This is a genomic window from Variovorax sp. YR634 (assembly GCF_900106655.1).
Taxonomy (GTDB): domain Bacteria; phylum Pseudomonadota; class Gammaproteobacteria; order Burkholderiales; family Burkholderiaceae_C; genus Variovorax.
The window spans coordinates 1-49488 of record NZ_FNOL01000036.1; the positions used below are offsets into that span (position 1 = coordinate 1).

The following is a 49488-nucleotide window of genomic DNA, read 5'->3' on the forward strand; positions in this document are numbered from 1 at the left end:
ATCAAGATCTCCCTTGGCTCTCTCAGCCCTATCGAATACCGGGTGAGCCTTGGACTTGCAACATAAAACCAGTCCAAGTTTTTATCCGCACCCCCAGCTGGTCAAGATTGCATCGGCACTAACAAACAGCGGCATCGCTGATGCCCGACCATGCGGTGGCGCATGGTTGCATCGCCGGTACGGCCGCAGTGGCAATTTGCTTCGATGGGCTGGCCGAACACACCACTTGGGCTCGCGCCACGTTGGATTCGTATCTGAATCAGGCGGAGGCGCCGAGGGACGACGTCATGGCCAGATCTCGGATTTCCTGGCACCCCAAGATTTTTGTGGCCCGGGCGCTGGCGGCTGGCATCAGAAGCGGGCGTGAGAATGCCGCCGACCGCGAGGCACTTTACCGGTTGGTGGCCCATCCCTTAGAGGTCGTCTCTCTGATGGCCATAGATGGCATCGCCAGCTGCTGGGAGCGGGATTCGCATTTCGCGTGGTGTGGGTTCAACCTGGGGCTTCGCCTTGCGCAATATAGGCGGACACTGGATGAGCACAGGCTTGACTCGGCCGCTCGCGGCCGCATCGAAGAAGAGCGCAGGACGGCTGCCGTGTCCGAAGCAATGCGCGAGTTGGCGTCCAGCAGCAGTTTTCCATCATGGGTACAGCCCATGCCGTCCTGGACACAAGAGGCACTCGACGCCGGAGACCTGCATCGGTACGACGATGAGGAAGGGTGGCACCGGTCGGACGAAATCTGGCTTAGCGATTTTGCGTCGGCGGTGCTACAGCGCGTTCCGACCGAGGCCGTCATGCGTAGCGCAGCGAGGGATCGCTACGTCCAGGCCCTGGAAGCGTTCGTTGATTGGACCCTGGACACGCTGAATCCAGCGTGGCGGTCCGAGCGGCGTCAAGGACGGGAGCGGGATGGTGCGGACCAGCGTCAATGGCAACGGCAATTGGGGCGGCTGCTGGCGGGGGTGGCGGTGTACCTGCCCGAAGCGGAGTTCCGTGACAGGTTGCTGGGAGCCATCCTGGACCAACCCGACGAGATCTCGATGCGGATGCTCGCCCCGTTCGCGGGTGCCTTGGCTGCCTCGGGCATCCTAGATGCACTTCAGATCGACCCTCGCATCCTCGGTCTGTTGACCGCAGTCCTTGACCGGGCGCTGGAGCACCGCGACTTCCGGAGGTCCCGCTACAACGATGGACGGCTCAGTGGTTTCGACCTGCCCGAGTTGATCAAGACATTGCTGTTTGTGGCTGTCGAGGGGGCGAACGGGGCAACACGGTTTGCCAACGGGCGCTGGAGTGACCTGTCGCAAGTTCTGCCGCTGGTGGAAACGCTCGTCCGTCAAGCAGGCTGGATACCCTACGTGGCCGATCAATTCGTGAAGCTGTGCGAGCAGGCCGGCGGTGACTATCCTGCGGAGGCGTTCGCTGACTTGATACTGGCACAAATGATTGACGGACGACTCCCCGCCGGATGGAAAGGTACGCACATCCCGGCGGCGGTCGCCAGATTGGTTCAGGCACACGCGGATCGCCAGCACCCGTTGCCCACGGAACTCGCACGGAAGCTATTGCAGATCCTGGATGCCTTGGTGGATCTTGGGGACCGTCGCAGCGCAGCGCTGCAGCAGAGCGAATCCTTCCGTGGAGTGCGCCTGTAAAGCGGACGGTCGCCAACGACTGCATCTGGCCATATCCCGTTGTCCGAAGATTGCTCGAAGCGACGCGTCGACCTTGGTGTCCTCTACCTCCGGTATGGGAGTCGCAGAAAACAGGATGGTCAGTATCGTTTCACAGAACTCCTTCACGAACTTCACCCTGACTTCACTTCCGTCACGCACACTGCCTCTCGACAGCGGTTCGGCGCTGGTAGAGGCTGGGGAGAAAAAGCCGCTCAGGGGATCGCCTCGATGCCGACCGCTGTCGCTCTTCACACTCAGGCTTGCAAGATCGACGACAGAACATAGGCGCTGCAATGAGGCCGCACAATGTGGCCATGCCAAATGTCGCCTCAATCCTCAAAGCTGAAATTTCTCGCGTTGCTCGCAAGGAAGTGCGTGCCGAGATAGAAACGCTCAAGAAAGCTTCCGTTGCGCATCGCGCGTCAATTGCAGAGCTGCGTCGCCAAGTGCATGCGCTTGAGAAAGAATTGCGCCGTGTTGCGAAAGGCGGGGCGCGCCCCGCCACGGCGCCTGATTCGCCCAATGAAACTGCAGAAGCCACGAAGCGTCGATTCAGCGCTGCCAGGCTTGTGGCGCATCGTGCAAGGCTTGGGTTGTCCGCTGCGAGCTACGGGCAGTTGGTTGGAGTCTCTGGGCAGACTATCTACCACTGGGAACAAGGCAAGGCACGTCCACGGGCAGCACAACTCGAAAATCTCGCGGCAGTACGAAACCTCGGTGCACGCGAAGTAGCGGAGCGTCTAGCCGAGCGATAACGCGGCGTCCTGCGAGAGCTAGGAAGCGGGATTCGAACCTGCGCCACCTAACTATTCGCGATTTTCGGCGGTAGGCCTGATCGAGCGAGTGGACTTGAACCACGCTATCCAGAAACGCAGTTGAGGGTCTCGCTTTCCTGTGTGCCCGCTTTCTGTAGGAGGGCAAGGGCATATCAAAGCTGCCGTTGTCTTCAACGGATCGAAGACCGCGGCACGCTCGCCGTAAAGTAGCCAGGCAGCATCCGAGCGAAGTCGCATGTATCTGTCACAACAGACGTTACGAAGCGCAGCAGCTCATCGGCGGCGCCTTTTCGGTACATCAGCGCGTAGGGGATGCGTGGTATCGCGGGCGTAGTCTTGATGATTTGAAGCTGACCCGATTGGACAACGTCATCGAAGATTTTCCTGGGGAGGTAGCTGATCCCCATCCCCGAAAGTGTGAGCGAGGCAATCGCCGTGAGGTTACTGCTGGAGAGGCCGCCCTCCGCACTCACCTGGTTTTCCGACAACCACCGTTTCATGATCTGGCCCAGGCCCGAACCGTGCAGCTGGCTGATGATGGTGAAGTTCTGAAGCTCCTGGAGCTTCATGCTGGTCTGCTCAGGCAAGTAGCTCGGACTGCACATCCACGCGTACTCGACGGAGTCCAGTGGCACGGTATCAAACTGCGATTCGCGAAACGCGTCAGGAACCACAACGAGATCCAGCTGTGCAGATCGAAGCCGCTCCACCAGCAGCGAACTCGTATCGACAATCGGCTCCAGCGTGACGTGCGGATGGCTTGATCGAACGCGCTGTATCAACTGTGGAAGCCAGGTCAGCGCGGTAAGGTCTGTCACCCCAAGCCGAAGGGTACGTGGAGGGTGCTCTTTCGCGGTCGCGATATCGATCAGGCGAGTCCGCAGATTCAGCATCTCGGCGATGAGCGGGAGGATCTCCTGCCCATACGCCGTGGCATGGACACGCCGCTTGCTGCGGTCGAACAGCGGAATACCGAGCGCGGATTCGAGTTCCTGCACGCGTTTTGAGATCGCCGACTGTGTGGTGTGAAGCCGCGTCGCGGCCTCCTCGAGGCTCCCCAGCTCGATCGCCCAGAAGAACGCCTCCAACTGCTTCAGAGTGACCATAGGCTGACCCGAAAAGGTGATGTTCGACTTGAAGTCGGAACTTGCCAAAAGGGAAACTGGCATGGTTTCGACATTCCGATTTTGCAATTTACTGCATTCCGAAGCGCAGCCGCACGGCAGGCTGATATTTTCCTTTTTGGCATGTTTAGATCAAAAACAATTCCATTGTGGAAAGTCGCATCGCTTCCTAACATTCGGCTCCTCTGATGCAGAAAACTTGGGGAAACGAGATGGACTTCGGGATCAATGGAAAGACGGCACTGGTACTCGGCGGCGCTGGCGGCCTCGGCTCCGCCATCGCCCAGTCGCTGGGCCGCGAGGGCTGCAACGTCGCCATCGCCGACATCAATGCAATCGAGCTCGATGCAGTCGCCAAGAGGTTGGGCGAATTCGGCAATGGTGTTTTCTCGCATGTCTGGGACATCACCGACCTGCGTGCAATCGACGCAAATCTGGCGGTCATCACGAAGCACGTGGGACCCATCGACATCCTGGTCAACAACACCGGCGGTCCGTCGCCATCGCCGATCTCAGGCATCGACCAAGACGTCTGGGCACTCAACTTCGGAAAGATGGTCCAGCCTGTGATCGCCATCACGGACAAGGTGCTTGCCGGCATGCGCTCCAAGCAGTGGGGGCGTGTGATCACCAGCGCATCGTCGGGCGTGATCGCGCCGATTCCCAATCTGGGTTTGTCGAACTCCCTTCGAAGCGCGCTGGTGGGCTGGTCGAAAACGCTCGCTCGCGAAGTCGCCTCACAAGGCATCACGGTGAACATGATCGTTCCCGGCCGGATCGCAACAGGGCGCATCCAGTTTCTCGATGCCGAGAAGGCCAGGCGCGAGGGGCGGTCGATCGAAGAGGTGGCCGCGGAAAGCGTCTCAAGCATTCCCACCGGTCGATATGGAACGCCGGATGAGTACGCAAACGTCGTCTCGTTCCTCGCCAGCTCGCAGGCTTCTTATGTCACGGGTTCCGTTGTCCGGGTGGATGGCGGACTGATCCCGAGTATCTAAAGGATGAACATGGTGTACGACGAAGCAGTGCTGGCCAAGCTGACAAGTGCCACGACAGCCACGCTGACCACGGTGCTCTTCAAGAAGGGCATTCGCAACGTTTGGATCCGCGGTAGTACACCGCTTGCCGCTGGCCAGCCCCGAATCGCGGGCCCTGCATTCACCATGAGATTCATCTCGGGCCGTGAAGACATCAACACACCCGCGGCGTGGTCCTCTCCCACTTCGACCCGCGCAGCTGTCGAAAGCATGCCCTCCGGATGCATCGCCATTGCCGATGCCCTGGGACGCACGGATGCCGGCATCTTCGGCGACATCCTGTGCGCACGCATGCGGGCTCGTGGTGTCAAGGGGCTCATCAGCGACGGCGTGGTCCGGGACCGTGTCGGAGTCATCTCCAGCGAATTGCCGGTCTGGTGCAGCGGCATCGCTGCACCTCCGGCCGTTGCGCAACTCGCGTTCGTCGGTTGGGATCAGCCGATCTCCTGCGGTGGCGTCGCGATCTTCCCGGGAGACGTCATCGTGGCCGATGACGATGGGGCCATTGTGATTCCAGTGACCATGGTGGAAGAAGTTGCCGAGATCGCAGCAGAGCAAGAGCTCATGGAAGCCTGGATCCTGCAAGAAGTTCAGGGTGGCCAGCCGCTGACGGGGTTGTACCCGATGAGCCAGGAAAACGAGGAGCGCTATCGACGTGCTCTCCAGGCACGTTGAAGCACCTCGGACATCCGCATTTCATTACAGGACAAGGATTTTTCTCATGAGCTTCCTCGCGGATCGACTTGATCGCATCGCACCATCCCCCAGCCTGGTGGCGTTGGGGCGCGCACGGGACTTGATCGCCTCGGGCAAGAACGTGTGCAACCTGACTGCTGGCGAACCTGATTTCCCGACACCACCTCACATCATCGAAGCGGCTCATGCAGCGATGCTCGGGGGCGAGACCAAGTACACCGCAGTCGATGGAACCGCCGCGCTGAAGCAAGCGATCAGCGACAAATTCAGGCGAGAGAACGGGCTGACATACGCGCCGAACGAGATCACCGTTGGCGCGGGTGCAAAGCAGGTGCTGTTCAACGTACTGACCTGTACCGTGAGCGAAGGGGACGAGGTCATCATCCCGGCGCCTTACTGGGTTTCGTATCCGGACATCGTTCGCTTCAACGGGGGGACGCCCGTATTCATCCAGGCGACACCTGAGCAGGGCTACAAGATCAGCCCCGCACAGCTTCGGCAAGCCATCACGCCACGAACAAAATGGCTGCTCATCAATTCGCCAGGCAACCCGACGGGGGCTGTCTATACGGAAGCAGAACTCCAGGCCCTGGGCCGCGTGCTCGCCGAGTTTCCTGACGTCCACATATTGACCGACGACGTCTACGAATACCTCGTGTTCGACGGCACGAGGTTCACATCGTTCGCCCAGGCCAATCCGCAGCTCGCGCAGCGGACGGTCACGGTCAACGCGGTCTCCAAGTCGTTCTCGATGACGGGATGGAGACTGGGCTATGCCGGCGGCCCTGCCGCCCTGATCAAGTCCATCAGCACGCTTCAATCCCAGACGAGCGGCAACCCGTCCTCGGTGACTCAGGCTGCCGCCGTAGCCGCGCTGAACGGTACTAGGGCCTTTTTCGGCGAATGGCTGCAGCAGTACCAGGCGAGAAGGGATCTGGTGGTCTCCATGCTGCAAAACGGCAAGGGGCTTCAGTGCCCCAACCCGCAAGGCGCATTCTTTGTGTACGTAGCTTGCCAAGGACTCATGGGGACCACGACCAAGAAGGGGCGACGCATCGAGTCGGACCAGGATCTTGCGACGCACCTGCTCGAGGAGCATCTCGTCGCGACGGTGCACGGCGCCGCGTACGGCAGCTCGCCGGCGATCCGACTGTCGTTCGCGGCGCCGATGCAGGTGCTTGAGGAGGCATGTCGCCGCATCCTGCTCGCGTGCGACGAACTCGCGATGTCCTGACCCGACCACGTCACCCTTCGCTCGACACAGGACCATCATGATCGACATCAACCACGTATCGAAGCAATACGGTGCCTTCAAAGTTCTGACCGACTGTACGACTCGGGTGGAGAAGGGTGAGGTCGTGGTGGTGTGCGGACCTTCAGGCTCGGGAAAATCCACCCTCATCAAGACGATCAACGGGTTGGAGCCCATCAATCAGGGCAGCATCACGGTCAACGGCATATCCGTGAGTGACCGCCGGACCGACATGTCCAGGCTTCGCTCGCAAGTAGGGATGGTCTTTCAGAACTTCGAGCTCTTTCCGCATCTGTCCATCATCGAGAACCTGGCCATTGCGCAGATCAAGGTGCTGGGCCGCAGCAAGAATGAGGCGGAGGCCACCGGGATCGCGCTGCTTGAGCGTGTCGGACTCAAGAGCCATGCACACAAATATCCTGCCCAGCTGTCCGGTGGCCAGCAGCAGCGCGCCGCGATCGCGCGCGCGTTATCCATGGGTCCTATCTGCATGCTCTTCGATGAGCCAACGTCGGCCCTCGACCCCGAAATGGTGAGCGAGGTGCTGGACGTCATGGTGCAGCTTGCGAGCGAGGGAACGACCATGGTCTGCGTCACCCACGAAATGGGCTTCGCCCGCAGCGTGGCCGATCGAGTCATCTTCATGGACGAAGGCAAGATTCTCGAAGACACGCCGTCGGAAGAGTTCTTCGGCAACAGCGAAGGTCGCACAGAGCGGGCGAAGTTGTTCCTCTCGAGGATCCTGCATCACTGACCACGGCTACGCAGAAGGCTCACCCCATCGAATGACAGTGCAGGCAAGAACAGGACACGCAGGCGATCTATGGCTCAGACCTATTCATGGAATTGGAGCGTCTTTCTGGAGCCCGTCTCCACGGGCGAGCCGTCGAACTATCTCGACTGGCTTCTTGCAGGCCTCTACAACACCATTGTTCTCGGCCTCTTGGCGATCGTGATTGCGCTCGCCATCGGCACGCTGATGGGGATCTTGCGCACGGTTCCGAACAAAAAGCTCAGGTCCATCGCAACCGTGTACGTCGCGGTGTTTCGCAACGTGCCGGTCATCGTGCAGCTCTTCGCATGGTACTTCGTCATGCCGGAAGTCGTGCCAGGGCGTCTCGGCACCTGGTTCAAGGAGCTGCCCTCCAACACGCAGATGTTGACCGCCTCCGTGCTTTGCATCGGGCTGTACATGGGCGCTCGCGTATGTGAGCACGTTCGCTCAGGCATCGGCACGCTGCCGCCCGGCCAGCGCGCCGCCGCGCTTGCGCTGGGGCTGACGCTCCCCCAAGCCTACCGCTACGTACTGCTGCCTGTCGCGTTCCGGGTGGCCATTCCGCCACTGAGTTCCGAGTTCGTCAATGTGTTCAAAAACTCCGCCGTCGCTTCCACGATCGGATTGCTGGATCTCTCCGCCCAGTCCCAACAAGTGAGCGAGTACACGGCACATCCCTATGAATCGTTCATCGTGGCCACGCTGATCTACATGACGATCAACATGATCGTCATGTTCTCGATGCGCCTCCTCGAGAAATCGTTGCGGCTTCCCGGCTATATCGGAGGCAAGTGATGGTCATCATTGACTTCCTTCAAGCGTTGTCCAACTCGCTGCCTGCACTGGCAACGGGCATGGTCGTGACGCTCAAGATCACCGTTGTTGCGGTGGGCGTGGGCATTGCCTGGGGGGCCGTACTCGCGGTCATGCGGCTCTCGTCGCTCAAGCCCGTTGCCTTGTTTGCCCACACCTACGTGACGGTCATGCGATCCGTTCCACTTGTGATGGTGCTGCTGTGGTTCTTCCTGATGGTTCCGCAGTTGATTCAAAGCGTCTTCGATCTCTCCCCTCGCACGGATATCCGGCTGGTCTCGGCCATGGTGGCCTTCTGCCTGTTCGAAGCTGCGTACTTCGCCGAGATCATCCGCGCGGGCATTCAGGCAGTCTCACGGGGCCAGCTCAATGCCGCGCAGGCGCTGGGAATGTCCTATCTCAAGGCCATGCGCCTCATCGTGCTCCCACAGGCGATGCGCGCGACGGTCCCGGCACTCATGACACAGAGCGTCGCCTTGTTCCAGGACACCTCACTGGTGTACGTCATCGGACTTTCCGATTTCTTCCGAACTTCGAAGAACATTGCCGATCGTGACAGCACGACGGTGGGGATGATCATCTTCGCGGGAAGTGTCTATCTCCTCATTTCGTTGCTTGCTTCCGCAGGGGTCAAGGCTCTGCAGAGAAGCAATGCGAAGTCCTAGCCGGTCTAACCGACCTACTTTCTCTATTCAAACGCTGGAGACCACCATGAAGCTCATCATTCCTTCGCTGATTCTGTTCGCGTCCATGATCGCGGGTTCCGCGGTTGCACAGGAGGGAGGGACATTGGAGAAAGTCAAGAAAACCGGCGTCTTCACACTCGGAGTCCGCGAATCCGCGGTTCCGTTCTCGTACTACGACGACAACCAAAAAATCATCGGCTACTCCGCCGAGCTGTGCGGGCTTGTGGTCGCGGCGCTGAAACAGAAATTGAATCTTCCCAACTTGGTTGTGAAGGAGGTTCCGACAACGCCGCTGAGCCGGCTGCCGTTGATCAGCAACGGAACCGTGGACCTCGAGTGCGGGTCGACCACCAACAACCTGGCTCGACAGAAGCAAGTCGCGTTTTCCAACACCACGTTCGTCATCGGCACGCGATTGCTGGTGAAAAAGAACTCGGGCGTCCGTGAGTTCACGGATCTTGTCGGGAAGAACGTCGTCACGACCCAGGGTACGACGCCTGAGCAGATCCTGCGCGAGATGAACAGCAAGAACAACATGCGCATGAACATCATCAGTGCCAAAGACCATGCCGAGTCGTTCCTCACGCTGGAGACTGGAAGGGCCGCGGGCTTCTTCATCGATGACGCACTCCTCTACGGCCAGCTCGCCAAGTCGCCGAATGCCAAGGACTATGAAGTCGTTGGAAAACCCCAATCCTTCGAGGCCTACGCACTGGTATTGCGCAAGGATGATCCGCAGTTTCGCGCGTTCGTGAACGAGACGCTGACTCCCTTCATGACTTCAGGCAAGGCGGCTGAACTCTACAAGAAGTGGTTCATGTCGCCGATCCCGCCCAAAGGCATCAACTTGAATTTCCCGTTGTCCGATCAGTTGCGCGAGGCGTTCGCCAATCCCAACGATCGCGCATTCCAGTGAGAGATCGCCAGATGTTTACACCCGTATCTGTGAGGACCGTGGACACACACGCCGAGGGCATGCCCCTGCGTGTCATCGTTGAAGGCTTGCCGCCCATCCCCGGAAATTCGATGGGCGAGCGGCTGGCATGGGCCAGGATGAATCTCGAATGGGTCCGCGAGCTTCTCGTGAGCGAACCCCGAGGCCACGGCCCGATGATGTACGCGATCCTCACGCCACCGACCCGTGCGGACGCCGATTTCGGTGTGATCTACATGAGCGGAGGCGGATTCTGGCCAATGTGCGGTCATGGAACGATCGGACTGGTCACCATGATCGTCGAGCGTGGATTGGTGGAAGCCAAGGCGCCTTGCACCGAAGTCCGCTTGGACACCGCTGCCGGGCTGATCGTGACGAAGGTCCGTGTGGAAGGGCGCAAGGCGCTCGACGTGACTTTCACCAACGTCCCCACCTATATCCTGGCGCGCGACGCGCGTGTGCAGGTGCAGGGCTTCGGAGACATTGCCGTTGACCTGGCATATGGCGGCAATGTGTATGCGATGGTCGACGTGGCGCAACTGAAGATGCGCATCGAGCCGGAGAATCTGGATCGCTTCATCGATCTCGGGCTCAAGATCGTTGCCGCCACACGCGAGCAGGTGCCGTTCCAGTCACCGACGGGGAGTGATCTGGGGGCCTTGCGGTCGTCGCTGTTCACCGAAGCTCCCGTCGGACCTCGGCCGCCGCGCAACCTCATGGTGAAGGAGCCGAGATACTTTGACCGTTCTCCGTGCGGGACGGGGACGTCCGTGCGAATGGCCCTGGCGCACGCGAGAGGGGAGCTCGGGTTGGGCGAGCCTCTCGTGTGTGAATCGCTCATCGGATCTCGCTTCGAGGGGAGACTGATCGGCGTTGCTACCGTGGATGGCATCCCCGCCGTCATTCCCCAGATCACCGGACGCGCCTGGATTGTCGGGACTGCGGAATTCATGCTCGACCCCTCCGATATCTTTCCCCATGGTTTCCAGCTTTGAGCGTGGCGTTCCACCAGCGATGCAATCGCACGAACCCTTCGATGAAAGATTGACGATGACACCCGAAGAACGCCTGACCTCGTTGGGCTTGACCCTTCCCGCGCCGCTGCCTCCACGAGCCAACTACATTGCCTATCGGCGTGTAGGGGACCTGATCTTTCTTGCGGGCCATGGCCCCCGGTTGCCGGACAACACATACCGAGTCGGCCGGATCGGCAGCGCCGATCAGATTGCCGGCGCCTACGCGGACGCTCAATTGACGGGGTTGAACATGCTCGCGACTTTGAAGGAGGCGCTGGGTGAACTGCATCGCGTGCGTGCCGTCGTCAAGCTTCTCGGCATGGTCAATGCAGAGCCGACCTTCACCGAGCATTTCAAAGTCATCGACGGCTGTTCGGCGCTGCTTGTCGATGTATTCGGAGAAGCGGGCCGGCACGCCCGCTCCGCCGTGGGAATGGGGTCGCTTCCCAACGGCATGACCGTGGAAGTCGAGGCCATCTTCCAGGTGTCCTGATTCGGGCCGGCTTTCGCAGCGGCCATCCGTTGTTTCGAATCCCGTGACCGCCGTGATGCGGTGGTCGCGGAGCGCGCGTTCGTCTGGAAGACCCGTCGACCGACGAGGGTGCGACGGCCGCCCCGCTTCTTTCATCGCAATACACCCATCGTTTTTGCTTGTGAATCCAGCGAAATTAATCGATTGATCCGAACCATACCGGTGCCTAAAGTCCTCTGAATCAAGCAGAAGAGGAAAAGCAAATGTTGGTCGATATCCGTACCTATACGGTCTTCCCAGGGTTGCTCAAGGCATATCTCGAGGTCTATGAATCGCATGGCCTGCCGGTACAGCGCCGTCATGTGGGCGATCCGCTCGGCTATTTCATCTCCGAAGTGGGCGAGCTCAATCAAGTAGTCCACCTCTGGGGCTACAAGGACGCCGCAGACAGGCAGGGCAGGCGTGCCGCCATGGAAAGAGATCCAGATTGGATCGAATACAAGAAGAAGACAGCCGCCGGGAAGTACATCCAGAGGCAGGAGAACCAGCTAGTCGTCTCGGCGCCCTGGTCAAAGATTTGAAGGTCCTGTTCCACCACCAGATCCATTCATCGCAAGAACAGCATGAGCACAAATCTTCTGACCACCCAAGCGCGTGGCGTTTACCCGATCGCCGTCACTCCTTTTTCGGACGACGGAGCGGTTGATTTCACAAGCCTTGACCGCCTGACGGATCACTTCATTTCCTGCGGCGTATCAGGCGTGACCTATCTCGGCGTACTCGGCGAAGCGACAAAGCTCTCTGCACAGGAAAGCATGCAGATTCTGAGGCGCGCACTCGGCCGAATCGACGGGAGAGCACAAGTCATCGTGGGAGCAAGCCATGTCGGCTTCGACAACCTGAGAGAGTTTGTGCACGAGGCAATGAATACCGGCGCCTCCGGGATCATGCTTCCGCCCGCCAGTGGATTGAAGACCGACGATCAAGTGGCGAACTTCTTCCAGGGCCTCATCAAGAGCATTGGCGATGACGTGCCCATCGTCTTGCAGGACTATCCGCAGAACTCCGGTGTGTACCTGTCTGCGGGCCTTCTCGACAAGCTGCTCAAGGAACATCGGAGCATCAAGGTCGTCAAGCACGAAGAAGGATCCGCGCTCAGCAAAATCTCTGCGCTGAGAGCCCAAGAGGCCGCGGGCGGACGAGATCGCGTGAGCATCCTGGTCGGAAACAGCGGCATCCACCTCCCGCAAGAGCTGCACCGCGGGGTCGATGGCGCCAATACGGGTGTGGCGTTTCCAGAGATGTTGATAGAGGTCTGTCGTCGATTCTTCGACGGGCAATCCGAATCGGCGGAGGACTTGTATGACTTGTTCCTGCCTCTGATTCGCCACGAGCAGCAGCCCGGCATCGGTTTGGCGATACGCAAGGAGATCTTCCGCCGTCGTGGACTCATTGCGACCGCCCGCGTGCGCTCCCCAGGTCCGTCATTGGACGCAAACGACCACAAAGAGCTTGGCCAGATACTCGCGCGCCTCCAGAGAAAACTCGCGAGCCATGGAGAAGACCGCCTGATCAGCGCATACCAAATCGCCTCATAAGTTTGATTTTTAACGGAGACATGTATGAAAAAAATGATTCTTGCAATCCTTGGAATGGCTATCGGAATGTCGTCCGCCTGGGCCGACGGGCTCTCGGATGTCAAAGCGAGAGGCGTACTGATATGCGGCGTTCTCGGTGATCTTGTTCCTCTCGGCTATGAGGATCCGAAAACGCGCAGCCTCGTCGGCCTCGATGTGGACATCTGTGGAGCGATTGCGCAGGACCTGGGCGTGAAGCTCGAGTTGAAGGCTGTGTCCGTCGATGCACGCATCCCGTCGCTGATGACCGGACACGTGGATGTGATGACTGCCTCGCTGGCCTACACCGCCGCCCGAGCCAAGCAGATCGACTTCTCATCCGCCTACATGTCCGTTCCGGTCTCGGTTCTGGTCAAGAAGAGCTCCGGCATCAAGAGTTTCGCCGACCTGGCAGGCAAGAAGGTCAGTGCCAACCGTGGTTCGACATCCGAAGTCTTCGCCCGTCAGAAGTTGAAGAGCACGGAGGTGGTCGCGCTCGACAATGGCCCTGCTTCATACCTCGCGCTCATGCAGGACAAGGTACAAGGCATGTCGATGGTCAAGAGCGCGGGCATCGGCTTTCACAATCGCTCCAACGGCCAGACCGAGTTCCTGGACGAGGCGCTGTTCTGGGAGTACGACTGCATTGGCGTGCGCAAGGGTGAGCCGGCGTTGCTCTCGGCTGTGAACGTCGCTCTGGACAAGCTGGAGACCTCCGGGCGCCTGCAGACGATCTGGGATCGCTGGTACGGCCCGACCACGGAGTACAAGCTCACGCGGGACAAGAAGGTGACCGCCGTGACCGAATTCCAGCAGTGATCCCTGCGCAACCGGATCCTCGGAAGCGTCGACCATGAACCTTCAATCCTTCTCGGTGCTCGCCGAGCCCGATGTCCAACTGCTGTTCCTGCGCGGTTTCGCCACGACGCTACAGCTGTTCATCGTCTCTGCGATTGCCGCGTACGCACTGGGTGCCGTGCTCGTCGTGCTGCGCATGGCGGGGCGCATTCCATCGGCATTGGTCGGCGCTTTCGTTGAGTACCACCGCAACGTCCCCAGCATCGTGCAGATCTTCGTCTGGTACTTTGGCGTGCCAGAGATATTGCCGGCCTCCTGGCACGCCTGGACAAATGCGCATCTGAGCGCCTTCTTCTTTGCCGTCGTCGCGCTCTCGTTGAACGCGGCGGCGTACATCTCCGAGGATCTGCGCAGTGGCATCCGGGCCGTGTCCTCCGGGCAGACCGAAGCTGCCCGCGCATTGGGCATGGGATTTTTCAAGGCAATGCGGCTGGTCGTCGTGCCCCAGGCCGTTCGAGGGGCTGCTCCCGCTTTGGTCAGTCAGTCGCTGAGCTTGCTGAAAACAACGAGCCTGGCTTTGGTGATCGGTGTCAACGACCTGATGTACGTGGCGCGCCAACTGGATGGCGAGACGTATGCGACCTTTCCCTCCTACCTGACCCCGACAGTCATCTACCTGGCCTGCACCTTGACGCTGATGGGAATCGGCAGCCGGTTGGAGAAATCAACCCACGCCGGACGCTGAAGGAATCACACGTGATCGAAATACTTTCGCAGTATGGCCAGTTGCTCCTCGTGGGGCAGTATCCCGATGGACCTATGGGCGGATTGGCGTTGACGCTTGCGATGTCGCTGGCCGCGCTGTTGCTCGCATTCCCGGTCGCGGTGATTGTTGCAATCGCACGAAGCAGTCCGATCCCTGTCGTCCGTCGGGTGGCTTCGGTCTACGTCACCGCCGTTCGCGGGCTCCCGCTGCTGCTGATCATCTTCTGGTCGTATTTCATGCTGCCACTCTTGACGGGAGTGAAGGCATCGGCCACGGTGACAGTGATCTGTGCACTGGTGATCTACGAGGGCGCCTATCTTGGCGAAGCCATCCGCGCGGCGATCGGCGCGCTGCCTAAGGGTCAGACCGAGGCGGCCCGATCGTTGGGGATGAGCTATGCAATGACGCTCTGGAAGGTGATTCTTCCGCAAGCCCTGTTCAACTGCTTGCCGAGCATGATGAACCAGTTCGTCCTGATCGTGAAGAACACGTCCCTGGCACACATCATCGGTGCGCACGAAGTGACCTTCTCCGCGAACAGCATCAATGCGCAACTTCTGACCCGTCCGTTCGAGGTCTATTTCATCCTCGCCGCCATCTACTTCGTCCTCTGTTACTCCCTGAGTCGAATCTCCCGCCTGTTGGAGCGCAGGGTGTTGCGCAAGCGACTGGGCCAGGCTGCGACTCCAATTCCCGCGAACCCCTCGCTTGCAGGTATCTCGTCATGATCGAATTCTCCGAAGTCAACAAGTGGTACGGTGAGCACCACGTTCTCAAGAACGTGAACGAGCGTGTCAACCGTGGTGAAGTGGTCGTGATCTGCGGGCCATCCGGGTCAGGCAAGTCGACATTGATTCGCACGGTCAATCGCCTGGAGCCTATCGACAAGGGCAGGATTGTTGTCGGGGAGGTCGATGTGAACGCCAGCGCAACGTCGGTGAACAAGCTTCGTAGCGGGATCGGCTTTGTCTTCCAGCAGTTCAATCTTTTTCCACATCTCAGCGCCAGAGACAACGTTGCGCTGGCCCCCATCAGCGTCCTTGGTATTCAGAAGAAGCAGGCTCACGAGCAGGCCATGCAGTTGCTCGAAAAGGTCGGGTTGAAACACAAGGCTGGCGCCTTCCCGGGACAGCTCTCGGGCGGGCAACAGCAGCGGGTGGCGATTGCGCGAGCATTGGCGATGAACCCTCCCGTCATGCTGTTCGATGAACCGACCAGCGCTCTTGACCCGGAGATGGTGGGTGAAGTGCTTCAGGTGATGAAGCAACTGGCGAACGATGGCATGACGATGATGTGCGTGACGCACGAGATGGGCTTCGCGCGCGACGTCGCAGATCGCGTCTGGTTCATCGCCGATGGTGAAGTCCTCGAGCGGGCATCACCTTCCGAATTTTTTGCGTCGCCCATTCATCCTCGGGCGCAGAAGTTCGTTGCGGACATCCGCGCGCATTGAGATTCCGAGTGCAATCAGGACTGGGCACATGGCGGTCAAGGTAGCGCGCGCGCTGGCTTCTCTGGCGCTCCAGCTCAAGGCGGAGGTTGAGGAGAGTGCCAATCAGAAGCTGATCAGGCAATGTCTCATCGACGCCGCCGCTGCCGCGGCGGGCGGATGCGATTCCAGCGCCGCCCGTATGGCGACGCAGTTTGCCGCGGAGAGCCTCGGGTCAGGAAGCATGCAGGCGTGGTTCGGGGACACGACGGGTTTGAACGCCCTTGGCGCTGCCTTCGTGAACTCGAGTGCAATGTCCGCCCTGGACGTCGATGATGGCAATCGATCCGCGCGCGGCCATTTGGGCGCGGCCGTGATCCCGGCGGCGGTGGCGTACGGCGCGCGGGCCGGCGTGTCGTCCGCGACATTTGCGCATGCCGTTCTGGCCGGATGCGAGATCGGCGCCCGCCTCGGTGCAGCGGAGGCTCCGCCTTTCTCCGCATCCGGGCGGTGGGCAGGGGTTGGTGCGGCCATTTCCACAGGGATATGTCTTAGCCTGAATGAGGCGATGCTCGAAAACGCGATCTCGCTCGCAGTGCACAGTGCCCCCATGCTGGGGCCGGCCGGATCACGAATCCAGATGACTGGCCACATCAAGGAAGGCGTTCCTTTCGGATTGCTGTCCGGGGTGACCTCCGCACTGTTGGCCGCGCAGGGCTACCGCGGGGATCCAGACGCTATTGAGAGTACCGGCATTTATGACGTTCACCAGCTCGAACTTTCCCCGCGCGGCACGCTCGCTTTTGGCAGGACCTATTTCAAGCAATACACGTGCTGCCGCCTTGCGCACGCACCGATCGATGCAGCCGTGACCATTGTCCAGCGCGAAGGGCTGGCCATGGAGGATGTCGATCAGATCACGATTCGTACTTTTCGAACGGCGATCGACCTGCCCAATGAGGCGAGGCCGAGTTCGTTCGAGTCTGCTCAGTTCAGTCTGCCTTTCGCCGTTGCCGCAGCGCTCGTGCGTGGCAAGGAGGCCTTGCTTCCTCTTGAAAGTGCCATGCTGGATGACCCTCGGGTGATCGGCCTGGCCGAACGCATTGCGCTCGAGCACGCGCCGGAATTGGACCCTCTCTATCCATCCGCAACGCCGACTTGCGTTCTGATCCGAACGCGCGGCGGACAGTCGTACCGGGAGCAAAGAGATACCGCCGATGGAGATCCGAGCCGCTCGTTCACGGATGCTCAGTTGCTGGGAAAACTTGAGGTCCTGGCGCACGGAAAAGTGGCCCGCGAACGCGTGATTGCCATTGGTCTTCTGCTGAGGCAAAAAGTGCCGAGCCCGAGTGCTTACGCAAATGCTCTCGAGGGCGGAGCGTCGCATGGTGACGCGCTTTCTCCTGTGCTCGCGCGCTAAAACAACCCACGCATGACTGGTGATACGACTTTTCCCATCTGGCAGCTTGACGCTTTCACTGGTGTTTTGTTCCGTGGAAATCCCGCCGCGGTAGTTGCGATTGATGGCGCATGGCCATCGGATGATTTGCTGCAAGCGATCGCGGCAGAGAACAACCTTTCGGAAACGGCCTTCTTTCGACTCGCTGAAACACCAGTTCCGTTGCGCTGGTTCACGCCGAGCGTGGAAGTGCCTCTGTGCGGGCATGCGACGCTGGCCACGGTCGCCGTGATGCACAAGGCTCTGGGTCTGGTGCACGAAGGCGCGGTGGTTGAGCTGGCTACCGCCAGCGGATCTCTCCATGTCAGTGTCGGCGCGGACGACTATGTGCTCGATCTGCCGGCTCGGCCCATCACTTCGACGTCGATTCCCAAGGCAGAGCTGGAGCGCGTGCTGCGGGCGAACATCCAGGAAGTCTGGGAGAGCGTTGACCGCTACGTGTGCGTGCTCGAAGACGAGGCAGCGGTGTCGGCAGTCCAGCCGGATCTGATGGCCGTCATGGGGCTTCCCCTTCCGGGGCTGGTCGTGACCGCGGCCGGGAGTGGTTGCGACTTTGTCTCGCGATATTTCGCGCCGACAAAGGGCGTGCCAGAGGACCCAGTCACGGGAACCTCCCATTGCACCCTCGCTCCTTTCTGGGGCCGCCGTCTTGGCAAGACCAACTTGCACGCCCGGCAACTCTCGCAGAGAGGTGGTCAGATGGTCTGCCTCGTGCGGGCGGATCGCCTACTTCTCTCGGGCTCCTGCAAGCTCTATCTGACGGGGTCGATCGTCGTACCTTCCGTGATGCCAGTCGACACTTGAAGACGCTCGAAAAGCGTCGGAATACCTTGGAAAAAAGGCAATGTCACAGATGCCAATTCTTCGCACAAACTGCGGAGGGTAATGACTAGACTTTCTGGAAGCGGCTGATCCGAGCGCGCGCTTCTCACGATCCTCATTCGTCGACCAAAACGTGTCACACGTGCAGCATGAGACCAGACGATGAGCAATAGCCATCCGGGAAAGCCTCCTTCCATTCGGCACCTGCGAGCCTTCGTGACGGTGGCTGAGCACCGCAGCCTCACACAAGCAGCGGAGCTCCTGTTCGTTACCCAGTCGGCGCTCAGCTTGACGATCCAGCATCTGGAGCAGCATCTGGGTCTGAAGATGTTTGACCGGTCAACGCGACGGCTGGAGTTGACGAGTGCCGCTGAAGAATTCCTTCCGACGGCTCGTCGCCTGTTGCACGACTTCGATTCCTCGATCAAGGAAATGCGGGCATTGGGAAAGCGCGAGCGGGGAAAACTCGGGGTCGGCGCCGTTCCATCGGTCATGGCCTTGCTCCTGTCGGAGGCATCAGCAGCCTTTATCGAGAGATGTCCTGGTGTTGACCTGTATCTTCGCGAAGACAATTCGGAGGCGGTTGAGCAGCGCATCTTGAGCGGCGACGTCGATTTCGGCATCTGTAGCCCCTGGGAGCCCAACGGACAGTTGGATTTCACGCCCTTGTTCGAGGATACCTATGGAGTGGTGACGGCGCCTGACCACCCGCTGGCGCAGCGTTCCGGCGCGATCCATTGGGAAGAATTGCATCGCTATCGCGTTGTTGGATTCAGCCCGGATCTTGGAATGCAGCATCAGCTGACGCAGACCGGTGTCCTGAGCGCAGAGATCAGAGAGCCGCGATACCGGGTCTCCAATACCTCGACGATCGCAACGCTGTTGAGCCGCTGCGCTGGAGTTTGCGCAATGTCTGCACTCGCCGCGAAACGGGCGCCGTTGGATTGCCTGAGCTTTCGGTTGCTCGAAGAGCCAACATTGTTTCGTACGGTCGGCGTTCTTACGCGAGCGGGTCGGTCTCTTTCTCCTGCGGCCGCTGCAATGATGGAGGAAGTGCATCGATCGCTGCCATCACTGGAGCGATTCAATGGGGTTCGAGTTTGCTCTGGCAATGACAGTTCCGAGTGGACCATGCGAATGGCGGCCAATGGGTAGACCTCGTGACTTGCCATGAAACCCCGATCTCGAAAGACCTGACCATGACCATCAAACTGCATAACCCCACCGGCATCGCACCACCGTTTTCCTGCTATAGCCATGGCGCTTCGGCACCTGCCGGCGCGCGCTGGCTTCATATTTCAGGCCAGGTGGGCGTTACACCTGACGGCGTTGTTCTAAGTGATCCGCAGGGCCAGATCAAGCTGGCGTGGGACAACCTGCTAGCGGTACTGGCGGATGCCGGAATGGAAGTGACCGACTTGGTCAAGGTCGACGGATTTATTACGCACCCCGACCTCGTACCTCTCTACCGCAAGGAGCGCGAACGTCGATTCGCAGGTCATGCCGCTGCGACAACCATGGTCATCGTCGCCGGGCTCGCGGAGGACAACCTGCTTGTCGAGATTCAGGCGGTCGCGGCGCGCTGAATCGCGCGCTATGCAGACATGTCGACCACCGCCTTCCATCGTTGCGCAATGAGCTTCCAGACAACGACATGTTTCCCTTCGAACGCCACAGAGCGACCGTCCTTCTTCATGGTGATCCGATAGCGGCCGATGTCGTAGGCCATGTCGCCAGCTTCTGAAATGTGGATTGTGGGCGAGTAGTGCGCGGAGAACTCCTCGCGTTGAAGGTAATTTCCCCAGATCTCGCGCAATGCTTGCTTGCCTGAGAAAGCAGGCTTTCCCGGAGGCATGTAGGTCGCGTCCTCGGCATATATGTCGAGGATCGCCTCGAGATCGCCGTCGCGAATCGCCTGCATCCATGCCTGATAGCGCTCCAGGATCGCATCGATGGCGGGTCTGTTCTGTTGCATTGCTAGATCTTCCTTCTCGGACTCATGCCCAAGCCCGGGTCTTTCTGCAAGTGGCCGAGTAGATACGCCATGAGTCAGATGGCCTTGAATACGAATTTGTCTTCGCGACGCACCACATGCCCGATCCCAGGAAAGTCCAGGTGTGCTCCCGCTATGAGGTAGTTCGGCCGAGTCGCCAGCTCCATGAGTACCTGTCGAGCGCCACGCGCTCTGGCTTGATCGTCATCAAACTCCCACGCAATTTCCGGGTATTCGAATTGAATCGAGGGAACGTGAACAATGTCTCTCCACACCAGCAGATGCCCTGCGCTGCTCACCACGTCATATGCTGTGTGTCCGGCCGAATGCCCCGCCGCCTTGACCGTCGTAATCCTCTCGCTGACAGCAAACTTGTCGTCGATTGGCGTCAAGCGATCCTTCAGCCGTGCGAGTCGACCGGTGAACGCCGACGTCTCCTCTTTCGGAACAAAGACCCGGGTGGCTCGTGGAAAGGCCTCTGAACCGTCTGGCGCGATAAGACCATTCACATGGTCCTCGTGGGTATGGGTCAACGCAACCTGCGTGATTTCTTGCCGGTCGATGCCAGCTTCTCGCAGCCCCTCCAGCAATGCGCCCATGGTGGGATGCCAGCTGTTGGAAGCGCCGGTATCGATCAGGACATGCTGCTTGCCCTCAATGATCAGGTAAGCGTTCACCGACAGTCGAAGCTGGCCACCCACGAGAGGGATGTTGGCAGGCAGCGTGTCGAAAGTGTCTCCGGATTTTTGCCGCAACCTCGTCGGCGGCATGTCTACATACCCGTCCCTCAGTGCGATGATCTTCAGATCCCCGAACTCGAACGATGCGTGGTGACGCCCACTTGCAATCCGTCTCATGATGCCTCCTGTCGGGAGCGCCGCGACGTAGCCCGGCATGGCTGCGGTGACCATCGCAGCAGCCAGGGCGCCGAGCGCGCTCCTGCGTTGAAACTTGTACATCCTTGTCTACTCCACTTTTCCGATGCGCCGAACCGCCTCGGTCATCACGCTCGCGTCCTTGTCCCAGTAGGCCTGAAACTGCGGTGCGTCCAAGTACGCGACGGGGCTGCCGGACCGTTCAACGGTCTGCTGCAGCGCGGGATCGGAGGCAATCTTGCGCGATGCCTCGCGCAGGCGCAGCACCACCGCGTCAGACGCTCCCGCGGGTACGAACAACGCGGACCACTGTGCAAACTGCGCGGAGGGGTAGCCAAGTTCAGCAAGGCTCGGTACACCCGGCAACGACTGCACGGGGTGCTCGCCCCAATGGGCCAAGGCGCGCAGCTTGCCGGACTTGATGTGCTGCACCACTGTTGAGGGGCCCGTCGCGAGCGCATCAACCTGCTCACTGAGCAACGCCACCATCGCAGGCCCGGCCCCGGTGAAGGGAATATGAGTCATACGGAAATGCGCTGCCGACTTCAGCATCTCCATCGGAACGTGCATCGTCCCGTAGTTTCCCGAACTGCCGTAGTTGTACCTGGCCGGGTTCTTCCGCGCGTCCTCGACGAACTCCGCGAGCGTCTTCCATGGTGCATCGGCACGCACGACAAGCACGGTTGGATCGGCCGTGAAGCGCGCAACGGGCTTGAACTGATTGAGTTGGTAGGCAGGCTTGCGACCCAGGATCTTGTCGGCCTCAGGCAGGATCGAGATCGAGGACAGGCTGAACAACACGGTGTGACCGTCGGGTTGCGCGCGCGCTGCTACGCCGATGCCTAGCGCCCCGCCAGCACCCGCCCTGTTCTCGATGACGACGGGTTGCTTGAGCTCCCGAGAGAGGGCCTCTGCCACCGGTCGAGCTACCGTGTCGGCGACCCCGCCCGGCGGGAATGGCACGATCATGGTGATGGGTCTGTCGGGATAGCCTCCTTGGGCAACTGCGAGACCAGGACCAAGCAAGGAAAGCATGGCCACGAAGCCGGCAACGAGGAAGCTGCGCATGGTTTGTCTCCTGGGTATGCGTTCTTTTTCTGCGGCGGTGATATCAATCCACCAGCACTCGCTTACGCCACGGGGTTGCGCAGCACCCCAATCGGCTGGATCTCGACCTCGACCACATCGCCAGGCTTCAGGAACCTTGGCGGCGTGAAGCCAATACCCACACCGGCACATGTACCCGTGGCGATCAGATCGCCCGGCTCCAGCGTCATGGTGCGGCTGATATCGGCAATCAGCGTCGGAATGTCGAAGATCAGTTCAGACACGCTTGCGTCTTGACGCAGTTCGCCGTTGACGCGTGTGCTCAGGCGGAGTGCTGCAGGATCCGGGACCTCGTCGGCCGTGACAAGCGCAGGGCCCATCGGACAGAAGCCATCGATGCTTTTGCCGATGAACCACTGGCGGTGCGACTGCTGGAGAGTGCGAGCGGTGACGTCATTGACGATCGTGTAGCCGTAGACATGCCGCATGGCATCGGCCTTGGCAATGCCGCGCCCACCCAGGCCGATCACGACCGCCAGCTCTCCCTCGTAGTCCGTCGAGCCGGTGTAGTCGAGGTATGAGGGAATCTCGGCGCCCTGACCGATCACAGTGCTTGGGGCCTTGGTAAAGATCACCGGCCGCTCGGGCACGACCTCCTTTGCCGAGGAGTCGAAGCCGCTGGCGTTGAACTCCTTTGCGTGCTCACGATAGTTCTTACCAACACAAAAAATGTTGCGCGACGGGCGGATGATTGGCGCTGCAAGTTGCACGCTTTCAATGGGCGTCCATGCTGCTTCGCAGCGCGTCGCGGCCGCCAGGCTCTGGCCCGCGCCGCGAATGAAGGCGAGCATGTCACCTGGTTGAGTGGGAATGATGGAGCTCAGGTCCTGGACTGCATGGCCGTCAGCGTTGAGACGTCCGATGCAAGTTTTTCCGTTTTTGATGAATGTGACCAATTTCATGATTGGTATTAAAATGGAAGAAAATTAAGACCAAGCAAATGTAGGTCAACAGGAAATCTCGAGCAACCAATTTCGAAATTGGTCACAAATAATCAGAATTGGTCATGAAGCGCACCCGAACCCAATCCCGCGAAGCTGCTGATCGCATGCGCCAACTCATCCTCGAACGCTTGAACAGCGGTCCGTCGGGCGCCGGAGAACGGCTCCCGACAGAACGAGAGTGGGTGGAGCAGCTAGACATGTCGCGTAGCGCCGTGCGAAAGGTGCTTGCCGAACTGAACGAGCAAGGACTGATCGAACGCACGGTCGGCAGCGGCACGGTCATTACTCCCGCATTCGCTGGCCATTCGGAGATTCCGGCCGAAGAGGTCAGCCCATCCGATGTGATGCAGGCCCGACTGCTCTTCGAGGTGGCGATGGTTGATCTCATCGTGCACAACGCCACGACCCGTGACTTCGACGCCATGGAGGCCTACCTCGATGCCTCTGAGAACGCACGCAGCGCCGCCGAATTCGAAGCCGGAGACGAAGGCTTCCACCGCACGCTCGCACATTCCACCCGCAATCCACTCGTCCGCGAGATGTATGAGTTGATTGGTCGTGCGCGGGGCAGTCAGCTTTGGGGCAAGCTCAAGCAGCGCAGCCTTACCCCCGAGAATCGCCTGCGCTACCAACGCGACCATCGCGAGATCCTTGAGGCACTACGACGTCGTGACCTGGAGCGCGCTCGAGAACTCACACAGCAGCACCTTCTGCGCATCCAGGCCAATCTTCTGGAGGGCCATCGCCATGCCCCGCGCTAACCTCACGTTTCCTATCGAGTGAAGGTTTCGTCGAGCGCGGCCCTGATGTCGGCAACCAGATCGGCCGGGTCTTCCAGGCCGATCGACAACCGCAGGTGACCGTATTCACGGAATTCACTCGGATAGCATTCGGCCCCGCCTCGCCCGTCTCTGCCGACATGCACGATCAGGGTCTCATCATGGCCAAGCGATACCGCCGAGGTAATGAGCCGTAGGTTTGCCACGAAGCGATTCTGCGCATCGGGGTCGCCGCGGACGGCGAACGCCATGACGGCACCGTGTCCCATGCCCGCGAACTGGCGCGACGAGAGTTCGTGCTGAGGATGGGACGGCAGGCCCGGGAACGTCACGAAAGCAACTCTGGAATCCTCTTCGAGAAACTCCGCAATCTTCTGGGCTGTGGACAACTGCCTTGGCAGACGCAAAGGCAGTGTTACCGAACCGCGCATGATGAGCCATGCGTTGAATGGCGAAAGGGAGCCACCGACGTCGACGAGCGCGTCGGCCTTCAGCCGATGGATCAGGTCGGCGCGACCAATGACCGCCCCCCCCATCGCATCGCCGTGTCCGTTGATGTATTTCGTCAGTGCATGCACGACAAGGTCCGCGCCATGTTCGAGGCCCCGAAACATCGGCGGCGGTGTGAACGTGGCATCGATGGACAGCATGGCGCCTCCATCGCGCGCGATCCCGGCAAGGGCTCGCACATCCGCGACCTTCGTCGTCGGATTGGCGATGGTCTCGGCGTGGATCAGCTTCGTGTTCGGGCGCATGGCGGCGCGAACCGCCGCCAGGTCGCTGATGTCCACGAACGTCGCGTCAATGCCGTACCGCTGCGGAAGCAGTTCGCTGAAGAGGCGCCAGACCGCTTCATAGGTCACGTCGCTCACGACCACATGGTCGCCGCTCTTGAGGAAGGTGAAGAAGATGGCGTGCAACGCCGCAACGCCGGTGCAGAAAGCGGCTGCCGCCTCGCCATGCTCCATCGCGGCCAGCTTGCGCTCCAGGCAAAGCTGGTTGTGGCCCGAGCAGCGGGTGTAGAACAGCGTCTGAGTGTCCGACCAATCGAGCGACGATGGATCATCAGGCAATCGGTACGAGTTCGACATGACGATCGGCGTACGGATCGCACCTGTCGTGACGTCAACCATGTTCCCCGCGTGCACGGCCTGGCTGTCGAATGACAGGCTCGATGGTTGCTCCTTGTCGGGCCGCTGCTGAATGTTGTTCGCTGTCATGTATCTCCTTTTCATGAAGATCTGGGACTGGGTATTCCAGCCTGGCTGCTTGTTCGATGGCGGTGCCGCCTTCGGCTCTTCAGTTCTATCGCTCCGTCTTCCTGATGCACACCACCTTCGGTTGAGTCATTTCCTCGTAGGCAAACCGGACGCCTTCGCGGCCAAGGCTTCCGTACTTTCCTCCACCGAATGGCATACCATCGAATCGATAGTCCGAAGAGTCGTTGATCATGATTCCGCCGGCTTCCAGCTGGTTGGCAGCCTTGAGAGCAGCTTGCAGATCGTTCGTGAAGATCCCTGCATGGAGGCTGTACTCGGGACTGTTGGCGAGCGCGAGGGCTTCATCCAGTGTCTCCACGCGCTGAAGAACAACCACCGGGCTGAATGCTTCCTGCGTCCAAAGGTCGCAATCGAAGCTGACGTTCTCAAGCACCGTCGGGAAGTACACCGAGCCCTTCTGCGTGTTGCCGCAGAGCAGATTCGCACCCAGTCGAATCGCGGCATCTACTGCGCTCTTCGCTCGTGTCGCCGCCTGAGCTGAAATCATTGGCCCGACGTCCGTGTCCGGCAGGGCCGGATCTCCCGCCTTCAGTGCCGCGGTGGCCGCGACGAAGCGCCGCTTGAACTCGTCATAGATGGACGCCTGAATCAGGATGCGCTGTGTGCTGACACAGTTCTGGCCCGCAGCCCAGAAGGCACCGGACACACACGATGCAACAGCATCGCCCAGATCGCAGTCGTTCAAGACAATGACTGGCGCATTTCCGCCCAGATCCATCGCGAGTTTCTTGAGGCCGGCGGATCGAGCGATCCTCTCCCCGGTAGCAAATCCGCCGGTGAAAGAGATCATCCTCACGTCCCGGGCCGACACCAGCGCTTCGCCCAGCGCCGCTCCGCCTGTCGCGATCGATACCGCATTCGATGGCAGTCCGGCCGTGACGAGATAGTCGACGAGCCTGATGGCGGAGAGAGGCGCAAGCTCCGACGGCTTCAGGACCACGGCGTTGCCACCGGCGATCGCCGGCCCCAGCTTGTGCGCGACCAGGTTCAGCGGGTCGTTGTACGGCGTGATGGCCACAATGATGCCCAGCGGCTCTCGGGTGAACCATCCTTGCCGGTTCTCCGATCCCACGTACGCGTCGAACGGCACGACCTCTCCTGCGTTGCGGCGCGCCTCGTCGGCGGACAGCTTCAGTGTGTTCACGCAACGCAGTACCTCCTTTCGGGCCTGCCTGATCGTCTTCCCGGCTTCCGCGACGATGAGTTGCGCGAACGTTTCCCCGTCGTGCTCAACCAGCGATGCACAGCGCTCGAGAATGCGCGCCCGCTCGTGCCGAGACAGGCTGCGGCACATGCGCGCCCCTTCTTTCGCCGCCTGGACAAGCCGCCGAGTATCTTCGGGCGGCAAGTTCGCGACGGTTCCTACTTCGACGCCATCGAAGGGATTGGTCACCGAGATGAAATCGGGTGATGTGTCAGCAGGCAACAAAAGAGCCCCCATGTCGAAGTTCTGTCTCATCGCGTCGTCCCCTTACTCCTCACAATGTTGGAAAGCAGCTGGTGCCGACCCATCCAGATGCGGGCTCCGATCTGGCTGCTAGAGCGAAAGCGAGCCTTCCAGACAGGTGATGCAGGCTCCTCCGACGCGTACTTGTCCGTCCGCGCCGACGTGCACCTCCACGCGTCCGTCCCGACCGACCTGCCGTCCCTGGGTCGCCTGGTAGCTGCTCCCGGCGGGTGGCAGCAACCCACGCGCCCACTGGAAGGCGGCGACGCTCCCATTCCCGCTCCCGCAGACGGGGTCTTCGTTCACGCCGCAAGACGGCGCGAAGGTGCGCACCTCGATGTCGGCGTCTTCATGCTGATGCGCACCGAACACCGTGAGGCCTGTGACACCAAGGCGGCGCTCGAACTCCGCCAACCTTGCGAGATCAGGATGCAAACCGAGTACGGTGGCCGCGTCGCGCAACCGTGCGACAACCCAGATGGGGCCGACGGTCACGACACCCGGCGCTGTCCTCGCATCCAGCTTGCATCCCAGAATCGTCTCCAGCACCTCTGTGTCTGCCGCGGTGAGCGGATTGATCGTCGCCGTCGGCAAGCTGAATGCAAGCTGGCGGCCACCGTCCCGCTCCTCGACAGTCACCTCGACCAAGCCCATGCCGCATTCCTGAATCAATCGCCCACCTTGCCTGGCGGTGACGCGCCCACTTTCCAGGACGGCGTGTGCGCTGCCGAGCGTCGGGTGGCCTGCAAAGGGAAGCTCGCTGCGCGGCGTGAAGATCCGCAGCCGATAGTCGGCACCGGCCGCCGTAGGTGGCAGCACGAACGTCGTCTCGGACAGGTTGGTCCAGTTCGCGATGGCCTGCATTTGGTCGGTCGTCAGATCCTGTGCATCCAGCACCACGGCAACCGGATTGCCGAGAAGCGGTCGACGCGTAAAGACATCGACCACCTTGTAGCCACGGGTTCGCTTCATGTTCATCTCCAACACATCATCTGAGTCAACATTTGTTCTGGTCGGCGCTTTCCGAAAGGCGTTGTGCATCACGGAAAGTCATGGGCTGCCCTTATCCCTTGCGAGCAACCACGCCATTGATCTCGGTTTCCGTGAACCCGTACTTGGCCACCAGCTTGCGGTGATCCGCGGAACCGAGGTACGCACGAAGCTGATCGTTCACAGCTTGCAGGAGCGCGTGATTGCCCTTGCTGAAGGAGAAGGCCCCCACAGGCGAATTTGCTGCCTTGCCTGCTTCATGCGCGACTGCCTCCAGCTCACTGTGCTTGCTTGCCGTGTCCCGGTTTCCAATGGCGGTTGCAGCGAACGCGTCGATCTTTCCTGCAAGAAGAGCGGCCACAGCTTCGGGCTGGTCCTTGAACGCCACGAGCTGGCTGTCAGCCACGCCGGCCGACTTCGCCGCATGGATCTGAACCTGGCCAGGAATCACACCCAACCGCGCGTCGCTACGTGCTGCCAGTGCTGCGTAGCTCGCCAACGCCTTCGAATTGCCCCGGTGGACCAGAAAGCCGTCGCCGAGCGTCCAGACCGGCACGCTGAAAGCGACGTGCTCCGCACGTTCGGTTGTCACGAAAATCGGCACATTCATGTCCCAGCGACCTTCCTTCACGCCAGGCAGAAACTCTTCGAACGTGGTCAGGTGATGCTCGATGGACGTGGCACCGATCGCCCGCAACACGACATCGGCCAACTCGATGTCCGCACCGGTCGCGCGCTGATCCGATCCGGTCCAGTAGAAGGGCGGTTCCTCAATGTATGCAATACGTACTTTCATAAGATCCCCTTGATGTATGCGGGGGCCGGTTTTCAGACACCGGCCTCTTGAATCGTGCAGCGCTGCGAGCCGAGCCCGTCGATGCCACACGCGATGACGTCGCCGTCCTTCAGATAGTCGGGCTGCGGCTTGTTGAACGCAACGCCATGAGGCGTTCCCGTCAGGAGAACATCCCCTGGAAGCAGGGTCATGAACTCGCTCAGGTGGGAGATGATCTGGTGGACGGAGAAGAGCAACTTGCTAGTGCGACTGTCCTGTCTGATCGCGTCGTTCTTCTTCAGCCAGATCCTGAGATCCAAGGACTCGGGCAGTTCGTCTGGCGTCACAAGCCAGGGCCCGAGTGGCGCAAAGGTGTCCGCGCTCTTGCCCTTGCTCCACTGCCCACCTCGCTCGAACTGCCATCCCCGGTCTGTCACATCATTGGCGACGGCGAAGCCAGCGATGTACGAGGCAGCGTCTTCAAGGCGGACATTCCGAGCCGTTGCGCCAATGACCACGGCAAGCTCGACTTCCCAGTCGACGGCCTTGGCCGTCTTCGGAACGAAGATGGAGTCGAATGGCCCGCTCAGCGCCGTCGGAGATTTGAAGAAGACCAGAGGCTCCGATGGAACTTCGAACCCTGTCTCCGCGGCATGGTCGGCGTAGTTCAATCCGACGCAGACGATCTTTCCCGTCATGCCAATGGGGCAGCCCAGGCGGGCGCTTTCCGCTGCGACCGGCAGCCGGGAAAGGTCGAGCCGCGCGATCTGGCTCAAGGACTGCGCATCCAGGGCTTTCCCAGACCAGTCGTCGACCAGGGTACTGACGTCTCGCACCACGCCAGCCGAGTCGAGAATCCCCGGCCGTTCTTTGCCCTGTGGGCCAAATCGCACCAATTTCATCGCCGTGCTCCGCTCATTTGGTGACCGCGTTCAGGACTTCGGAAAGCGCGGAGAGCGCGGCGCCGAGGCGATCCGGCGGCAGATAGCCAAAGCCAAGCCGGAAGACGCGATTGCTCTCGCCGAACCATGCCCCTGAAGCGAGCTGAAGGTCGTGCTCCGGGAGCAGTTCCCAGAAACGAGAGACGGCCGCTTCGTCCAGTGCGTCCGCGCGCAGGCGCAGACAACACAATGCCCCCGCGTTCGGCCGCACCCATTCAATGCGCTGGCGCTCGGCGTCGCACCACACTGCCAGTTTCTCGAGGGCAATGGCAAGCATCTGGCGCCGCGGTGCGAGCACCTTTTCCCTGTTGCGCAGCAGGACGCACGCGAGCGCCTCGTCCAGCACCGCCCCGGAAATCACGGTGTTCATCTTGGCAATGGTCAGGCGAGCCCGAAGATCGGCATCCTCCACGGTGAGCCAGCCTGTGCGCAGGCCTGGAGCACCCAGCGCCTTGGATACCGATGCGCCCGTGACGACGCGTGGATCGCTCCCTGCAAGGCTTTCCATGGCCACGGCGTTGCCGTAGGTGGCCTCACGATAGGTTTCATCAACAAAGAGCAAGGCTTCGGGGGATCGCTTCTCCATCAGGCCAAGCAGGCTTTCGATGTCCGCGCGAGAGGTCTGCACGCCGCTTGGATTCTGCGGGGAGGCAATGCTGACCAACTTGGTCTTCGGCGACAGGCTGGCCTCCATCCGATCAAGGTCCAGCCGAAAGCCCTGCTCGAACGACAACTTGACTTCGCGCACGCTCACCCCGGCCCCCAGGAGACAGTCACGGCTCGGCGGAAAGCACGGCGTTGCCAGTACAGCCTCATCACCGGGACGGCAGGCTTCGAAGGCGAGAAGAAAAAGGCCGAGCGCAGTGCCTTGCGTGGTGATGATCTGCTCGGCGGGAACGTTGCAAGCGTCCGCAATGGCCTCGCGAAGCTCGATCGCGCCGGCGGACTTGCCATAGCCCAGCTTCAACTTCCGGATGCTCGAAAAGTCGGCCAGATCGAAAAGCTCGCCGACCGTCAGATCCTGAGACGTGCTTTCCGCCAGATTGAGCGGTCTATTCACATCGAGCAGGGAAATGATCTCGCTGTAGGGGAACCGCCCACGCCACTCGGAGGTGCCGGCTCCTTTCGAACCCGGCGGCTGCTGTTCGTCAAACTTGTCTTGGGGAGTCTTCATTTCATTTCCTTGCACATGTGGTCGTATCGATATGGTTCGAGGCGTTGCATCTACGCGATGTAGCCCCATGCCTGGATGCGACGATCGAAATGCAGTACAGCCCAATCCGCGTTGTAGGCAGGCCATTGCGGAAGGCCGACATCATTCGGATCCCCGTTTGCTGCGAAGGCGGCGATCGCGCCTCGATACAGCCGGCTGAGCCCTCGGACTTCGTTCAGATCCGCACCATGAAGCATCGGAGACGTCTTCCAGACGTCGATGTTTCCAAACAGGAACGGCAGGTCTATGCAGTGACAGGCGCCCAGCGCCGGGTTCGGCGATTGCCAGTCGAAGGAATAGACGAACGCATTTCGACCAAGACGCGACTGCGTGGCCGCCATTTCCAGGCTCTTTCCGGTGAAGAAGTCGTCCGTGTTGAGCTCATTCAAGATGGCGCGGGGCGTCGCGGAGATGCGCTGGGATCGGATTCTTGCGATCGCCGCCTCGCCACCACCTCCCAACCTGGTGTCGAACATCTCTCGGAGGCTATCCTCCGACACTGCATCCAACTCAGCGTTGGTGATGGTGAACGCGGCACCTTCCTCCCGCGTCACGCCGATCATGACGTCGCACCATTTCGCGCTTCCCATCGCGATGGAATCGGCTGGCTGACGGGCAAGATTCCCGTCGTCCAAGATGGGCATGAACAGCGGAGTGATGTCACCCTTGATGGCCGGCGGCCTGCTTGCCAGGGTTTGCAGCCCCTCGAAGATCCGCGCGAGAGGCATGGCGCGAAGCTCTTCCACCCTCCCCGCATCAAGTCCAAGGACCTTCAGGACCGTCTCGACGGTCGGTCGTGCCTGATCCACGGTACGGCACATCAGGCCCACCGGTGCACTCATCATGACTGCCCGCTTGAAAAGCTCTGGTCCCTGACAGGCTCCCAGATGTGCGGCGATGCTGAAAGCGCCTGCGGACTGGCCGGTCACGGTGATCCGCTCGGGATCACCGCCGAAGGAACTGATCGCCTCCTTGATCCAGCGGAGGGCGGCGACTTGGTCGTGAAGAGCGAGATTCAGCCCTCCGAGATCCGGCTGCGGCCAGAAGCCGAGGAGGCCCAAACGGTAGGACACATTCACAACGACAAGACCATTCTCCTTCGCAAGGACGCTGCCGTCGTAGCAGGGCAGCGAGCCGCCTCCCGTCATGAACGCCCCGCCGTGGAAGAACACCAGTACTGGCGCAAGGTCACCGGGCTTGTGGGTCGTCCAGATATCAAGGTGCAAGCAGTCTTCGCTCTGCTTGGCCTCGTAGGCGCCCATGACCGCATCAAGACGAGAAGGGAGTTGAGGCGGAATAGGACCAGGTTCGGTGGCAACACGCACACCCTGCCAGCGGGGAGCGACGCTTGGCATTTCAAAGCGCTTGTCGCCGACGGGAGGCTCGGCGTACGGCACCCTGCGAAAAGATGCCACACCGTCCGAACGCAGGCCACGCAGGTGGCCGAATGGTGTTTTCAATTCCAGCTGTTCCGTACCAAGCATGCGCGTCTCCAACGTACCGAGTTTCGAAAGAGAAGGCCGCGCCGATGAACTCCGCAGATCACGACATGCCAGCCCACACTTTTTCATTTCATTGCCATGCAGAGTAAATTGTTCGAGCCAACCAGAACAGACACAGCTTTCAACTGTTCGAACCATCACAATTTCGCTTGTCGCTCCGCTGGTAACGGAGTGACAATCGGCATGGTTTTCCTGGAAAGACACCATGGATAGACACCTTTCCAACCGCTACGAGCAGTTGGCTCATCTGTTTGCTGGAATGATTGACAACGGGGAACTCGCCCCTGGCACACGGTTGCCATCTGTGCGCAGCGTCGGCCAGCGCCATGGCACCAGCGCCTCCACGGCACTACAGGCGTACCGGCTTCTCGAGGATCAAGGCATCCTCACCGCAAGAGCGCAGTCCGGGTTCTACGTTGCGCCTCCGCGGCACGGGATGCTTGCGTTGCCGTCGATCGGGCGTGCATCGCTGGACGCGCAGGCTCCGCACCGTTACGAGCAGCTGGCCGAGCTCATCGAAAGCATGGTGAGCAATGGCGCTCTTGCGCCGGGAGCACGTCTGCCGTCCGTGCGAGCCGTCAGCGAGCAGCACCGCGTCAGTGTTTCCACGGTGCTGCAGGCATACCGTCGTCTCGAGGACCGAGGAGTCCTCGTCGCACGTCCTCAATCGGGGTTCTATGTGGCTCCCACGCGGCGCACCGGGCTTGAACTACCGTCTCCCTCGCGTCCGCCCGCGAAGCCTTCCACGGTTTCCATCAGCGGTGCTGTCACCGCATTGCTCGAACATGCTTCGAACTCGGCGTTCGTGCCACTCGGTTGCGCGGTGCCGGATGCCGAGCTTCTCCAGTCGAAGCGCCTTGACCTGGCTCTTGCGCGAGCCGCACGGGAGCACGGCTCAAGGTACAACGTGTACGGCACACCGCGCGGTGAGCCGAGTCTGCGCCGCGAGATCGCAAAGCGGGCGCTGCACTTCGGCCACGCGCTCTCGCCAGACGACCTTCTCATCACCAACGGATGCACCGAGGCCTTGATGCTCGCGCTCATGGCCGTTTCCAAGCGCGGCGACACGATCGCCATCGAGGCGCCTACCTATTTCGGGGTTCTGCACACTCTGGAGGTGCTCGGCTTGAAGGCGCTGGAGTTGCCTACCCACCCCACGCACGGCGTTGACATCGCCGCGCTCACCCGCTTGCTGGATACCGGGCCCGTTGCGGCTTGCGTGTTGTCGTCCACCTTCAACAATCCGCTCGGCTCGGCCATGGTCGAAGCAGACAAGCGGGCGCTCCTTGCGCTGCTTGCAAAGCGCGCCGTGCCGCTGATCGAAGACGACGTCTACGGAGACATCCACTTTGGCCGCGAGCGGCCGAAGCCATTCATTGCGCTCGATGGCGGCGCCAATACCATCTACTGCAGCTCGTTCTCGAAGACGTTGGCGCCGGGCTATCGCGTCGGCTGGATTGCACCAGGCGCCTACACACAGCAGGTGATGGAGCGCAAGCTCGCGCTCAGCCTCTGCAATCCCATCCTGCCTCAAGTCGCGATCACGGACTTCTTGGCCAATGGCGCCTACGACGCGCACTTGCGCCGCCTGCGCCGACTCCTCGAAGAGAACATCTCGCGCATGACGCGCGCAATCGAGGAGAGCTTTCCCTCGGACACCAAGGTCAGCCGGCCGGCGGGCGGCTTCATGATCTGGGTGGAGCTGCCGAGACGGTTCGATTCGCGCGCACTGTTCGATGCAGCACTCGAGCAAGGTATCTGCTTCGCCCCGGGTGATGTCTTTTCCGCCAGCCGACGCTTTCGCAACTGCCTGCGGCTGAGCGCCGGGTCTGAGTGGAGCGATCGGATCGAAGACGGCATCCGGCGCCTCGGCCTGCTCTCCCGGAACTTGATAGCTGCCTCCACGCCCCCGGCCTGATTGCTCGGGCTGCCGCCTTTGGCTACTTGCCTATGGAGTCGCCGCGCGGATCGGATCCCAGATGCCGCTGCAGAAGTGGCGTTGATCAAGGTCCGGCGCACTCCTGAGCTGACCAGCGCCTGGACTGAAGATCTGTGCGACGGGGAAGGCATCGAATGGAGGCAAGGAGCTACCGTTCGGATCGAGATTGGTCACAAAATTGCCCCAGTACCGCCGCATGGACAGCGCCAGTTGCTGCTGGTCCGTATTGAGGGCCGCTCCCAGGTCGTAGAGGTAGCTCAACTCAGCGGTGTGTTGAGAACCGAGCGGAAACCCCACCATGTTGCCTGCTTGTGGCGCTGCCGGGTCATCCAGCTCGAATGCATAGACCTTGACGAAACGAGCGAGGGCCGAGTTTGCCGCGCGTGCAGGACAGGCGACGATCGCGTCGCCCCACAGCTGAGATATGGCCATGTCGGCGCTTGGCGCATTGTTCAAGAAGGTGTTCTTGAAATTCGCCGCTGGATAGGTGGTCGCCAGCAAGCTCAGGAAGTCTGATGTGATGGCTGTGGGATTCATGATGCGCAGGTAGGCGGCGTCTACCGTGTCCGGCGTGGGACTCGCCATCACCTTCCCGATGATCTGCGAATAGGTGCACGTCGCGGGAGCTCCCGCTGTGCCGCAATAGCCGTTCGGATTCTGCAAGTCGTAGTTGGCCGGCCCGCCCGCGGCCAGCATCTGCACGGTTGTGGGCAGCGGCGCGAGCAGGCGCGAGAGGAAGAAGCGTCCCTCGTTGGCAGTGATGCCTTGCATCACCGGAACCTTGATGAACTGGCCCGCTTCGAGCGCCGCTTTCGGTGCGAGGGGCACGAGCTTTGTACTGTGCACGGGGCCAAGGTTGTAGCGGCCAAATATCCGGCCTTGAGAGGCAAGCACCTGTGCCACGGTCTTTGAGCGCAGGCAGGATGCGGAATCACAGCCGAGATCCGACTCGAAGGCCGCACCCAAGGTCGCCTGACGCGACGCCGCGCTTTGCGACGTGTAGTAGAAGAACGACCCGCTCTCGACAATCGCAGCTCTGAACAGGTTCTGGGCTGTATTGGTGGATGTGAGCGTCGCAAGCACACTGATCCCGCCTGCGGACTCTCCGGAGAACGTCACCTTTGCGGGGTCGCCACCAAAGCCTGCGATGTTGTCCTTGACCCACCGTAGCGCGAACTGCTGGTCCATCAGTCCGTAGTTCCCTGCGTCCCCGACGGCTTCAAACTCGTTGGCAGCAGACGCTGCCAGCTTGCTGTTGCTAAGCCAGCCCAGCGCACCGAGCCGATAGTTGAGCGTGACCACGATCATGTTGTTGTCGGCTGCCAGGCTCGTCGCGGGATAGAGTTGGCCGCTTCCGGCGACAAACCCGCCGCCATGGCTGAACACGAGAACAGGAAGCTGGGCGTCGGCCTTCGTGTGGGGCGGAACATAGACGTTCAGGAACAAGCAGTCCTCGGCCTCGTTGGGCGCGCCGACCGAGGGGCAACTGGCGCCAAATGTGCTGGCCACCTTGGTGTCCATTGCCGCGACCGGCGCTTGGGGAGGGGTCCAGCGAGGGGCGGTTGCATAGCGGATACCCCTGAACTCCGTTCCGCGTCCCAGGGGCGAATCCATTCCCTGGAACACACCAGAAGATGTCGTTACGGGTTGCGAGCTGAAGGCAGGCGCAGGGGGCGCAATACCGCCACTTCCTCCGCCACCGCCGCCTCCGCAAGAGGACACGAGAACCGCCAGGGCGAGTCCGAACATCGGGACCGCCACGCGCCCGAGAAATAGAAAGCGTCGCTGATTCTCCAACTTTGTCTCCGGTATGTTTTTCGTGCCTCGGCCTGTCATTCGGGCCGTTCAGGTGCCGCATGGACTGCGGCTGCACTGGATGTTAGGAAGTACGTCTACCACCCGTAAGGGCACGGGTGGAATGCAGCGTTGCTGCGCTGGAACGATGAAACGCTAGTCCGGCCCTCTATCGAGCAAGGCCGTTCCGTCAACGAGCGCGTCGATGAACTTCCGGCCCGCGAGCGTGAGGGCGCGGCGCGAAGGGTAGAGCACATAGATGCCGACGTGGAGTGGCAGCCAATCGGGCGTGACCAAGTTCAGCTCGCCGCGATTGATATCTTCCTTGCACATGGCGTAGGGCAACTGTGCCACGCCGACGCCCTTGAGCGCTGCCTCACGCACCAGCAACAAGTTGTCCGTGGTGAATCGCACGTCAACCTCGATCGCATGCTGTCCATGCTCGCGGTGCCGCAAGGACCAGAGTGCCGGGCTGGAAAAGAAAGTCCAACCGATGGCGGGGAAGCGCGGGAACTCCGCGGACCCGCCAGGCGCCGCTGGAATACTGTGCCACAGATGCGGCGCGGCGACCATCACATAGCGCACATCGACGAGGCGGCGAGCCACCATGCTGGAATCGCGCAGAGGTCGGATGCTCGGCTGAATTGCGATGTCCGCGGGTTCACTGAAGGGTTGTCCGCGGCCATCGGTGGATTCGATCGAGACACGCACGCCTGGATGGCGGGCCATGAACTCTATGGCGATTCGTCCCACGACCGTGGACGCGAGCGCCAGCGGGCACGAGACACGCAGGGTACCTGAAGGCACACCGTGCGACTCGCGCGCGGCTGCAACCGTCTCCTGCAACCTTGCGCGCGTGGCAACGGCATCGTCATAGGTGCGCCGGCCCGTTGCGGTCACCTCAAATCGACGCGACGTGCGCACCAGTAGACTGACACCGAGGTGCTTCTCGAGCGCCGCAACCGACCGACTCAGGCTCGAAGGAGGCAGGCCGAAACGGCTGCCCGCAGCGTTGAAGCCGCCGGCGTCGACGACTGCAACAAACGCCATGAGATCCTCGAACAGATGCGGCAGATCGTCCATGAGGCTTAGATCATCCGATTGGGGGCGCGCAGTGCGGCACACCGGTGGTGTTCATCGTCGAACGCCATACCGTGAGGCACCGAGCGATATGAAGTCCCGCGAGATCGCGATCATAGACATCCGGGGGAATCGCGGGTCTCACCAGCCTCCTGGCCTATTTGCACAGGGCGTCGCTCTTCGCCGTCAGCGCCGGCGTGATCTCGTCGGCAACGAACCCGTATTTGGCCAGCAGCGCACGGTGCTCGTCGGAGCCGAGGTATTTCGCGAGCTCCGCATTGAAGCGAGCGACGAAGGCACCATTGGCCTGATTGAACGAGTACGCACCGAATCCCGCCTTTGCGCGACCGTTGCTGTCCGTCGGTGGTTCGAACGGTTGAGCCAACGTCAGATCCGAATCCTTCAGCGAAGCAAGAAGCGCCCGCTGGCCCAGCGCTGAGTTCGGGTAGGCGTCGACGCGGCCTGCTTTGATCGCGGCAATGATCTCCTCCTGCGCTCCGAACTCGACGATGCGCTCGGCAGGAACACCGGCCGCCTTGGCGGTGGCTAACTGCACGGTTCCCTTGACGACGCCCAGCCGCGCATCCGATTTCGCGACAGAGGCGTAGCTCGATACGCGCTTCGGGTTGCCTGGGCGCACGATCATGCCGTCGACCAGAGCCCAGATCGGATTGGAGTACGCGACAGTCCTGCAGCGCTCCGGCGTGACGAAGAGACCGGTGTTCATCGTCCACTTCCCGGAAGCTACCCCGGGCAGCAGCTCAGCGAACTCCACCTTCTTCACCTCCACGTCCTTGATACCCATTCTGGCGAGAACGGTTCGCGCGACATCGACGTCCGAACCGGCCGGCTGACCGTTGATCGTTGTCGCGAACGGCGGCTCTTCGATGTACGCGAAGGTGACTTTTTCCTGGGCCATTGCCGGCAGGTTGAACGCAGCGGCGACAGCAAGTGCCGAGATCGGAAGGGAACGCTTGAACATTGAACATGCCTCCAACGAGTTCATGGGATTGAGAAGAATGGCCACGCGAAACACGTGGCGGGCGGAGTTACACCCCGCCCATGTACGCGGCTCGAACGACGGGATCTCCCGCAAGCGAGTGCGAAGGACCAGAGTGGGCAATGCGCCCCTGGTCCATCACATAGGCACGTGACGACAGACTCAACGCCGTACCGACGTCCTGTTCGACCAGCAAGATGGCGACGCCCAGCTGATTGACACGACGCAGTGCCTCGGCAAGTTCTCCGACAAGCCGCGGAGACAGTCCGAGCGAAAGTTCGTCGATCATCAACAGGCGCGGATCGGCCATCAGGCCGCGTCCGATCGCGCACATCTGCTGCTCGCCTCCGGACATCGTGGTCGCGTCCTGTCGTGCGCGCTCGCGCAGCTTCGGGAAGATCCCGTAGACCGTGTCGAGCGTCTTTCGCACCTCGGTACGGTCGCGACGCAAGAATGCACCCATCAACAGGTTGTCCTCAACGCTCATCGAACGAAAGAGGCGTCGGCCTTCTGGCACATGAATGAGACCCGAAGCCACGCGCCGCTGGGCAGGCATCGCATGCAGTTCTGCCTGGCCCAGCTGTACCGTGCCCTGGCCGGAGTTCGTCAGGCCGGATAGCGCGCGCATCAGCGTCGACTTACCGGCTCCGTTGGAGCCAATCAGCGCCACCACCTCACCGGCGTCAACTCGCAGATCGACACCGTGGAGTACCTTGACCGCGCCATAGCCGGCGTGCAAGTTCGAGACATGCAACAGTTCAGACATCGCGGCGGCTCCCGTCTTCAGCATAGTGCCCTCCCAGATAGGCCTCGACCACGGTCGGATCGCGGATCACGTCCATGGGCAGTCCATCCGCGATCAGCGTTCCGCTCTTGAGGACCAAGATGCGCGTGCTGACACCCATGACGACTTTCATGAGGTGCTCGATCATCACAATCGTGATGCCGCGCGCGGCGATGCTGCGGATCAGGTGAAGCGTCTTCTCCAGATCGTCAGAGTTGAGTCCCGCATTCACCTCGTCGAGCCAGATCAGGCGTGGCTTGATTGCAAGACTCTTGGCCAGTTCCAGGCGTTTCCGATGAGCCAGTGAGAGATTCGCTGCACTCTTGTCGGCGTGCGGTGCCAGTCCGACGAATTCGAGTTGCTCATCGGCGAACTTGCGTGCTTCGGGCACGTGACGGATGCCACCTCCGAAGAGGGCGGCGGCCGTCACGTTCTCGCGCACCGTCATTGCCGGAAATGGCTGGACAACCTGGAAGGTTCGCGCCATCCCGCGCTGCGCCACCTGGTCTTGCCGCATTCCCGAGATCACGTGGTCCTCGAATCGCACGGTGCCATGTGACGGGCGAAAAACGCCGCTGCACACGTTCACGAGAGTTGTCTTGCCCGCACCGTTCGGTCCGATCAGGCCCACGATCTCGCCAGCATCGATCCGAAAAGTCACGTTCGACAGTGCCTTGAGGCCGCCGAATGACAGCGACACCTCGTCTAGCTGCAGAAGCGGCGCCTTCACGTGGATGCCTTTCTCGCACGCCGCGCAGGCGACAGAAAGCCCATGACGCCACGCGGCATGAACAGGACCAACAGAACGATCGCCAATCCGAGGAAGACTCCGTTGAGGTCCAGCGCACCCTTGATGACCAGCTCTTCCAGGCCTGCCAGAGCGACAGCGCCCGCAAACGGTCCAACCACGGTGCCGACACCGCCGATCAGCGCGATCACGATGGGCTTGACCGACAGGAGCACGCTGAAGACGTCGCTCGGGTCGATGTAGTTGAGCCAATTGGCGTACACCGCGCCCCCGGCCGAAGCGAACACGGCCGACAGCGCCAGCGCGAACGCCTTGTGGCGGGTGACGGCCACGCCAATCATCGCCGCGGCGTCTTCGTTCTGCTCGATACAGCGCAAGGCTACGCCGAAGCGCGAGCCGATGATCCAGAAGGAGAGCAACGCGGAGAGCGCCGCGAGCGTGCTGAAGACGATCAGGAAGAGTCGCGCCTGCGCCAACGACGAGATCGGCAGAAGCGCGAGGTTGAGCCCCATGCCGCCGCCTGTGAAGTCACCACCGGCGGTAATCACCTCGCGGAACACTTCGGCAACCACCAGGCTCGCGACGGCGAAGTAGTGGCCACGCAAGCGCAGCAAGCCCAACCCGAGCAGCAGCGCGAACACACCGCCGATCAGCGCGGCCAGAGCCCACGCGAGCGGCATCGGGATGCCGTGCATCTGGCCGATGGCCGACGCGTAGGCACCCAGACCGAAAAAGGCAGCGGTCGCGAACGACGGGTAGCCGGTGAAGCCGCCGATGATGTTCCAAGCGCTGGCAAGGGCGGCGTACAGCGCCACCGTCGTGCCGAAGCGCAGCCAATAGTTGTCACCGACGATCGTCAGCAGCACGACGCTGCCGGCGAAGATCGCCCAGAACACGGTATTGTTCAGTTTCATTCGAACCCTTTCTTGCCCATCAGGCCTTGCGGCCGCAGAAGCAGGAATGCAAGCAGCAGCACATACGACAGCGTGAGCGCGTGACTCGAGCCAAGGAAATAGCTGCCCACGCTTTCCACCACACCCAACAAAACGCCGCCAGCCAGCACGCCTGGCAGGCTGCCAAGGCCACCGAGCACGCAGACGATGAACGCCTTGCCCAGATAGCCGTCCGCGGCAACAGGCGAGATTGGAAAGATCGGCGAGAGAATCGCGCCCGCGATCAATGCGAGCCCGGTGCCGATGCCGAACGTCGCGGCAAAGGTTCGCGGCACGTCGACGCCCATCAGCTGCGCCGCCTGCGGATCCATGCGCACCGCGACGATCGAGCGCCCCAGCATCGTGCGCGTCATAAGGACGTGCGTGAGCAAGACAACCGCCACCGCGGCAAGCATGCTCAAGGTTCGATCCGTCGGCAGCGTGAGCGCAGCCCATGTGATGGGCTCCTGGCTCGGCAGCACGACCTTGCGGAAGTCGGCGGAAAAGCCAAAGGTCATCAAGTTGTTGAGGAGCAGGTTCAGACCGAAAGTAAGCGTCAGCGTGACGAGCACCTTGGCGGCCATCACGTGACGTATGACGTATTGCTGCAGCAGCCATCCGCCGGCGTAACCGAGTAGGCCGATCGGCAACATCGCGATGAACGGATGGACGCCCCAGTGCGCGTACGCGTACCAGGCCCCGTAGCCGCCCAGCACGATGAACGAGCCGTGCAGGATGTTGATGATGTTCACCACACCCCACACGAGTGAGAACCCTGCGCCGATGCACGCGTAGATACCGCCCAGCAGCAGACCGTTGAGCAGAACTTGAAGAAGTACCATGACAGCTCTCAGCGTGCGCTCAGCGCAGCTTGCCGGTGGCGATGGCTGGCGGATACAAGACCGCCGACTTACCGCCCTGGATCTGGAACACAGGCGGGAGGTACGAATTGACCATCCCCTTCTGGTCGAAGGCCACGGGCCCATAGAAGGTGTCCATCTTCAGCTTGGCGAGCTGGTCGCGGACTGCGGCGCGATCCACTGAGCCGACCTTCTCGATGGCGGCCTGCAGCACTACGCCTGAGAGCGAAGCGACCGCGTTGGCATAGTCCGGTTCGGTACCGAAGCGCGCCTTGAACGCTTCGACGTACTTGGCAGTCGAGCCGAAGATGTCGGTGCCGGTGTACTTGGATGCCGGGTGCCACCATACCGCGCTGCTGACGTTCTCGGCGAGGGGGCCGAGTGACTCGACGAACTCTCGGTAGCTCGGACCGGTGATCATCGTCACGACGGGCGCGTTCAGACCCGCATCCTTCATCTGCTTGCGCACGAGTATCAGATCGTTGGTGTAGCCCGACACGAAGATCCAGTCCGGCTTGGCCGCCTTGATCTGAACCAGCGCGCCCGCATGGTCCAGTGCACCGATTGCGTACTTCTCGTTGTAGACGACTTCGTAGTTGCGCTTCTTCGCGACCTTCTCCAGCTCGTTGGCGACCGCTGTAGGAAAAAGATCGTTGCGAGCAAGGATCGCCACTCTGGCGTTGGCCGGAAGGCGAGTCGCGGCGAGTTCGGCCGTCGGCTCGATCAGCGTGTTGTTCGGTGTGAGCAGACCGAAGATGTACTTGTGTCCCTGGTCGAAGACCTCAACTGACGAGGCTGTGGCTGCGATGTTGGGCACACCGTTCTTCTCGGTCACTGCGCTCGAAGCCTTGGTCGCTCCCGACCCGAACGGGGAGAAGATGAAGTCGACCTTGTCCTGCGTGATCAGCTTGTCCACCAGTTGCACAGCCTTCGGTGTGTTGGACTGGTAGTCGACATAGATCATCTCGACCTTGGCACGGCCGTTCCCCACCTTGATTCCTCCGGCCTTGTTGACCGTCTCAGCCCACAGATCATTGCCCTGCTTCATTCGCAGTCCCTCGGGCGAGAGCGCACCCGTCATCGGCAGTGGCGCGCCGATGCGAATAACCTGCGACTGGGCGTGGCTGACTTGCCCGAGACCGAGGCCAAGTACCGCGGTCGCAAGCAGAAGGCCGCGCCGAGCAGCCCGAGAGATAGCAGGTGTTGCTGCGCAGGCGCAGCTGCTCGAGCAATTCGATCGTTTGAACATTTCGTTGTCTCCTGGTTCTAAGTAGGGCCGCTCACACGGTGCTTCACACGTAGTTGATGACCATCAACTTGATCTCGGACATCTCGTCCATCGCGTAGCGCGTGCCCTCGCGCCCCACACCCGATTCCTTCCAGCCGCCGAACGGCATGTTGTCGATGCGATAGATCGAGACGTCGTTGATCATCAGACCGCCCACATCCCAGTCCTCCACAGCCTGGAAGGCTCGGCGGATGTCGTTGGTGAAAATGCCGCCCTGCAAACCGTAGCGCGAGTCGTTCGCACGCTCGACTGCTTCCTCGAATGTCCGGAAACTGTTGAGCGTCACGACGGGGCCGAAGATCTCCTCGTCTTCCACCTTCATGCCCTTGACCGTATCTGTCAGGACGGTCGGCTGAACGACGGCGCCCGCGCGCGATCCACCCACGAGTTCGCGAGCGCCTTGAGCCACCGCTTCGTCGATCCATCCCTGGATGCGCTTCGCCGAGTTCTCGTCGATGACCGGGCCGACATCGATGCCTTCCTCCATCGGGTTGCCGACACGGCATGCGCGCACCTTCTCCACGAGTTTCTTCTCGAAGGCCTCGCGCACCGAGACATGTACGAGGATGCGTTGGACACCGATGCAGTATTGGCCGCCGTACACCATCCCGCCGCGCACGCAACGCGTCGCCGCCAGATCGAGGTCAGCGTCCTCGGCAACGATCACGGCGCCGTTGCCTCCAAGCTCGAGCGCGACCTTCTTGCGACCGGCGATGGATTTGATGTGCCAGCCCACCTTGGCGCTGCCAGTGAACGTGACCATCGCGAAGCGCTCGTCCTTGACCATGCCTTCGGCCAGCGGCACGGAGCAGTGGCAGACCTCGAGAGCCCCATCGGGCAGGCCAGCATCACGAAACACCTCCTGCAACAGCTTGCTGGTCAGCGGAGTCTGCGGCGCCGGCTTGAGCACCACCGAGTTGCCAGCGGCAATCGCCGGTGCGACCTTGTGCAGCACTAAGTTCAGCGGGAAGTTGAAGGGTGCGATGGCGAGGATCGTGCCGATCGGGAAGCGACGGGCGATACCGACGCGGCGGCGCATCTGGGCCAGGGCGTTGTGGTCCAAGTCAGCCAGCTTGGTCGACACGCCTCGTGCATCGGTCGTCTGGTACTCGAAGACCCCCGCGTCCAGGTCCAGCGGAATTTCCTCACCGGCCGCGTGACGGGCCTCCTGCGCGGCGTTCTTGAGATTGAAGATACTGCGCGCAACCTCGCCGCGAGCGTCATACAGCGGCTTACCTGCTTCGGCGGCAATGGTTCGAGCGAACTCGTCGCGACGACTCGCGACGAGCTCGGCAGCCTTCATCAGGATGTCGGCGCGAACGAAGCGCGGCAGCTTGCGCATCACCTGGAACGCCTTCTGAGCGCGCACGATGCTGAGCTCGACATCGTCGGCCTCAGACACGGGCATCTCGCCCACGATCTGCCCATTGAACGGATTGATGATGGAGTCGGATTTCTTTGTCATTTGATCTACCTTGTCTAAAAGTTCAGGGGGTTTAGGCCAGCGCTACCGGCCGGCAGAGGTTCATGAGCATCCGCACCACGCTGTACGGCGTGAGGAGCGACGTCTTCGCATTGGTGGCCAGCGAAATGCCGTTGATCTGAAACGCGATGTCGCCGAACACACCCTTGGCGTGCACGCTGTGTGTGTTGCGCGTGGCCTTCGGATCCGCGCACAACTCGACGGTGGTGTTGTCGAATCCGACACCTGCCAGCGCGACCGACGCCGCGAAGTTGGCGTTCTGTGGAAACAGGCGCGCCGCTTCGCGAGCGGAGGCTGAGTAAAAGACCGTTGATTCGCTCAGACTCTCCAGAGCCACCATGGTCTGAGCCGGTGTTCCTTGCCAGGCGGCTGGCGGCTTGACACAGCGATAGGCCACACTCTCCAGACCCGCCAAGCGGGCAGAGGTGAGCACGTCCAGGCCACCAGCAGCACCAGAGGGAATTCGAATCTTCGAGCCGCCGTCCACGGCCGCGCGATGCAGTAGCGTCTCGGTCGGGGCATCGGCCAACGCCCCCACCGACACCACCATCAGATCAATGCCACGGCGCAGAAGCGTCGGGCCGTACCCGCGTAGTGCCGCGTGGCCCGCACATTCGATGGCCAATGTCACGCCGGCTTCGATGAGCGCATCGGGGGAACTCACGAGCAGTACTCGCGAATCGAGACGTTCGCGAAGCGCGGCGTGTGCTTCCTGGCGTTCGGCAACCACAGCCAACCCGACCTCTGGGACCAGTTGAGGCACCAGTTCGCAAAGGCGTTGCCCGATGGCTCCGCAACCAATAATCGCAGTCTTCATCCTGTCTCCTTCACGCCTCCATTCGGGCGGCGGACGGATTAGGCCTACGACTGAATCGCCCGGGAAGTCATGTAAAGGAGATCGCTGCGGTGCAGTAAACAGAACACCGGGTTAGCCCTCTGGGCCCGCGCTGCAGCTGACTTGCGGCGACCCGCAGGGGGCGGCGGCGCACTCGTTACGGCGCCTCAAGGCGAGGGTGTTCGCACTGAGATCAGGAGATACTGCAAGAAGGCGGTGGCGGCGAGCGGGAGCTTGCGCTGACGCGAGGTGACCACGTCGATGGTTGCGGCCTCGCAAGCCCGTTCAGATAGCGCTACCGCGTGCAACCAACCTTCCTCGAGTTCGTGAGCAAAGGTCATGGGAGGCATGAAGCCAATCACGTCGGAGCGCCGAACGATGCTCTTGATCGCTTGCAGCGAGTTCATCTCGTAGGCTATTCGAAGTTCGACCTTGGCCTCTTCTGCCGCTTTATCAATGAGGTATCGCACACCGAACGTACGATCAGGCACCGCAGCTCGAAAGTCGATCAGTTCGCTGATCGAAACCATAGAGCGCGCGGCGAGGGCATGGGTGGGCGCGCAGATGACCTGCAGCGGCTGCGAAATTCGCCCATGCAACGTGACATCGTCGCGGTTGAGTACATTGAAAGCCAGACCGATGTCCACCGTGTGATCCACCACCGATTCCACGATCTGCGCCGTTCCGCACACGCTCAATTGGAACGCGATGTTCGGATGCTCGCGCGCGAAGCCGACCAGCAGATCGGGCATGAAGCTCATGGAGGCGGCCTCCACGATTGCCAGTCGTACCAAGCCGCTGCGCAAATTACCGAGGTCATCAATGGCCGATCGAACCAATAGTCCTTGAACCTCGCTCTGGGTGACATAGTCCAGAAGAAGGCGGCCTGCCGCTGTCAGCACCATGCCACGCGGCGATCGTTCAAACAGTTCGGCGCCGAACTCTCGCTCGAGATTGGCGATCTGCCGGCTGATCGCACTGGGTACAACGAACAACGCCTCTGACGCCTGACGCACCGACCCACTCTTGGCGATCTCAGCAAAGTACTTGAGTGGCAGCGGCAGGATCATCAGGATTCGTCGTGCAAATCGCCCCGCAGCCTCTGGCGAAGGGCGCCTATCTTCTGGTCACGCATCAAGTCCAATATCGAGAACGCTAGACCATCCAGCGCTCATCACGAATTGTTCTGATCGCGGCACAGTGCAAAGTGCGAACGTGCACACCACGTGACGTGCAATCCGTAATCATGCTAGCGAATCAAGGGCAATCAGTACAGCCACAATCTTGCTGCAATCAGACGAGCACAGATCGTTCGAAACACACCGCCGGGTGGTTCCTCGTGCCGAAGCCGTACCCCCGTGGCTCGATCGGTCGCGCCAGGGGAATGCATCGGTCAACGTTTTCGGCGAAGTGGAAACGCATCCATGTGCAGCCGTTGGCGCTTCGTTGTTTCCCAACTGGGTGACGATCAAGACCGTAACCATTGTTCCGATTTTTTCTCGAGAGTAATCGCTCTGTCTCGATGACGCTGGTCTTGTGCGCGTCCCGCTCGCGCCCGGCTTTGGCTGCGGTTTGCGCACCAAACCCGCGCTCGGGTCGGATAGCACGTGGCGAACTCTGCCAACGTGTTTGCGGCGCGGCGCGGCGTGACGCGAGAGCAATCGCCCGAGGAGCTTGAGAAGCCGTCGATGGCTCACGCCGTCGGGGCCTCGTTGGATGGCTGCACGCTCCAGGTTTCGAGTTGCGACCACCAGGCGGAAAGAGCTGTGCGGAAGCTCGCGGCCGCCCCTGCTTTTTTTGCTCGATCAGCTGTGGTGATCTATTTGGGGCAACACGGCGTTCGCAATTTGGCACCTTCCACTCCGACTGATATCCCCTCCTAATCTGGTGCAACGGGACTATCACCAAACGCGGAACTTCAAAGTGTCGGCATTCAGAAAAACCATTCTCGAAGCAAGTCATCTCAAGAAGAGTTTTGGCGCGCTTTCCGTGCTCAACGACGTTTCTTTGAACGTTGAAGAAGGCGAGATCGTCAGTCTCATAGGTCCTTCCGGCTCAGGCAAAACAACTTTTCTGAGATGCCTGGCGCTACTTGAGGAAATCTCTTCTGGAGAGATTCGCGTCAACGGAACGACCGTCGCTGGCGCAGCTTCCGGCAGCCATTCGCAGGCAGCTACCAAACTGATGAGGTGGGACATCGGGATGGTTTTCCAGCAATTCAATCTGTGGCCGCACATGACCGTTTTGCAGAACGTCATCGAAGCGCCGATTCGCGTTCGCGGCATACCGCGAGATGCCGCGATCTCATCCGCTCTTGAGATCCTTAACAAGGTCGGCATTGCGGACAAGCGAGACGTATATCCGGCGCAACTCTCAGGCGGTCAGCAGCAGCGAGTGGCGATCTCTCGCGCTTTGGCAATGAACCCGAAGGTCATTCTCTTCGATGAACCAACGTCCGCTCTCGACCCCGAGCTTCGTCACGAAGTTTTGGCCGTATTGAAGAAGCTCGCCGAGGAAGGCCAGACCATGATCGTGGTCACTCATGAGATGGGCTTCGCCAGAAGCGTAAGCACGCGCATCGCATTTCTCGATGGTGGGAAGCTGATCGAAGAAGGTGGATCTGACGAGTTCTTTGAATCGCCCAAAACCGAAAGAGCCAAGCAGTTCCTTGAAATGATGTTCTAACCAATAAAACAGGAGACTCCAATGAAAATTCTTTCTGCCCTTGCCGCCGCCGCGATCAGCGTCTGCACAATCTTTGGACCAGCATCTGCCCAAGCACAGCAGAAAGTCTCGAAGCTGACCTCGATCCCGCAAAAGGGGAAGGTTCGAGTCTGCCAAGTTCCCAACTACTACGCCATCTCGTTTCGAAACCCCAAGACTGGAGATCTTGAAGGGATCGATGTCGATCTCTCCAAAGAACTAGCGAAGGAGCTCGGCGTTCAATTGGAAATCATCGAGACGAATTTCTCGACCTTCGTTGCCGATCTTCAAGCCGACAAGTGCGACATCGGAATGTTTGCCGTCGCCGCCACTCTGAAGCGGGCCAAGGCTGTCGAGTTCTCCAATCCTTACCTCGAGTCTGGGCTGTATGCCATCGTGAAGGACGGCAGCAAGATCCAGAAGTGGGCTGACGTTGATCAACCTGGTGTGCGGGTTGTCACCGGGCTGGGGAGCTTCATGGACGACATCATGAAGACCTACCTGAAGAAGGCGACACAACGAAGTGTGGTGCCCCCGGCTGATATGTTGAGTGAACTTGCGGCCAACAAGGCGGATGTCTACATCAGTGACTATCCCGCCAGCGTCAGAATCAGAAAGGAATTCGATTGGGCCAAGCTGATTGCTCCGTCTGAACCGCTCGCCGTAACACCCTATTCTTATGTCGTGGCTCCGGGTGATCAGATTTGGTTGAATTACATCAACCTGTTCGTGCGAACGATCCGCAACGATGGCCGGCTCAAGAAGTATGCGGAGAAGCATAACCTTGGCCCCATGGTCACCAAGTAAGCCTTGGCACTGCCACTCAATCGGGTATGAGCACATACACGTTCAGATGGGATGTTGTCCGCGACAACCTTCCATTCCTGCTCTCGGGCCTACAGAGCACTCTGGTCATATCGGCGATCACTCTCATGATGGCGATGCTGGGAGGCTTAGTACTGGTGTCACTCGATCTGTCCAGATGGAGGCTGGTGCGATCTGTCAGCATCATGTTGGGGGAGTTGGTGCGCAACACCCCGATCCTGATTCAGCTGCTGTGGTACTACTACGTCCTTCCGATATCGTTCGGAATCGACATCTCTCCGATGTTTGCAGCAATCCTCGGGCTGTCAATTTACTCGTCCGCTTTTATTGGTGAAGTTTATCGAGCGGGAATCCAAGGCATTCCCAAGGGGCACGTGGAAGCAGCGAGAGTGCTCGGTCTAAGCAGGCTCCAAACGTTCACTCGCATCGTGTTGCCACAGGCGTTCTGGGCCAGTCTCCCTCCGCTGGCTTCGAACTTCGTGATGCTGATCAAGTACTCGTCGCTTGCATCCGTCTTGTCGGTGCCCGAGATCACCCGCAGGGCGACTGAGCTGTCCTCTTCCACGTTCAGGCCACTGGAGATATTCACGGCGGTCGCGGTAGCCTACTTCGTCATCTGCTGGCCCCTGACGCTAACGATCCGGTGGATCGAACGACGAACTATGCGCCTCAGGAAATGACACACAACAACCAACCGGAGATCTTTCATGACAAATGATGTTCGCTTAGTAGATTCTCACGCCCACGACCGGCCGTTCTCGCACGCGTCGATCGTTGGTCCCTGGATCTTCACCAAAGGGACGGCCGGCTATGACCCCGAGACCAGCCAATTTCCTCCAGACATTCGAGATCAGACGGCCCAATGCATGAAAAACCTCGCCAACATTCTTAAGGAATGCGACGCGACGTTTGCGGACGTAGTCAAGGTCAATGTCTATCTTGTGAACGTCGACGACTATGACGCGGTGAACGAGGTGTATCTGAAGGCGATGAACGGGCACAAGCCGGCACGGTGCTGCGTGGGGGTAGCCGCGCTGCCGTCGAAGAATGAAAACATGAAGATCGAAATGATCGCCTACAAGAAGGAGCTCGCGTAGGGCGAGCGTACAGGTTGTTGGATTGCGCTGATCTCTGACCCTAGGGGGGTGCGGACGAAAACTTGGACTACCAGGAGGTAGTTCGTGTATTCCTACGAAGATCGGATTCGAGCCGTTCAGCTCT

At 60.7% G+C, this 49488-nt stretch carries 50 protein-coding genes; 27 read left to right on the top strand and 23 right to left on the bottom strand.

Annotated features, from left to right (window positions below):
- Positions 1-140: 140 nt before the first annotated feature.
- Complete coding sequence (locus BLV60_RS32585; protein WP_093059719.1) at positions 141-1658, top strand: hypothetical protein; 1518 nt, start codon at positions 141-143, stop codon at positions 1656-1658.
- A gap of 335 nt (positions 1659-1993) precedes the next feature.
- Complete coding sequence (locus tag BLV60_RS32590) at positions 1994-2434, top strand: helix-turn-helix domain-containing protein (RefSeq protein ID WP_176929056.1); 441 nt, start codon at positions 1994-1996, stop codon at positions 2432-2434.
- Between the two features lie 191 nt (positions 2435-2625).
- Here the strand turns inward: BLV60_RS32590 and BLV60_RS32595 are convergent, their stop codons facing one another.
- On the bottom strand, positions 2626-3624 hold the full coding sequence (locus BLV60_RS32595) for a LysR family transcriptional regulator (RefSeq protein ID WP_093059723.1): 999 nt from the start codon (positions 3622-3624) through the stop codon (positions 2626-2628).
- 167 nt (positions 3625-3791) lie between these two features.
- On the opposite strand from BLV60_RS32595, the gene BLV60_RS32600 reads away from it, so the two are divergent.
- The 19 genes from BLV60_RS32600 to BLV60_RS32690 all read left to right on the top strand — a co-directional run bounded on the left by BLV60_RS32600 (position 3792) and on the right by BLV60_RS32690 (position 19736).
- Positions 3792-4577, top strand: coding sequence for an SDR family oxidoreductase (locus BLV60_RS32600; RefSeq protein WP_093059725.1), 786 nt, complete (start codon positions 3792-3794; stop codon positions 4575-4577).
- A gap of 9 nt (positions 4578-4586) precedes the next feature.
- Entirely contained in the window at positions 4587-5291 is a 705-nt protein-coding gene (locus BLV60_RS32605) for a ribonuclease activity regulator RraA (RefSeq protein WP_093059798.1), read from the top strand.
- Between the two features lie 46 nt (positions 5292-5337).
- The gene (locus BLV60_RS32610) at positions 5338-6546 is read left to right on the top strand and encodes a pyridoxal phosphate-dependent aminotransferase (protein WP_093059727.1); all 1209 of its coding nucleotides are present in this window, start codon (positions 5338-5340) and stop codon (positions 6544-6546) included.
- A 37-nt stretch (positions 6547-6583) separates the two neighbouring features.
- A complete protein-coding gene (locus tag BLV60_RS32615) occupies positions 6584-7318 on the top strand; it encodes an amino acid ABC transporter ATP-binding protein (RefSeq protein ID WP_093059729.1) in 735 nt (244 codons plus the stop codon).
- 69 nt (positions 7319-7387) lie between these two features.
- Entirely contained in the window at positions 7388-8134 is a 747-nt protein-coding gene (locus BLV60_RS32620) for an amino acid ABC transporter permease (protein ID WP_093059731.1), read from the top strand.
- Positions 8134-8817 (top strand): ABC transporter permease subunit, encoded by a 684-nt coding sequence (locus tag BLV60_RS32625; protein WP_093059733.1) that lies wholly within the window; start codon positions 8134-8136, stop codon positions 8815-8817. The genes BLV60_RS32620 and BLV60_RS32625 overlap by 1 nt, the downstream gene beginning before the upstream one ends.
- Positions 8818-8863: 46 nt before the next feature.
- Entirely contained in the window at positions 8864-9754 is an 891-nt protein-coding gene (locus tag BLV60_RS32630) for a transporter substrate-binding domain-containing protein (protein WP_093059735.1), read from the top strand.
- Positions 9755-9813: 59 nt separating this feature from the next.
- Positions 9814-10767 carry a proline racemase family protein gene (locus BLV60_RS32635; RefSeq protein WP_218132265.1) on the top strand — a complete coding sequence of 318 codons (954 nt, stop codon included), beginning with the start codon at positions 9814-9816 and terminating at the stop codon, positions 10765-10767.
- On the top strand, positions 10751-11281 hold the full coding sequence (locus BLV60_RS32640; protein WP_371127428.1) for a RidA family protein: 531 nt from the start codon (positions 10751-10753) through the stop codon (positions 11279-11281). The genes BLV60_RS32635 and BLV60_RS32640 overlap by 17 nt, the downstream gene beginning before the upstream one ends.
- Positions 11282-11523: 242 nt before the next feature.
- Positions 11524-11841: an NIPSNAP family protein gene (locus tag BLV60_RS32645; RefSeq protein WP_093059739.1), complete on the top strand. Its 318-nt coding sequence runs from the start codon at positions 11524-11526 to the stop codon at positions 11839-11841.
- 42 nt (positions 11842-11883) lie between these two features.
- Entirely contained in the window at positions 11884-12858 is a 975-nt protein-coding gene (locus tag BLV60_RS32650; protein WP_093059741.1) for a dihydrodipicolinate synthase family protein, read from the top strand.
- Between the two features lie 24 nt (positions 12859-12882).
- A complete protein-coding gene (locus BLV60_RS32655; protein WP_256329677.1) occupies positions 12883-13695 on the top strand; it encodes a transporter substrate-binding domain-containing protein in 813 nt (270 codons plus the stop codon).
- A gap of 34 nt (positions 13696-13729) precedes the next feature.
- Positions 13730-14419: an amino acid ABC transporter permease gene (locus tag BLV60_RS32660; RefSeq protein WP_093059743.1), complete on the top strand. Its 690-nt coding sequence runs from the start codon at positions 13730-13732 to the stop codon at positions 14417-14419.
- A gap of 11 nt (positions 14420-14430) precedes the next feature.
- Positions 14431-15168, top strand: coding sequence for an amino acid ABC transporter permease (locus tag BLV60_RS32665; RefSeq protein ID WP_256329678.1), 738 nt, complete (start codon positions 14431-14433; stop codon positions 15166-15168).
- Positions 15165-15893 (top strand): amino acid ABC transporter ATP-binding protein, encoded by a 729-nt coding sequence (locus tag BLV60_RS32670; RefSeq protein ID WP_093059745.1) that lies wholly within the window; start codon positions 15165-15167, stop codon positions 15891-15893. The genes BLV60_RS32665 and BLV60_RS32670 overlap by 4 nt, the downstream gene beginning before the upstream one ends.
- A gap of 28 nt (positions 15894-15921) precedes the next feature.
- On the top strand, positions 15922-17289 hold the full coding sequence (locus BLV60_RS32675; RefSeq protein ID WP_176929058.1) for an MmgE/PrpD family protein: 1368 nt from the start codon (positions 15922-15924) through the stop codon (positions 17287-17289).
- Positions 17290-17301: 12 nt separating this feature from the next.
- Positions 17302-18132 (top strand): PhzF family phenazine biosynthesis protein, encoded by an 831-nt coding sequence (locus BLV60_RS32680; protein ID WP_093059749.1) that lies wholly within the window; start codon positions 17302-17304, stop codon positions 18130-18132.
- A gap of 180 nt (positions 18133-18312) precedes the next feature.
- A complete protein-coding gene (locus BLV60_RS32685) occupies positions 18313-19305 on the top strand; it encodes a LysR family transcriptional regulator (RefSeq protein ID WP_093059751.1) in 993 nt (330 codons plus the stop codon).
- Positions 19306-19349: 44 nt separating this feature from the next.
- Positions 19350-19736 carry a RidA family protein gene (locus tag BLV60_RS32690; RefSeq protein ID WP_093059753.1) on the top strand — a complete coding sequence of 129 codons (387 nt, stop codon included), beginning with the start codon at positions 19350-19352 and terminating at the stop codon, positions 19734-19736.
- An 8-nt stretch (positions 19737-19744) separates the two neighbouring features.
- Here the strand turns inward: BLV60_RS32690 and BLV60_RS32695 are convergent, their stop codons facing one another.
- The 4 genes from BLV60_RS32695 to BLV60_RS32710 form a co-directional block, all read right to left on the bottom strand.
- Positions 19745-20125, bottom strand: coding sequence for a YybH family protein (locus tag BLV60_RS32695; RefSeq protein WP_093059755.1), 381 nt, complete (start codon positions 20123-20125; stop codon positions 19745-19747).
- A 74-nt stretch (positions 20126-20199) separates the two neighbouring features.
- Positions 20200-21102 carry an MBL fold metallo-hydrolase gene (locus BLV60_RS32700; protein ID WP_218132266.1) on the bottom strand — a complete coding sequence of 301 codons (903 nt, stop codon included), beginning with the start codon at positions 21100-21102 and terminating at the stop codon, positions 20200-20202.
- A gap of 6 nt (positions 21103-21108) precedes the next feature.
- Positions 21109-22086: a Bug family tripartite tricarboxylate transporter substrate binding protein gene (locus tag BLV60_RS32705; protein WP_256329679.1), complete on the bottom strand. Its 978-nt coding sequence runs from the start codon at positions 22084-22086 to the stop codon at positions 21109-21111.
- Between the two features lie 62 nt (positions 22087-22148).
- Positions 22149-23027, bottom strand: coding sequence for a fumarylacetoacetate hydrolase family protein (locus BLV60_RS32710; RefSeq protein WP_093059759.1), 879 nt, complete (start codon positions 23025-23027; stop codon positions 22149-22151).
- Positions 23028-23131: 104 nt separating this feature from the next.
- On the opposite strand from BLV60_RS32710, the gene BLV60_RS32715 reads away from it, so the two are divergent.
- Positions 23132-23830: a FadR/GntR family transcriptional regulator gene (locus tag BLV60_RS32715; protein WP_093059761.1), complete on the top strand. Its 699-nt coding sequence runs from the start codon at positions 23132-23134 to the stop codon at positions 23828-23830.
- An 11-nt stretch (positions 23831-23841) separates the two neighbouring features.
- Here the strand turns inward: BLV60_RS32715 and BLV60_RS32720 are convergent, their stop codons facing one another.
- The 7 genes from BLV60_RS32720 to BLV60_RS32750 form a co-directional block, all read right to left on the bottom strand.
- Entirely contained in the window at positions 23842-25068 is a 1227-nt protein-coding gene (locus tag BLV60_RS32720) for a trans-sulfuration enzyme family protein (protein ID WP_176929060.1), read from the bottom strand.
- 85 nt (positions 25069-25153) lie between these two features.
- Positions 25154-26587, bottom strand: coding sequence for an aldehyde dehydrogenase family protein (locus BLV60_RS32725; protein WP_256329680.1), 1434 nt, complete (start codon positions 26585-26587; stop codon positions 25154-25156).
- Positions 26588-26665: 78 nt separating this feature from the next.
- On the bottom strand, positions 26666-27547 hold the full coding sequence (locus BLV60_RS32730; RefSeq protein ID WP_093059812.1) for a PhzF family phenazine biosynthesis protein: 882 nt from the start codon (positions 27545-27547) through the stop codon (positions 26666-26668).
- A 91-nt stretch (positions 27548-27638) separates the two neighbouring features.
- Positions 27639-28361: a transporter substrate-binding domain-containing protein gene (locus tag BLV60_RS32735; protein WP_093059763.1), complete on the bottom strand. Its 723-nt coding sequence runs from the start codon at positions 28359-28361 to the stop codon at positions 27639-27641.
- A 32-nt stretch (positions 28362-28393) separates the two neighbouring features.
- Complete coding sequence (locus BLV60_RS32740) at positions 28394-29242, bottom strand: fumarylacetoacetate hydrolase family protein (protein WP_093059765.1); 849 nt, start codon at positions 29240-29242, stop codon at positions 28394-28396.
- A gap of 13 nt (positions 29243-29255) precedes the next feature.
- Entirely contained in the window at positions 29256-30455 is a 1200-nt protein-coding gene (locus BLV60_RS32745; RefSeq protein WP_093059767.1) for a pyridoxal phosphate-dependent aminotransferase, read from the bottom strand.
- Positions 30456-30505: 50 nt separating this feature from the next.
- A complete protein-coding gene (locus tag BLV60_RS32750) occupies positions 30506-32203 on the bottom strand; it encodes a carboxylesterase/lipase family protein (RefSeq protein WP_218132267.1) in 1698 nt (565 codons plus the stop codon).
- Here BLV60_RS32750 and BLV60_RS32755 point away from each other — a divergent pair.
- Positions 32202-33914 (top strand): aminotransferase class I/II-fold pyridoxal phosphate-dependent enzyme, encoded by a 1713-nt coding sequence (locus BLV60_RS32755; protein ID WP_093059771.1) that lies wholly within the window; start codon positions 32202-32204, stop codon positions 33912-33914. The two genes, BLV60_RS32750 and BLV60_RS32755, sit on opposite strands and share 2 nt — an antisense overlap.
- 30 nt (positions 33915-33944) lie before the next feature.
- On the opposite strand, the gene BLV60_RS32760 is transcribed toward BLV60_RS32755, so the two are convergent.
- From BLV60_RS32760 to BLV60_RS32810, 11 genes are all read right to left on the bottom strand, one after another.
- A complete protein-coding gene (locus BLV60_RS32760; protein ID WP_093059773.1) occupies positions 33945-35771 on the bottom strand; it encodes a carboxylesterase family protein in 1827 nt (608 codons plus the stop codon).
- A gap of 114 nt (positions 35772-35885) precedes the next feature.
- Entirely contained in the window at positions 35886-36812 is a 927-nt protein-coding gene (locus tag BLV60_RS32765) for a LysR substrate-binding domain-containing protein (RefSeq protein ID WP_093059775.1), read from the bottom strand.
- A gap of 154 nt (positions 36813-36966) precedes the next feature.
- Complete coding sequence (locus BLV60_RS32770; RefSeq protein WP_176929064.1) at positions 36967-37791, bottom strand: transporter substrate-binding domain-containing protein; 825 nt, start codon at positions 37789-37791, stop codon at positions 36967-36969.
- 67 nt (positions 37792-37858) lie between these two features.
- Positions 37859-38575 carry an ABC transporter ATP-binding protein gene (locus tag BLV60_RS32775; RefSeq protein WP_093059814.1) on the bottom strand — a complete coding sequence of 239 codons (717 nt, stop codon included), beginning with the start codon at positions 38573-38575 and terminating at the stop codon, positions 37859-37861.
- Complete coding sequence (locus tag BLV60_RS32780; RefSeq protein ID WP_093059779.1) at positions 38568-39323, bottom strand: ABC transporter ATP-binding protein; 756 nt, start codon at positions 39321-39323, stop codon at positions 38568-38570. The genes BLV60_RS32775 and BLV60_RS32780 overlap by 8 nt, the downstream gene beginning before the upstream one ends.
- Complete coding sequence (locus tag BLV60_RS32785; RefSeq protein WP_218132268.1) at positions 39320-40237, bottom strand: branched-chain amino acid ABC transporter permease; 918 nt, start codon at positions 40235-40237, stop codon at positions 39320-39322. The genes BLV60_RS32780 and BLV60_RS32785 overlap by 4 nt, the downstream gene beginning before the upstream one ends.
- A 14-nt stretch (positions 40238-40251) precedes the next feature.
- Positions 40252-41115 (bottom strand): branched-chain amino acid ABC transporter permease, encoded by an 864-nt coding sequence (locus BLV60_RS32790; RefSeq protein ID WP_093059783.1) that lies wholly within the window; start codon positions 41113-41115, stop codon positions 40252-40254.
- Positions 41116-41134: 19 nt separating this feature from the next.
- On the bottom strand, positions 41135-42382 hold the full coding sequence (locus BLV60_RS32795) for an amino acid ABC transporter substrate-binding protein (protein WP_093059785.1): 1248 nt from the start codon (positions 42380-42382) through the stop codon (positions 41135-41137).
- 43 nt (positions 42383-42425) lie between these two features.
- Entirely contained in the window at positions 42426-43886 is a 1461-nt protein-coding gene (locus BLV60_RS32800) for an aldehyde dehydrogenase family protein (RefSeq protein ID WP_093059787.1), read from the bottom strand.
- 31 nt (positions 43887-43917) lie between these two features.
- Positions 43918-44721: an aspartate dehydrogenase gene (locus BLV60_RS32805; protein WP_093059789.1), complete on the bottom strand. Its 804-nt coding sequence runs from the start codon at positions 44719-44721 to the stop codon at positions 43918-43920.
- A 185-nt stretch (positions 44722-44906) separates the two neighbouring features.
- On the bottom strand, positions 44907-45809 hold the full coding sequence (locus BLV60_RS32810; RefSeq protein WP_093059791.1) for a LysR family transcriptional regulator: 903 nt from the start codon (positions 45807-45809) through the stop codon (positions 44907-44909).
- A gap of 874 nt (positions 45810-46683) precedes the next feature.
- On the opposite strand from BLV60_RS32810, the gene BLV60_RS32815 reads away from it, so the two are divergent.
- The 4 genes from BLV60_RS32815 to BLV60_RS32830 are packed head-to-tail and all read left to right on the top strand — an operon-like array spanning position 46684 to position 49364.
- A complete protein-coding gene (locus BLV60_RS32815; protein ID WP_176929069.1) occupies positions 46684-47424 on the top strand; it encodes an amino acid ABC transporter ATP-binding protein in 741 nt (246 codons plus the stop codon).
- Between the two features lie 21 nt (positions 47425-47445).
- Complete coding sequence (locus BLV60_RS32820) at positions 47446-48249, top strand: ABC transporter substrate-binding protein (RefSeq protein ID WP_093059792.1); 804 nt, start codon at positions 47446-47448, stop codon at positions 48247-48249.
- Between the two features lie 26 nt (positions 48250-48275).
- Positions 48276-48947, top strand: coding sequence for an amino acid ABC transporter permease (locus BLV60_RS32825; RefSeq protein ID WP_093059794.1), 672 nt, complete (start codon positions 48276-48278; stop codon positions 48945-48947).
- A gap of 27 nt (positions 48948-48974) precedes the next feature.
- A complete protein-coding gene (locus BLV60_RS32830; protein ID WP_093059796.1) occupies positions 48975-49364 on the top strand; it encodes a RidA family protein in 390 nt (129 codons plus the stop codon).
- Positions 49365-49488 lie beyond the last annotated feature (124 nt).

Coding starts and splice junctions, on each gene's coding strand:
- BLV60_RS32585 (WP_093059719.1), top strand. CDS start 141: ATGCCCGACCATGCGGTGGCGCATGGTTGCATCGCCGGTACGGCCGCA.
- BLV60_RS32590 (WP_176929056.1), top strand. CDS start 1,994: ATGCCAAATGTCGCCTCAATCCTCAAAGCTGAAATTTCTCGCGTTGCT.
- BLV60_RS32595 (WP_093059723.1), bottom strand. CDS start 3,624: ATGCCAGTTTCCCTTTTGGCAAGTTCCGACTTCAAGTCGAACATCACC.
- BLV60_RS32600 (WP_093059725.1), top strand. CDS start 3,792: ATGGACTTCGGGATCAATGGAAAGACGGCACTGGTACTCGGCGGCGCT.
- BLV60_RS32605 (WP_093059798.1), top strand. CDS start 4,587: ATGGTGTACGACGAAGCAGTGCTGGCCAAGCTGACAAGTGCCACGACA.
- BLV60_RS32610 (WP_093059727.1), top strand. CDS start 5,338: ATGAGCTTCCTCGCGGATCGACTTGATCGCATCGCACCATCCCCCAGC.
- BLV60_RS32615 (WP_093059729.1), top strand. CDS start 6,584: ATGATCGACATCAACCACGTATCGAAGCAATACGGTGCCTTCAAAGTT.
- BLV60_RS32620 (WP_093059731.1), top strand. CDS start 7,388: ATGGCTCAGACCTATTCATGGAATTGGAGCGTCTTTCTGGAGCCCGTC.
- BLV60_RS32625 (WP_093059733.1), top strand. CDS start 8,134: ATGGTCATCATTGACTTCCTTCAAGCGTTGTCCAACTCGCTGCCTGCA.
- BLV60_RS32630 (WP_093059735.1), top strand. CDS start 8,864: ATGAAGCTCATCATTCCTTCGCTGATTCTGTTCGCGTCCATGATCGCG.
- BLV60_RS32635 (WP_218132265.1), top strand. CDS start 9,814: ATGCCCCTGCGTGTCATCGTTGAAGGCTTGCCGCCCATCCCCGGAAAT.
- BLV60_RS32640 (WP_371127428.1), top strand. CDS start 10,751: ATGGTTTCCAGCTTTGAGCGTGGCGTTCCACCAGCGATGCAATCGCAC.
- BLV60_RS32645 (WP_093059739.1), top strand. CDS start 11,524: ATGTTGGTCGATATCCGTACCTATACGGTCTTCCCAGGGTTGCTCAAG.
- BLV60_RS32650 (WP_093059741.1), top strand. CDS start 11,884: ATGAGCACAAATCTTCTGACCACCCAAGCGCGTGGCGTTTACCCGATC.
- BLV60_RS32655 (WP_256329677.1), top strand. CDS start 12,883: ATGAAAAAAATGATTCTTGCAATCCTTGGAATGGCTATCGGAATGTCG.
- BLV60_RS32660 (WP_093059743.1), top strand. CDS start 13,730: ATGAACCTTCAATCCTTCTCGGTGCTCGCCGAGCCCGATGTCCAACTG.
- BLV60_RS32670 (WP_093059745.1), top strand. CDS start 15,165: ATGATCGAATTCTCCGAAGTCAACAAGTGGTACGGTGAGCACCACGTT.
- BLV60_RS32675 (WP_176929058.1), top strand. CDS start 15,922: ATGGCGGTCAAGGTAGCGCGCGCGCTGGCTTCTCTGGCGCTCCAGCTC.
- BLV60_RS32680 (WP_093059749.1), top strand. CDS start 17,302: ATGACTGGTGATACGACTTTTCCCATCTGGCAGCTTGACGCTTTCACT.
- BLV60_RS32685 (WP_093059751.1), top strand. CDS start 18,313: ATGAGCAATAGCCATCCGGGAAAGCCTCCTTCCATTCGGCACCTGCGA.
- BLV60_RS32690 (WP_093059753.1), top strand. CDS start 19,350: ATGACCATCAAACTGCATAACCCCACCGGCATCGCACCACCGTTTTCC.
- BLV60_RS32695 (WP_093059755.1), bottom strand. CDS start 20,125: ATGCAACAGAACAGACCCGCCATCGATGCGATCCTGGAGCGCTATCAG.
- BLV60_RS32700 (WP_218132266.1), bottom strand. CDS start 21,102: ATGTACAAGTTTCAACGCAGGAGCGCGCTCGGCGCCCTGGCTGCTGCG.
- BLV60_RS32705 (WP_256329679.1), bottom strand. CDS start 22,086: ATGCGCAGCTTCCTCGTTGCCGGCTTCGTGGCCATGCTTTCCTTGCTT.
- BLV60_RS32710 (WP_093059759.1), bottom strand. CDS start 23,027: ATGAAATTGGTCACATTCATCAAAAACGGAAAAACTTGCATCGGACGT.
- BLV60_RS32715 (WP_093059761.1), top strand. CDS start 23,132: ATGAAGCGCACCCGAACCCAATCCCGCGAAGCTGCTGATCGCATGCGC.
- BLV60_RS32720 (WP_176929060.1), bottom strand. CDS start 25,068: ATGACAGCGAACAACATTCAGCAGCGGCCCGACAAGGAGCAACCATCG.
- BLV60_RS32725 (WP_256329680.1), bottom strand. CDS start 26,587: ATGAGACAGAACTTCGACATGGGGGCTCTTTTGTTGCCTGCTGACACA.
- BLV60_RS32730 (WP_093059812.1), bottom strand. CDS start 27,547: ATGAAGCGAACCCGTGGCTACAAGGTGGTCGATGTCTTTACGCGTCGA.
- BLV60_RS32735 (WP_093059763.1), bottom strand. CDS start 28,361: ATGAAAGTACGTATTGCATACATTGAGGAACCGCCCTTCTACTGGACC.
- BLV60_RS32740 (WP_093059765.1), bottom strand. CDS start 29,242: ATGAAATTGGTGCGATTTGGCCCACAGGGCAAAGAACGGCCGGGGATT.
- BLV60_RS32745 (WP_093059767.1), bottom strand. CDS start 30,455: ATGAAGACTCCCCAAGACAAGTTTGACGAACAGCAGCCGCCGGGTTCG.
- BLV60_RS32755 (WP_093059771.1), top strand. CDS start 32,202: ATGGATAGACACCTTTCCAACCGCTACGAGCAGTTGGCTCATCTGTTT.
- BLV60_RS32750 (WP_218132267.1), bottom strand. CDS start 32,203: ATGGTGTCTTTCCAGGAAAACCATGCCGATTGTCACTCCGTTACCAGC.
- BLV60_RS32760 (WP_093059773.1), bottom strand. CDS start 35,771: ATGACAGGCCGAGGCACGAAAAACATACCGGAGACAAAGTTGGAGAAT.
- BLV60_RS32765 (WP_093059775.1), bottom strand. CDS start 36,812: ATGGACGATCTGCCGCATCTGTTCGAGGATCTCATGGCGTTTGTTGCA.
- BLV60_RS32770 (WP_176929064.1), bottom strand. CDS start 37,791: ATGTTCAAGCGTTCCCTTCCGATCTCGGCACTTGCTGTCGCCGCTGCG.
- BLV60_RS32775 (WP_093059814.1), bottom strand. CDS start 38,575: ATGTCTGAACTGTTGCATGTCTCGAACTTGCACGCCGGCTATGGCGCG.
- BLV60_RS32790 (WP_093059783.1), bottom strand. CDS start 41,115: ATGGTACTTCTTCAAGTTCTGCTCAACGGTCTGCTGCTGGGCGGTATC.
- BLV60_RS32795 (WP_093059785.1), bottom strand. CDS start 42,382: ATGTTCAAACGATCGAATTGCTCGAGCAGCTGCGCCTGCGCAGCAACA.
- BLV60_RS32800 (WP_093059787.1), bottom strand. CDS start 43,886: ATGACAAAGAAATCCGACTCCATCATCAATCCGTTCAATGGGCAGATC.
- BLV60_RS32805 (WP_093059789.1), bottom strand. CDS start 44,721: ATGAAGACTGCGATTATTGGTTGCGGAGCCATCGGGCAACGCCTTTGC.
- BLV60_RS32810 (WP_093059791.1), bottom strand. CDS start 45,809: ATGATCCTGCCGCTGCCACTCAAGTACTTTGCTGAGATCGCCAAGAGT.
- BLV60_RS32820 (WP_093059792.1), top strand. CDS start 47,446: ATGAAAATTCTTTCTGCCCTTGCCGCCGCCGCGATCAGCGTCTGCACA.
- BLV60_RS32825 (WP_093059794.1), top strand. CDS start 48,276: ATGAGCACATACACGTTCAGATGGGATGTTGTCCGCGACAACCTTCCA.
- BLV60_RS32830 (WP_093059796.1), top strand. CDS start 48,975: ATGACAAATGATGTTCGCTTAGTAGATTCTCACGCCCACGACCGGCCG.